The organism is Halomicrococcus pelagicus (assembly GCF_051917725.1).
Lineage (GTDB): Archaea > Halobacteriota > Halobacteria > Halobacteriales > Haladaptataceae > Halomicrococcus.
On record NZ_JBQBLX010000009.1, the window covers coordinates 53,902 to 108,255 of the forward strand.

Below are 54,354 nucleotides of genomic sequence, written 5' to 3' on the forward strand. Positions count from 1 at the left end.
TCCACCTCGGTCAGGAGGTCACCGCCCGCGGCGAACTGCAGGACGGGCGACTCGACGCCGACGACGTGTTCTAGCTGTTGAACGGCTCTTCGTCGCGGTGGTTGTCGACGTTCTGCTCGTCGGCAGCGGCGTCTTCGCGGGCCTCGTTCTGTTCGACGTCGGTCTCGTCTTCCAGTTCTTCCTCGCGGGCACGTTCTGCCTCCGCTTCGCCCTCCTGGGTCTGTTCCTCGTCTTTCTCCTTCGCCATCGTTCGGTCGCGCTCGTGGTCGTCGGACATACTCGCGGATTGGGAGTGCATCTTCTTAGGCGTGCTGGCGGTCCCCCTCGTTGTGCGGTTTCCAGGAAACGACGGTAGGGAAAGATTAAGGACGACTGGCTTCCGCCTTTGGACCATGAGCGTTGAGCTTCCGTTTGCGCCGGTCGACACTATCATTCGACGGAATGCGGGGGAACTGCGGGTCAGTGCTGACGCCGCCGAGGAACTCGCCCGCCGCATCCAGCGACACGGGGCCGAACTCGCCGCCGGCGCGGCCGAGCGAGCGACCGCCGACGGACGGAAGACGCTGATGGCAGAGGATTTCGAGGTCGAACAGGTCGTCGACAAGGACGACCTGACGCTCCCGGTCGCCCCCGTCGACCGTATCGCGCGACTCGACATCGACGACGATTACCGGGTTTCGATGAACGCCCGCATCGCACTGGCCGACATCCTCGAGGACTACGCCAACAACGTGGCGACGGCGGCCGCGATACTGGCGCGCCACGCGGACCGCAGAACCGTTAAGGCCGAGGACATCGTGACGTACTTCGAACTGTTCGAATGAAGTTCGGCTACAGCGAGGTCTGCCTCGAACACGACACCGGCCAACGCCATCCGGAGAACCCGGATCGGCTGCGGGCCATCCGGAAGACGCTCTCGCGTCGGCACGGCGTCGAGTACGTCGAGGCCGACTCCGCGGACGAATCGACGGTGACCGCCGTCCACGACGCCGACTACGTCGAGGAGTTCCGCGAGTTCTGCGCCGACGGCGGCGGTAACTGGGACCCCGACACGGTCGCCGTCGAGGAGAGCTGGGACGCCGCACTCCAGAGCGCGGGCCTCGCTCGCTGGTCGGCCGAGACGGCACTGGCGGGCGAGGACGGCCGCGACACGCCGTTCGCCATCGGTCGACCGCCGGGCCACCACGCGGTCGTCGACGACGCCATGGGGTTCTGCTTCTTCAACAACGCCGCCGTCGCGGCCCAGTACGCCCTCGACTCGGGCGACGCCGACAGCGTCGCCGTCTTCGACTGGGACGTCCACCACGGCAACGGCACGCAGGACATCTTCGCCGAGGACGGCGACGTGCTCTACTGCTCGCTCCACGAGGACGGCCTCTATCCAGGCACGGGCGAGATAGACGAGGTCGGCGAGGGCGACGGCGCGGGGACGACGCTGAACGCACCGCTGCCCGCGGGGGCCGGCGACCCCGAGTACCGGACGGCGTTCGACGACCTCGTCGAACCCGCGGTCCGGTCGTTCGACCCCGACCTGATACTCGTCAGCGCCGGGTTCGACGCCCACCGCCACGACCCCATCTCCCGGATGCGCGTCTCGACGGAGGGCTACGGGATGCTCACCGCTCGGGTCCGAGACGTGGCCGACGAGACGGCGGCCGCGCTCGGATTCGTGCTCGAAGGCGGCTACAGCCTCGATACGCTCTCGGACGGCGTCGCGATGGTCCACGAGGTGTTCGACGGCCGCGACCCCGTCGTGCCGGAGGAGGACGCCGACGAGGACGTTCGCGACCTCGTCGACGAGGTCCGGGCGTCACACCCCATCTTCGACGGGGATAGCGACTAGGGCCGCGGGTCGAAGTAGCGAGCGAGTTCGACGCCGAACTCCCCGGCGAGGTCGGCCACGGCGTCGCCGCCGGCGAGCAGGTCGTACCCGTCCCGTAGCGCGTCCTCGACGTGCACGCCGAGAGCAGCGTCGAACAGCGCGTCGCTCTCCAGGAACGCGGTCGCGGTCGTGAACTCCCGGGGGCGCTCGACCACGTAGCGGCCGTCGTCGACGAACGGACCGTACGTGCGGTCGCCGGACTCCGGGTCGCCGTCGTCGTTCGCGTACTTCTCGTAGAATCCCGCGGCGTGCCGGCGGACGTGGACCGGCGGGCCCTCGTGGCGCTCGACTGCGGGGCGTTCGGCGACGCCGAGTTCGAACAGGAGGACGGCGGAGTCGTCGGCGAACAGGTCGGCGCGCAACACCTCGAACCCCCGCCGTTCGAGGGCCTCGCGGACGCCCGACAGCGACTTGTCCAGCTGGGGGTACAGCTGGTCCTCGACCACGTCCGGCGCGGGAAAGCGCAGCGCGACCGGCGTCGTCCCGCGGTCGGCGACGAACTCGCGCACGTCGGCGGGCGAGAGCGGGTCTGGCGACTCGGGGAAGAAGAGCGACTCCCGGGGGTCGTCCAGCAGTTCGCGGGCGTAGTGCTGGAGGCGCGCGAGGTTCGCCGCCGAGAGGACGGCCGCCACGTTGCGCTCGGGGTCGGTGGGGTCGACGACGACCAGCGGGTCGTCGAACTCCCGGGTGCCGTGGTCCTCGGGGTCGAAGCGAACCGGCGGCTGCCAGTCGACCGCCGCTTCGAGCAGCGGGCGGAGGCCGTCGTGTTCGAGGACGAGCAGTTCGGCCAGGAAGCCCGAGAATCCGCGCGTCCGGAGGTCGCTACCGTACGCGCCGATACCGGTGAGGAACTGCTTGAACACCCGGACGTCGTTCGCCAGGTCGTCGTCCAGGCGCGCTTCGAGGTACCGCGTGTGGAACGGCGTGCGGTCCACCGCCGACCGGATGTCGGTCGCGGACTCGACCCGGTAGCAGGGGACGAGGTCCACGTCGAACCCCTCGAACTCTCCCTTCACGTAGGGGTGTTCGGCGTACTCCTCGTGGCCGTCGGGGAGGACGGCGTGGCCGACGTCGAGGCCGTACGATTCGAGGTCGTCGCGGTCGCAGTCCGGCGGGAACCGCACGAACAGGTCGATGTCGCGGTCGCCGCTGAGCCACGTTCCGCGGGCGGTGCTGCCGACCTGGAGCACGTCCACCTCGACGGGCAGGTCGTCGACGGCCGACTCCGTGCGCTCGACGAGTTGCTCGACGACCGTCCCGAGGCGCGACCGCTCCTCGGCGTCCGGTTCGACGCGTTCTCGGACCGCCGCGACGACGTCCTCGAAAGCTGCCATTGCCCGAGCGTACCCCTTGATGCGGGGAAAGCGTGTCGATGCCGTCGGGTGAAAGCGAAAGCCCTATCAAACAACTGCGTCTATGAACGATTGCAACGAGCCGTCGTAGCTCAGCTGGTAGAGCACCACGCTGTTAACGTGGTTGTCCCAGGTTCGAGCCCTGGCGACGGCGCTTCTCTCGACGCATCATCGCCACGAGCGTAGCGGCCGTGAGGCGGCGACGGAACGCCGTCGCGCCCGGAGAAAGCCGGTAGGCTAAAGAGGAGGCGTCAAATACGACTACCTGAGCAGGGCCCTTAGCTCAGTCTGGTTAGAGCGCTCGGCTCATAACCGAGTGGTCGATGGTTCGAATCCGTCAGGGCCCATGGAGCCTGCGAGCGTCGGCGAGCAGTGCGGAACGGACCGCCGACGGATTCGAAGTAGGGAAGACGCAGCCAGCACAGGAAGCGAAGCGACCGAGCAGGACCGTCTTCGCGTGGTTCGAATCCGTCAGGGCCCATGGAGCCTGCGACGCCGGAACCGTTCCGGTCCGACGTCTTCTGCGAGGGAGTGTCTCGACGAGCGAAGCGTCCGCACGGAGAGCGGGCGCGACGAGCGGCGGGACGCCGAACCGTACGTCCGTCGCTCCCGGCCGACCAGCGGCAGCCAGACTCGCCTCGCTCGACGCGGACCGACGTGAATTTCTCCCGTCACTATCCCGCCGCTAGTTTTGTCCCCTGGCTGTCTCCTCGGCGGCCCGTCTTGCGTTTCGAGAGAAGAGGCCGAGACGTTTCGGACGAACGGCTCCAAGACGGCCGAATAGAGTTCGACGGCGATCCGGTGGAAAAGTAACCTCCCGAACCGTTCTCCAAAACTGGTTTAGCCATATCATAAATAAGTCGGTGGGGTCGGAAGGGAGTGATATGTCGATGTGGCGGCGGTACTCGATCGGAAATCTGGTGCGCGTTCTGCGCGACCCGCGTCTCCTCCGCGGGGAGACGCGACGACTTCGAGACGACGCCCTCGAACTCAACGCCCGGTGTTATCAGTTGCTGAACCGCGCGGAGCGCGTCGACGTGATGGACGAGGACTGGGACAACCTGGTCGTCCTCGACGCCTGCCGGTACGACATGTTCGAAGAGCAGACCGACATCGGCGACACCGTGACGAGCAAGCTCTCGCCCGGCAGCGAAAGCTGGGAGTTCATGCAGGAGAGCTTCGTCGGCCGGCAACTCCACGACACGGTCTACGTCACCGCCAATCCGCACACCTACAAGCTCCCCGACGACACGTTCCACGCCGTCGTCAACCTGCTCGACGACCACTGGGACGACGAACACCGGACCGTGATGCCAGAGACCGTGGTCGAGCAGACGCTCGCCGCGTTCGAGCGGTATCCCGACAAGCGCGTCGTCGCACACTTCATGCAGCCTCACTTCCCCTTCGTCGGCGAGACGGGCCAGGACATCGGTCACGCCGGCATCGAGATGCAACTGGACGCCGACGAACGGAGCGAGGAACCCCACCCGTGGAACGCGCTGTTCCACGGCGAGGTGACCGACGAGGAGACCGTCGTCGACGCCTACCGGGAGAACCTCGACGTGGTCGCCCCCCACGTCGAGACCCTCGTCGACCGACTGCCGGGGAAGTCGGTCGTCACCGCCGACCACGGGAATCTCGTCGGCGAGCGGACCTACCCGATTCCGCTCCGGGCGTACGGCCACCCCGGCGGACTGCACAAGCGCGAACTCATCGAAGTGCCGTGGGCGACCGTCGAGGCCGACGAGCGCCGGGCGGTCACCGCCGAACCGCCGGAAGCGCGCGAGGAGATTGACGAGGGCGTGATAGAAGACCGGCTGAAGAGCCTGGGATACCGGGAGTGAGAGCGGGCCGGGATTACGCCAGCGAGGCGAGACGCGCGACGTAGACGAGGCTGAGGACGTGGTCGTTGGTGTCCAGGTCGTCCGGTTCCTCGCCGTCGAAGCGGTCCACCTCGGAGAAGCCGTGCATGTACGACCGCAGGTCCTCGTGTGCCTCGGGGCTGAGCCAGTCGACGGACTCGTAGTAGTCGAGCGCGGCGTCGGTGTTCGCGAAGCCAGCTTTCTCGACGAGGAAATCGAGCCACTCGAAGACGACGACCTCCGCGCCGTATCGAGTCGGCAGGGATTCGAGATACGGTTTCTCCGGCAGTCGACCGGAGCTCATGAACTGCGTCTGGAGCTTCATCAGTTCCTCGCGCTGGCCGAGTCGGAACGCCTCCTCGCCCGACTCCTCGGGCACGTCCAGCGGCGGGTCCTCCTCGTCGGCCATCCTGCGGAGTTCACGCAGGTCGTAGTCGCCGGGTTCGACGGTCATCTCTGCTGTTTCGAATACAAGCTACCCGACCTATTTAACTCTTGGTACGACCCGAATCGAATGTAGACGGGAAATCGTCCGCGGAGGGGCGCTCTCACGGAACGCCGTGTTCCTTCGCTGTTATATCGCCGGTCAATGTCCTGCATGCCGTCCTGCAGGCCGTCTCGTCCGCTCCGAGCGGACGCGCCGTCCCCGCCTGCGCCCGGGTCCTCGACCGTCACGGGCGGAACTCCTGCTCCCAAAAGGTAACCATTATACTGCGCGGGGACCCGGGCTAGGATATGCAACGACGTGCAGCGGGAGTATACGTCGCGGTCTTTCTCATCATCGCTGCCGGGGCGTACTCGCTCATCGGGGCCGCCCAGGAACCGACTATCGAGGTCGACAACCCACAGAAGACGCTCGAGAGCCAGGGACAGAACGTCACCGTCGACGGCCGACAGTACAACGTCACGTCGCTCGGCGGAGGGTCCGCGGAGGTGGCGTGGACCAACCAGTCGGCACGCTTCAGCAAGACGCTGAACAACAACACGACGGTCCAGTACCAGAACGAGACCCGCCGAGTGGTCATCCCCAACACGTCCGACCCCAATCGGGCGACGCTCCGCGAGGTACAGAACCTGAGCAACGACACCCAGACGGTCACCCAGAACAACGAAACGTTCGTCGTCACCAACGGAAGCCAGGGTAACAAGACGCTGGTGCCCGTCGACGAGTACAAGCGCCAGCAGTTCGGCGAGCCGAACACCACCACGCTCCGACAGGGCAACAATTTCCAGTTCGCCAACAACTCGACGACGGTCGCGAACATCACCAACCAGTCCGTCGTCCTGCAGTGGACCGCTCCGCAGTCGAACACCGTCTCCATCAGCGACGGTAGCACCGTCACGCTCGGGCCGAACAACAAGCGATTCGTCGCCCACGCCGAGAACGGGAAGATGTTGCTGTCGACGAACGTGAAAGCCTACAACGACCAGCGGAGCGAGATAGCACACTTCAACGAGCGCATCGCGGGCCTCTGGGGCGTCACCATCATCAGCTTCCTCGCGGCGGTCCTGCTGGGGATGCTCGGCTACCTGCCCAACAAGGGCTGAAAACGACTCCTCTACTTCTGCGCCGCGAGCCACGCCAGACCAGCGCCGATGCCGACGGCCGCGAGCGCGCCGAAAATCTGTCCGGCAGCGAGGACGAGGCTACCGGACTTGTAGGCCCACGGCGTCCCGACGAGCGTCGCGATGCCGACCAGCGCGAGGAAGACGCCGACGGCGGTTCCGAGCGATCCGAGCGAGTCCGAAGCGAAACTGTTCATGTCGATGCTGTGAGCGCGGGCGACTTATAATCCCTCCTGAACTGTGCCGTCGTTTTTCCGGGGGTCGGCGTCGGCGGTGAGGACGCTCTCCGGACTCCGTCGGTCGTTCGAGGTCACTCCCTCTCGTCGCGAATCGATTCAACCCAGTCGTCGATTCGGTAGTCCGTCGCCCAGTTCGTGTTCGGTGAAGGCTTCTCGGGCTCTTCTACGCGGAGGCCCATCGTCGTCGTCGGTGCCGCCGCTATCGGCACTACGAAACCGTCCTCCAGCTCCGGCGAGTAAACCGCAAAGACGTCGATCTCTCCGTCGTACCCCTCTTTTTCGATTTTTCGAGTCAGTGTGCCGGAGCTCCGAGTCTCGAACCGAACGCACCCGTTTTCCAGTCGTCCCGTCTTCACCTGAATCCGGTAGAACTCCCCGGCCGCTTCGACTGCGAGGTCGTATCGCTCGTTGTCACCGAACGGTTCCAGCACGGTCAGACCGCGGCGAACCAGTTCGAAGACGATGGCCGCTTCGCTTCGCTGGCCACGTTCCTTCGGATGAACGTCGTCGCCCATATAGTCACTATCGACTATTTCGGTATAAAATTACGGACGGTTACGTATCGGAAAGAGCCGTCCCTCGCCTCGCTCCGGTCGCCCACCGACCGTTCACGGAGCCACCGTTGCCGCTTCACCCTCACGATTTGCGTCGCTCGCCGGGTCTATGGTCCGGAGAAGCGGGCCGGGAGGGATTTGAACCCCCGACCGTCTGGTGTCTTCCACAACCATCCGTCGATACGGCGCGGGTGGGTCGTGTTAAAAGCCAGACGCTCTGCCTAACTGAGCTACCGGCCCTCATCGGGAATTGTGAGTTCGTACGGTTAAACGTTTACCATTCCCGAGCGGACGGGGGCGATACCCGCAAACGAACTCCTTTTGAGTCCGGGAACCCCAGTTCCCTCCATGGCGACCGAACAAGCGTCCGAACAACGAGCGGCCCACCTGCGGAGCGTCACGGTCACGGCGATAGCAGCCCTGGCCGGCATCGCCGCGGGCGTCGCTTCCGCGTCCGTCGTCGGGACGACGAACGCGGCGGCAAGCGACCAGATGGGTCTGGCCATCGTGCTCGGATTCACCGTGGTCCAGCTGCCGCTCGTTCGCGCGCTCGGCTACGAGCTCGACGGCGCGAAAGATTACCTGTACGTGGCGTTCATGACGTTCTCGCTGTGGTTCATCACGTGGGGCATTCTGCTGACTAACCACGTCCAGGTGTAACCATGGCGGACGACAGTATCGCGGTCGTGGACCTGGAGCGCTGCCAGCCCGACCGCTGCAACTACGAGTGCAAGAACTACTGTCCGCCGAACCGGACCGGCAAGGAGTGCATCACGCTCCGCGGTGAGGACGCGGACGACGGCCAGCCCGACCAGATCGAGATCAGCGAGGAGATCTGTCTGGGTGAGACCTGCGGCATCTGCGTCGAGAAGTGCCCGTTCGACGCCATCGAGATCATCAACCTGCCCCAGGAGCTCCAGGACGACCCCGCCCACCGCTACGGCGAGAACGCCTTCTCGCTGTACGGTCTGCCCGTCCCCCAGGAGGGCCAGGTCACTGGCATCCTCGGGCCGAACGGGAGCGGGAAGACGACGGCCGTGCGGATTCTGGCGGGCGAACTCGCGCCGAACCTCGGCCGGTTCGGGGAGCCGCCGGACTGGGACGCGGTGCTCGAACGCTACCGCGGGACGGAGCTCCAGGACTACCTCGCGGACGTGCGCGACGGCGACGTGACCGTCGCGCGCAAGCCCCAGTACGTCGACAAGATTCCGGACCGGTTCGACGGCAACACCGCCGAACTGCTGGAGCCGACGAACGAGCGGGGCGCGCTCGACGACCTGCTCGAACGGCTCGACATTGAACACGTCCTCGACCAGGACATCGACAGCCTGTCGGGCGGCGAACTCCAGCGCGTCGCGATAGTGGCGTGTCTCGCCCGCGACGCCGACTTCTACTTCCTCGACGAGATAACGCCGTACCTCGACATCAGCCAGCGCGTCGCGGTCGCGCGCCTCGTCCAGGAGATGGCGGAGGAGCAGGACCGGTCGATGCTCGTCGTCGAGCACGACCTCGCCATCCTCGACCTCGTCGCGGACAACCTCCACGTCGCCTACGGCGAACCGGGCGCGTACGGCGTCATCACGTCGCCGAAGTCGGTGCGCAACGGCATCAACGAGTACCTGCACGGGTACCTCGACAACGAGAACATGCGCATCCGGCCGAATCCCATCGAGTTCGAGGAGCACGCGCCCCGGGTCGCGACCCACGCCGACGTGCTCGCGGAGTACCCCGACCTCTCGAAGTCGTACGGCGAGGACGAGTTCGGTCTCGACGTGGAGGGCGGGACGATTCACGAGAACGAGGTGCTGGGCGTCGTCGGTCCGAACGGCATCGGGAAGTCGACGTTCGCCCAGCTGCTCGCCGGGCGACTCGAACCGGACGAGGGCGAACTTGACTTCCGGCTGGACATCTCCTACAAGCCCCAGTACATCGAGATAGACCAGCCGATGCGCGTCGACGCGTTCCTCTCCTCGCTCACGGACGACTTCGGGTCGTCGTACTGGAACACCGAGATAGCGCAGCCGCTCCAGTTAGAGAGCATCATGGAGCAGAACCTCACGGACCTCTCGGGCGGCGAGCGCCAGCGCGTCGCCATCGCGGCCTGCCTCTCCGAGTCCGCGGACCTCTACCTGCTCGACGAGCCGTCGGCGTACCTCGACGTCGAACAGCGCGTCCGCGCCACGCAGGCCATCCGCCGGTTCGCCGAGATGCAGGACGCCACCGTGCTCGTCATCGACCACGACATCTACATGATCGACCTGCTGGCGGACCGCCTGATGGTGTTCGACGGCGAACCCGCAGAGCACGGTCACGCCGGCAAGCCGAAGGGGATGCGCGAGGGGATGAACGACTTCCTCTCGAACCTCGACATCACCTTCCGCCGCGACGAGAACGTCGGCCGCCCGCGCATCAACAAGCCGGGCAGCCAGCTCGACCGCAAACAGAAGACGGAAGGCGAGTACTACTACACCTGACCCGACCGCGACCGGCCGCGGTCGGACGACGTTCGACTCTTCTCGGAGCGCTCGACGCGATTCGTCGCCGGAGTTCGGTCAGTGTCGCACGTCGGCCAGCGACTCCCGGACTGCGACGCCGAGCGTGTGTCGGAAGCCGGGACTGAGCGCGACCAGCGCCACGCCGTACGCCGCGGCCCCGGTCCCCACGAGCACGCCGAGGTCGACCCACGACCGGACCGGGAGCGCGCCGCGGGCGGCGGAGGCGACGGCGAAGGTGACGAGGCTCGCACCGACCTGCGCCGCCATCGGCCGGGAGACGGGCGCGAACGCGGTCACCGACGACCACAGGAAGGCGACCGCCCCGGCGTACCGCAGCGCTTCGGCGACGACGGTGGCGGCGACCACGCCGATGGCCCCGAACCGGAGCGTCAGGACCACGCCGAGTACGACGTTCACGGCGAGCGCGACGGCCGAGAGTCCCATCGCCACGTCCGGTCGGTCGAGGCCGTTTATCGCCTGCAGGAGCGGCCCCGTCTGGGTGCGCAGGATGCGGTACAGGGCCAGGCCGACGAGCAGCGTGGCCGCGTTCCGGTACGCCGGGCCGTAGACGGTGACGACGAGGGGGCGAGCGAGCGCGACGGCTCCGGCGAGCATCGGGAACGCCAGCAGGCCGGCGTACGCGACCGTGTTCGACACGTCCTGGCCGACGCCCTCGCCGTTGGCCGCACGCCCGCTCACCTTGGCCATCAGCCCCCGGCCCGCCACGTCCGCGACGAAGACGGCGGGCATGGTGAGCATCCACGCCACCTCGTAGAAGCCGGCGGCGGCGGGTACGAGCAGGTAGCCGAGCAGGAGCAGGTCGAGGCGGTCGTAGGCGGTGCCGAGCGCCGACGACGGAACGCTGTAGCGAGCGTAGTCGGCGAGGCTGCCGAGGAACGCCCGCGAGGGCAGTTCGGGGCGAGCGGCGACGAAGTAGGAGACGACGGGGAGGGCCAGCAGCGAGGCGGCCGCCAGCCCGTACACCATCCCGGCCGCGCCGACGAGGGAGACGAGGGCAATCTGCAGGGGCAGGGTCAGCACCGAGCGCAGGGCGTCGATCCACGTCGCGACGCTGATTCGCCCGCGACCCTGGACGAGGCTCTCGACCGTCTCGTAGGTCGACTCGCTGGCGAGCAGGAGGACGGCGAGCAGGGGCGCGGCGGCCAGCCCGGTGTAGTCCGCGAGCGCGTCCCCGGCGAGCAGCGCGGCGACCCCGGCGACCCCGACCCAGCCGAGGTCGAAGAGCAGTTGCGCACCGAACGCGGGCGACCGGAGCGCGTCGCTCTCCGAGAGCCGCTTTTTCGCCGCGAGCGACCAGCCGTTCATCGGGCGGTCCGCGAGCTTGACGACCGCCAACAGGAGGTAGACGCCGCCGAACGCCGACGGGCCGAGCCAGCGAGCGAAGATTATCGTCCCGGCGAAACCGACGGCGGCCATCGCGAACTGCGCTATCGCACCGCCGAACGTCTCTCGGCTCAGGCTGACGTCGGCCGCCTCGCTCCGTTCGTCGTCCGCCACGGTCTATCCTTTCTCCGGCACGGGTTTACGTTCTTCCGTCACGGCGTCGCACCACCGGCTCAGGCGTACCCGAGGTCGCGCAGTTGCGCCTCGACCGCCTCCGAGACGGCCACGTCGTCGCTGACGTCCCGGCGGTCGAGGTCGGCGACGAGCGCGTCGATGCGTTCCCGCGGGTCGTCGAGGTCGCCCTCCTCGCGGAAGCCGTCGGGCGTCTCCCAGCCGTAGTAGCCCGGGGCGGCCAGCGCGTGGAGTTCCCGGTCGAGCGCCGCGGCGTCGATTCCGTCCCGGGCGAGCGCGGCCCGGTGGCGGTCGGTCAGCCCGTGGTACTCGACGAGCCAGTCGCGGTCGTCCGGACCTCCGAGCAGGTCGCGACCCCGTGAGTCGCCGTCGAGGTCGGCCAGTTCGAGCACCGTCCGGTGGACGTCGAGCAGGCTCACCGTCTCGTGTCGTTCGCCGCCGAGACCGTCGCCGGAGATGCAGAGCGGAATCCGCGTGATCTCGGGGGCGAGCCCGCAGAGGTGCTCCCAATCGCCGCGCTCGCCGAGGGCCTCGCCGTGGTCCGAGAGGGTGACGACGTAGTCGAACTGCTCCCGGAGCGCCGCGAATATCTCGCGGTAGCGGTCTGAGAGGTAGCGCACGCTGTCGTCGTACGCCCGCCGGACGCGGTCGGGGTCGGCGACCGGTTCGCCCAGCGTCGCGCGGAGGCCGTTGAGTTCGGGCGGTTCGACGGTGCGGTACTCCTCGGGCGGGTCGTAGGGCGTGTGGGCCTCCATCAGGTTGACGAAGAGGAACTCCTCGTCGCCGAAGTCGGCGTCGCGGACGAACGCCAGGGCCTCCTCGGCCCCGTCGTCGCGCGTCGACCGGCCCCAGCCGAGGTCGCGGAGTTTGAGGAGCGCGCCGCGCTTCAGCGAGGGGACGGTCGCGCAGTCGCCCGCCAGCACCTCCTTCAGCGCGAGCAGGTACCGCTGGGGTCCCATGTCGTCGGTCTCGACGATGAACCGGTCCCAGTCGAAGCTGTTCTCCGCGAGCGCCCGGAGCCGCCAGCTACCCTCGAACTGGTCGAACCCCCGGTGGAAGTCGAACGGTTGGGAGACGTTGACGTTCGCGCTGAACGCCCGCGTCGCGTACCCCGCCGCGCCGAACCGCTCGGCGAGGACGGGGTCGGGGCAGTCGAGCAGTTGCGCGCCGGCGTAGACGCCGAGTTCGCTGGCGTACCGGCCCGCGAACAGCGAGGCGTGGGCCGGCACGGTCCAGTGGCTCGTGGAGTAGGCTTGCTCGAACCGCACGCCTGGAAGCCAGTCGAAGTGCTCGTCGAACGCGTCCTTCCGGAGGGTGTCGAGGACGACGACTGCGACGTTCATGTGTACCCGAGTGCGTCGAGTCGTTCGGAGACCGATACGTCGGCGCCGTCCGCGTTCGCCGGGGCCGGTCGCGCGAGGTCGGGGTCGTGGTCGCCCGTGTCGCGGGCGCTCGTGACGACCCACGGAACCTCCCGGAGGGCGCGGATGGGCACCCTGTCGGGGTGGCCGTAGACGCCCCACTCGCCGAAGGCGTTGCCGTGGTCGGCCGTGAGCACGACGCGGTCGGCGTCGACGCTGTCGAGCAGGAGCGCCACGTCGTCCAGGACGTACCGGAGGTTCGCCCGGAACGAACGCCACACCCGGTCGCCGGAGAGGTCGCCGCGCCGCAGTCGCTCCCAGACGCCGACCCGGTCGCCGAACTCGTCGCGGCTCATCGCGCCGCCTGGCAACGGGTCCGGCAGCGACGGGAAGTGCGGTTGCATGTAGTGGACGACCAGTCGTTCGGGGTCGCGGTCGCGGGCCGCGGCGACGGCCCGGTCCGTGACGGCGCGGGCGGGGACCGTCCCCCTGTCGTCGTCCCAGGCGTCGCGCCACACCTCATCGAGCAGGGCGAACTCGTCGGCGTCGAGGTGGTCGGCGGAGTTCGGGTTCGCGGTGACGTGGACGGTGTCCGAGCAGTCCCGGTCGCCGAAGTTCGCCCGCATCCACTCGTCGGAGCGGGTGCCGGCCGACTCGAACCGGCCGACGCGACCGACGAACGCGTACTCGTCGGCGACCTCCCGCATCAGGTCGACCCGGCACCCGTCGAGGACGACGAGGACGTCCCACTCCCTGTCGTAGACGGACTCGCCGTAGTCGGTGCGCTCGCCGACGCGCCGGAGCAGGCCCTTGTAGAACTCGTAGGCCGACTTCTCCGCGCCGCTCCAGCCCTCCGCCCGGACGCGCTCGCCCGTCTCGACGAGCCAGTCGTGCAGGGTCACGAGTTCCCTCCCGCGTACCGAACCCGGTCCACGGCGTCCCAGAACCCCCGCCGCCAGAGCCAGTCGTTGACCCGGCCGAGCGCGGTGTCCGGGACGATGCGCTCCTCGTAGCGTCGGGGGTACTCCCGCCGGAGGCGCGCCTCCTTCTCGTCGTCGATGCTCGCCCGCGGGAGGTCCGGATGGACCATCACCATCTCGTTGTCGTACCGGCACGGACCCCGGTCCTCCATTCGCCAGCCGAACTCGGTGTCGTCGCGCCAGCCCGCGTACGCCGACCGGAAACCGCCCGCGGCGAGCGCGGTCTCGCGGTCGACGGCGAGATTGCAACCGACGTACAGTCCGGTACCGCGGTAGGTGCGGCCGCCCTCGACGCGGCCCTCGACGCAGACGACGTCGCCCGCGAGCGCGTCCCGGACGCGGGCGAGCCACTCCGGCGGCGGTCGGCAGTCGTCGTCGGTGAGCGCGACGATGTCTGCCGTCGCGGCCTCGATGCCGGCGTTGCGCGCCTCGCAGATGTCGAGGTCGGCGTCGTCGACGACCAGCACCTCGAACTCCTCGACGGTCCCTTCGCGGAGCGCGTCGACGACGGCGTCGTGGTCGTTCGCCGGCACCGTCGGAATCACGACGGAGACGTCGGGGTCAGCTGACGTGCGGGGTTTCCGTATCATCTACGTCGACCGCGGCGCGCTCGGTGGCGGCGTCCGCGTGGGTTCGGTTGACGACGGTCACCAGGTCCTCGGCGAACGTCTCGTAGTCGTATCGGCCGGCGAACCGCTGAATCTCGTCGGCGTCGAACGCACCGGGGTCGAACCGGCGGACCGTCTCGCGCAGGGACTCGACGGTGGGTTCGAACCGGAGGCCGGTCGTCCCCTCGACGACCTGGTGGCGGGTGAACCCCTCGTTCACGCCGAGCAGGGGTTTGCCGGCCGACAGCGCCTCCGCGCCGACGAGACCGAAGTCCTCGTTCCGCGGGGCGTAGACGACCGCGGTGGCGCGGGCGACGAGCGACTCCACGTCGTCGACGTAGCCCAGAATCTCGACGTTGTCGTGGCCGGCCGCCATCGCTTCGAGTTCCTCGCGCTGCTCGCCGTCGCCGGCGACGAGCAGACGCTCGTCCAGTCCCGCGAACGCCTCGACGACGAGGTCGATGCGCTTCTCGGGCGCGAGCCGCGACCACGTCACGAAGTAGCCGTCGTCGCCCTCCGTTCGCCAGTCGCCGGTGACCGGCGGATAGACGACGGCGGCGGTACGGTCGTAGTAGCGCTGGATGCGGTCGGCGACGAGTTCGCTGTTGGCGACGAAGCGGTCGACGTAGTCGTTGCCCTCCTTGTCGAGCGCCCGCCAGAGTTTCGCGTACGCTCGTATCGCGAATCCGATGCCGGGGTAGTCCAGCGCGGCGAGTCGGTCGCGGAAGAGGTCGTACAGCCATCGCGGCGGACTGTGGGGGTAGTGGATGATGGTCTGGTCCACGTCGGGCACGTACGACTTCGACAGCGGCGCGCTCTCCAGCAGCACGTCGTACTCCGCGAGGTCTTCGTGGGCGTCGGTCAGGTCGAGCGAGACCGACAGCGTCTCGAAGGGGTTCATCCCCTCGTTCTGCCACTCGAGGAGTCGTCCGGAGAGGCCGCTGGTGTACTTGTCCTGGCGCACCGGGACGACCCGAACGTCGTCCGGCAGGTCCGTCCCCGACGCGACGTAGGTCGTGTAGATGGGCGCGTCCAGCACTCGCGCCGCCTCGATGGCGAACCGCTCGCCACCGCCCATGCCGGGGAACCGGTCGTGCAACACCGCCGCGGAAACGTCCTCGATATCCTCTCTCATTGCCCAATCCGAACTTGACGGTAGTACACCATCTCCACTTATAAATTGAATGTAGTATTAGAAATTGAATCAGGGTGTTAGGTCTAGTTCCTGGTATTTCCAGTGCCGGTGGTCGACCTCTCGAATGCGGGGCCGCAACGCCCTACTGTTCGCGCCGAGAAGGACGGATATGCCCACGTGTCCCGTCTGCGGTATGGCGGTCGACCGGACCAACCCCGCGGAGACCGACTACCAGGACGAGGAGTACGCGCCCGCGACGATGGAGTACGAGGGCGAGACGTACTACTTCTGCTCCACGGAGCACGAGCAAGAGTTCCGGAACGGTCCCGAGGAGTACGTCGAGTAGCGCGACGTCTCCGAGACTGGAGGAGAGCGCGGTCCGCTACAGGTCGTAGATGGTTTCGTACTTCTCGGTGACGTAGTCGAGGAAGTACTCCGCCGTCAGCGGTTCGCCCGTGGCCCGTTCGATCAACTCGTCGGTGGTGTACCGCTGGCCGTGGCGGTGGACGTTCTCGGTCAACCACTCGCGGATGGGCCCGAAGTTCCCCTCGCGTATCATCGCCTCGGGGTCGTCCAGTTCCTCCTCGATGGTCGCCCAGAGCTGGGCGGCGAAGACGCTGCCGACCGTGTAGTTCTGGAAGCCGGCGAACCGGCTCGACCAGTGGATGTCCTGCAGGCAGCCTTCGGCGTCCGTCTCCGGCACGACGCCGAGGTACTCGTCCATCAGTTCGTTCCAGCGGCCCGGAATCTCGCTCACGTCCAGGTCGCCGCCGACGAACTCCTGCTCTATCTCCGACCGGAGGATGATGTGCATGTGGTAGGTGAGTTCGTCCGCCTCGACGCGGATGAGGTTGTCCGTGAACACCTGGTTGACCGCCTCGTACGCCTCGTCGACGGTGACGTCCTCGAACTCGGGGAACCGCTCTTTCACCGTCGGCAGGAACCGCTCCCAGAACGCCTTCGTCCGGCCGACGTGGTTCTCCCAGAACCGCGACTGGGACTCGTGGATGCCGGAACTGCGGGAGTCGCCCAGCGGCGTCCCGTAGGCGTCGTCGCGCAGGCCGAGCTGGTAGGTCGCGTGGCCGAACTCGTGGACGGTCGCGGTCAGGGGGTCGACGAAGTCGGTCTCGTGGAACCGGGTCGTGATGCGGGCGTCGAACTGCGTCCCCGACATGAACGGGTGCGGCGCGGTGTCGAGGCGACCCCTGTCCCAGTCGTACCCGAGGAGGTCGAGGGCGTCACGACAGAGCGCCTCCTGGTCCTCGGGGTCGAACTCGCCCGCGAAGGCGTCGTCGGCGATGTCCGCGCCGTTCTCCTGAACGTCCTCGATGAGCGGCACGAGCCCCTCGCGCAGTTCGTCGAAGATGCGCTCGACGGTCGACAGCGGGAGGTACGGCTCGCCCTCCTCGAACATGACCTCGTAGGGGTCTTTCTCCGCGTCGACGTACTCGGCGCGCTCGACGTGGAGTTCGCGCAGTCGGTCGAGGTACGGTTCGAACGTCTCGAACTCGTCCTCCTCTTTCGCCTCGCGCCACGCCTGCTGGGCCTCGCTTATCGTCTCGGACAGTTCCTCGACGAGGTCGCCCGGAACCTCCACCTCGCGTTCGTACTGGCGACGAATCTCGCGGACGACCGCCGCCTGCTCGTCGTCGAGGTCCTGCGATTCGAGGTCGGCGAGCAGGTCGCCGACCGCGTCGTCGGTCAGCAGGTCGTGTCTGACCGTCTGGAGCGCGGAGAGCTGTTTCGACCGCGCAGGGGTGCCGCCATCGGGCATCTTCACCTGCTGGTCCCAGTAGAGCACGCCGGCGGCGTTGCCCACGTTCTCGATTCGTTCCACTCGGTCGAGCAACTCCGCGTACGCGCCGTCTGTCTCGGGGTCAGCGGTTGCCATGCAGATTGAAAGTTCGTGTCACGTTATCAATTCCGGGGTAGCGGAAACCCGCCCCCTTCCATGAGAGGGGCCAGACCTTTCACCCGTCGTGGGACAGGACAGCACGTGAATCTCAGGGACGCCTTCGACGCCCCCGCCCCCGCGGTCGTCCTCGCGGAGGGGGCGTTCGGAACGATGGACGGAAAGACGGCCAACGGGGTCGTGATGCACAGCGAACTGTTCGACGCGCGAGCGGTCGTCGACTCCACGCACGCCGGCGAGTCGGCGGCGGACGTGCTCGGCCGCGACGACGTCGCGGACGTGCCGGTCGTCGCCTCCACCGCCGAGGCGCTGGAGCGCGCCCCCGACGCCGCGGCGCTCGTCGTCGGCGTCGCACCCGCGGGCGGCGACCTGCCCGAGGAGTGGATCGCGGACATCGAGGAGGCGATTCGAGGCGGCTGTGACGTGGTCTCGGGCCTGCACGTCTTCCTCGGCGAGCGAGACGCCTGGCGCGACCTCGCCGACGAGCACGACGTGCGCATCTTCGACGTCCGCAAGCCGCCGGCCGGCGACGGCCTCCGCGTGGGCGACGGGCGCGTGGACGACTGCGACGCGGACGTGGTGCTGACGGTCGGCACCGACTGCGCGGTCGGCAAGCGAACCACGACGTTCGAACTGTATCGCGCGGCGAAGCGCGCCGGCCTCGACGCCGGCTGGGTCGCGACCGGCCAGACGGGCATCATGGTCGGCGCGCACCGCGGCGTCGTCGTCGACCGCGTGCCCGCCGACTTCGCGGCGGGCGTCGTCGAGGACCTCGTCTGCGGGGTGGCCGAGGAGCACGACCTCGTGTTCGTCGAGGGGCAGGCGGCGCTCACCCATCGCGCCTACTCCGGCGTCACGCTGTCCATCCTCCACGGCGCGTGGCCCGACGCGGTCGTCCTCGTCGACCAACCCGACCGCGAGCGGCGCACCCACTTCGACCAGTGGCCCGTCGCCGGCGTCGAGGAGGAGATGGAACTCGTCGAAGGGCTGTCGGAGGCGACCGTCGCAGGCGTCTCGACGTGGGCCGACCCCGGAGCGGTCGAGTATCCGGTCCCCGCCGCGAACGTCTACGACGACGACGGGCCGGCCGACCTGCTGGCGACCGTCCGGGACGCGCTCTGACCGCGAGCGCGGAGGCGCTCGCGGGACGACGGCTACCGGGCGAGCGCGGACCGGGGGAGAGAGCTACGAGAGTTTAAGGGGAATGGCGAGCCAACTGCCGGTAATGATAGATACCGTCGTCGTCGCCACGGATGGTTCCGAAAGCGTCACTCGCGCGGTCACGGTGGCGCTCGACCTCGCGCGCCGATTCGACGCGGCAGTACACGCCCTCTACGTCGTCGACACCGGGGAAATAGAGTCCTCGCCCGAATCGCTGCGCGACGAACTCCGGGACGCCCTGCACGAGCAGGGCGAGGAGGCGCTGGAGAGCGTCCGCGACCACGCCGACCGCGAGGTCGTCACCGCCGTCCGGGAGGGCGACCCCGCGGCCACCATCAGCGAGTACGCCCGCGAACAGGACGCGGACGTGGTCGCCACCGGCACCCGCGGTCGCCACGGCGAGAACCGCTTTCTCATCGGGAGCGTCGCCGAGCGCGTCGTCCGCATCTGTCCGACGCCCGTGCTGACGGTTCGGCAGTTGGACGAGGAGGCGGCGTAGGGAAGCTATTTGTCACGCCGCGATAACGAACGGACCATGGCCGCCATCGAACTGGACGGCGTGACCAAGCGGTTCGGGAACGTCGTCGCCCTCCGGAACGTGGACCTCGTCGTCGAGGACGGCGAGGTGTTCGGCTTCCTCGGCCCCAACGGCGCGGGGAAGTCCACGACCATCGACGTCCTGCTGGACTACGTCCGACCGACGACGGGCACCGCTCGCGTGTTCGGCCACGACGCGCAGGAAGAAACGCGGACGGTCCACGAGCGCGTGGGCGTGCTCCCCGACGCCTACCGCGCGTATGGCCACCTGACAGCCCGCCAGCACGTCGAGTTCGTCGCCGAAGCCCGGGGCGTGGACGCCGACCCCGCCGAACTCCTGGACCGGGTCGGCATCCTCGGCGCGGCGGACCGCCGCGTCGAAGGGTTCTCCAAGGGGATGGCCCAGCGCCTCGTCCTCGGGATGGCGCTCGTCGGCGACCCGGACCTGCTCGTGCTGGACGAACCGACGACCGGACTCGACCCCAACGGCGCGCTGGCGATGCGCGAGATAATCCGGGCGGAGCAGGCCCGGGGCACGACGGTGTTCTTCTCCAGTCACATCCTCGAACAGGTCGAGGCGGTCTGCGACCGCGTCGGAATCCTTCAGGGCGGCGAACTCGTCGCGGTCGACTCCATCGACGGCCTCCGCGAGACGGCGGGAGCCGACGCGACGCTGTCGGTGACCGTCGCCCGCGTCCCCGAGAACGCGGTCGACGCCGTCCGGTCGGTCGAGGGCGTCGCCCGCGTCGCCGTCGAGGGGACGACGGTGACCGTCGCCTGCGCGGACGCCGCGAAGAAGCCGGCGCTCGACGCGCTGGAGCGGGCCGGCGCGACGGTTCGGGACTTCGACACCGAGGAGGCGTCGCTGGAGGAGCTGTTCGCCACCTACACCGCGGAGGCGACGGCATGAGCTGGCGCGTGGTCGCGAAGAAGGACGTGCTGGACGCCGTCCGGACCTGGCGGCTCGGGACGACCGCCGTCGCGTTCGTCCTCTTTTTCGCCCTCCCGGTCTACTTCGGGGCGACCGGCTCCACCGCGAACGCGGGCGGCGACGGCCCGAGCTTCTTCTCCGGCACGGGGGCCGTCCTCTTTCTCGTCCCGCTGGCCGCGCTGATGCTGAGCTACGACGCCGTCGCCGGCGAACGCGAGTCGGGAAGCCTGAAGCTCCTGCTCGGCCTCCCCGTCACCCGCCGCGACGTGACGGTCGGACTGGCGGTCGGGCGCGCGGTCGTCGTCGGCACGTCGGCGGTCGTCGGCATCGTCGCGGCCGCGCTCGTCTTCGTCGCCTTCGGCGGGACGGTGTCGCCGGTTTCGCTCGTCGCCTTCCTCGCGCTCGTCGCCCTGCTGGGGGCGGCGTACGCCGGACCAGCGGTGGCCTTCTCGGCCGCGGCGTCGACGAGCAACCGGGCGATGGCGACCAGCGTCGGCTTCTTCCTGCTGACGCTGCTCGGCTGGTCGTCCGTGCCGAAACTGGTGCTGTACGTGGTGAACGGCTTCTCGATGCCACGGGGGGCGCCGCCGGAGTGGGCCGTCTTCCTCGACCGCCTCAGCCCGGTGAACGCCTACCGGGCGGCACAGCGGGGATTCGTCGAGGCCGGCGGGGCGTGGACGCCGGCCGGCGACGCCTTCTACTACGCCGACTGGTTCGGCGTCGTCGTTCTGGCGGCGTGGGCGGTCGTCCCCGTCGCGCTCGGCTACCGGCGGTTCCGGGCCGCCGACCTCTGAGTCCGGCGGCGAACGGGCACGCTGGCCGTCGGTTCGTAACGGGGAACTCTTTGCGACGCGGGCCGAGGAGACGGTATGGACGATTGGCTCATCGACGACGAGCGACTCTCGCTCGAACGGAAGTCGCTGCTCCCGGGCGAGGGATTCTTCGTGCCGGACTCTATCGAGGAAGAACAGGAGGAAAAGGAGGTGCGGGAGGCGCTCGACGGCGCGGACGTCGCCGTCGTCGCCGACCCGGACGCGGACGGCCTCGCCGCGACCGCGCTGATACGGGAGGCGTACGGCGACGCGGCGCTGGTCCCCACCGGTCCGCACGACCTGGACGAGACCCTGGAGAACGTGGCGGCGTACGCCGAGGACGGCGCGACCGTGTTCGTCTGCGACCTCTGCCCGGACGCGTTCGAACCCATCGCCGCGGAACTGGCGGTGCTGGTCGAGGAAGCCGACGACGTCTCGTGGTTCGACCACCACCAATGGGACGAGACCGTCGCGGCGGCGGTCAGGGACGCGGGCGTCGACCTCGTCGTCGGCGAGTCCGACGAGGAGTGCACCGCCGACGTGGTCGCGCGGTCGCTCGACCACGACTTCCCGGAGTACCTCGTCGAACTCGCCGCCGTCACCCGGGACCACGACCTCTGGCTGCGCGAGGACCCGCGCAGCGACGACCTCGCCGACTACTCCTACTGGACGGAACCCGAGGAGTACATGGCAGTCGTCCAGGAACACGGCGCCGACCTCCCCCCGGAGGTCGAGGAGTTCGTCGCCGAGCGCCGCGTCGAGAAGGACGCGCTCGTCGAGCGCGCCGTCGAGCGTGGCGAACTGAAGGAAGTCGGCGACTGGACGGTCGGCGTGACCTACGGTCGCTGCTCGCAGAACGAGGTCGCCGAGGCGATGCGCGAGGAGGGTGCGGACGCCTCCGTCGTCGTCAAGCCCGCCGGCAGCGCCTCCATCCGGGGCACCGACGCGTTCGAGCGCTGCCACGAGGTCGCCCGGCAGGTCAACGGCGGCGGCCACCCGAAGGCCGCGGGGTGCAAGCCGGACATCTACGACGACATGCTCGACTACGCCCACCACTGGACGACCCAGGGCGCAGTGGCGAAGCAGGTCATCCTCGACGGCTTCCGGAACCTCGACCCCGAGGACGGCGCGAGCGAGGAGGAGGAGGCGAGCGACGGGAGCGCTGACCCGGCGGACGACTAGAGGACGCCCGACGAGCGCTCGCTGCTCGTCCGCCCCGGGTCGGGTCGCTTAACTCCCGCCGCGCCGACGCCACCGGCATGAACGGTTCCGCGGTCTTCGACGCAGACGACCCGGTCGTCGGCATGGTCCACCTGCCCGCGCTGCCCGGCGCGCCAGGGTTTTCGGGCGACTTCGACGCGCTGGTCGAGCGCGCGCTGGCCGACGCCCGGGAACTCGAAGCTGGCGGTGCGGACGCCGTGCTGGTCGAGAACTTCGGCGACGCCCCCTTCTACCCCGACGAGGTGCCGCGACACGTCGTCGCGTCGATGACGCGCGTCGCGACCGAGATTCGGCGGGCGGTCGAGCTACCGCTGGGGGTCAACGTCCTGCGGAACGACGCCGCGGCGGCGCTGTCGGTGGCGACCGCCGCGAACGCCGACTTCGTCCGCGTGAACGTCCACACCGGCGCGCGCGTGACCGACCAGGGCGTCGTCGAGGGGCGAGCGCACGAGACGCTGCGACTCCGCGAGACGCTCGACTCCGACGTGGCGATACTGGCCGACGTGGCCGTGAAACACTCCGCGCCGCTCGCCGAGCGTCCCGTCGAGGAACTGGTCGCGGAGACGCTCGAACGCGGCAAGGCGGACGGCCTGGTGGTCAGCGGTCCCGGCACCGGACGGGCGGTGGACGCCGACCTGCTCGAAACGGTCGTCGCGCGACGGGACGACCTCGGCGCGGACGCACCCGTCCTCGTCGGGAGCGGCGTCACCGCCGGGAACGTCGCCGACCTGCTCGCGGTCGCCGACGGAGCCATCGTCGGCACCGCGCTGAAGGAGGGCGGCGAGACGACGAACCGCGTCGACCGCGAGCGCGTCGCGACCCTCGTCGGACGGACGTGAACTCGCCGACCCCGGCGAGGAACCGCGTCGCCGGGGCCTTCTCGGATGGTCGAATCCGGAGCGCTACGGACGGCGGAACTCGTAGTCGAAATCGTCGCCGCGGACGGCGATAGCGCCGCCGTCGTGGTCGAAGCGCAGTTCGTCGACGACCGCGTCGAAGTCGTGCAGCGGCATGCCCGCGCTCACCTCGCCGTCGCGGGCGACCGAGAACCGCGAGTTGTCCAGTTCCGCGACGACGCGCTCGCCGGCCGTGTCCACGCGCCCGGTGTCGGCGAACCGCCGCAAGTGTTCCTCGACGGCGTCCCAGTCGTCTATCGAGACGTGGTCGTAGCGTGCGTCCTCTGGGTCGGTCGACATGGGAGGTAGCGGGACCGCAGACCGGAAAACCGTGCTGGCCGCGGCCGTGGGGCGCGTCTCTCCTATCGCTCGCCCGCGACCCACTTCTGGGAGTAGGCGGTACCGCAGTCGCAGTAGGCGTAGGCGTGAATCACGTCGCCCTCCGCGTAGATGTCGCCGACGTCCTCGTTCTGCTCCTCGGCGAACGCGAAGACGAACTCCGTCTCGTGGTCGGCGCTCTCGTCGCCGTCCGCCTCCTCGCCCGCCGCCGGGCACTCGCCGCCCGTGAGGTCGGCGTCGATGGTACCCTCCGTGCCCATCGCGCGCTTTGCGAACCCCATCGCCTCCATCCCGGTCGCGGTCTGGAAGACGCTGCGGCCCGTGTCGCCCGGGACGACCAGCAAGGTGCCGTCCGGGACGGACTCGCCGTGGTCGGCCAGCGAGTCGCCGTCGACGAACGAGTCGGCCAGGAAGAGCGCCACGTCCTCGACGCGCTCGCCCGCCAGGAACTCCTCGCGCTTGCTCATCGTTCCTCGACCTGTTCCGCGATGTTCGCCAGGCCGTCGTCGGGACCTTCGGCCGCGTCGTAGACGGTGCGCTTGCCCGGTTCGCGGAGGCCGTACCGGAACTCCTCCGAGACGACGTCGAGCAGGACCGACTGGTCGAACTCTCGGTTGCTCGCCTCGAACCACTCCGTGAGGCGGTTCTCGCCGTCGCCGGGATTGCGCGCGAGGCTCGGCGTGTCGTACGCGCCGCGGATGAGTCGGCCGTCGCCGGTCAGTGGTCGTTCGATGCGCGCTCGGTACTCGGTGTCGTCGATGACAAGGCGGACGACGTCGTCCTCCGGGAACGCCTCGGCGTCGTCCGCGGGAATCTCGACGCACGGGCGGTCGGTCGCGCCGCTCCGGGTGATGGTGGCCCGGACGGTGTCTACAGTCTCGCTAGAAACCCGCTGAGTCATGTTCGTGTTCGTTCGAAGGAGGTCGAGGCGTTTCAGTGCTTTGCTCGCCGAAGTCGCGGTCAAAGCCGAAACAGAAGGGACCGGGGCGACGAACCGCGACCGGGCGGGAATCGGTCCCTCAGAGCGTCAGGACCATCTCCAGTTCGAAGCTCTCGGAGTCGGTGGTCTCGAAGCCGACGTCGCGGTAGAGGCTGACGGCGGCACGGTTCCAGCGCTCGACGGTGAGCCAAACGTGGTCGACGCCGTTGGCCTTGCCGTGCCCCAGCAGCGCCCGGATGAGTTGGGAGCCGATACCGGCGCGCTGGTAGCGCTGGTGGACGAAGATGGCGAGTTCGTACGAGCCGTTGCCGTCCGGGACGAGCGTGGCGTGGCCCGCGACCTCGTCCTCGTGCCACGCGACGACGTTCAGCCCCTCGCCCAGCGTCTCCACCCAGTCGCGGACCCGGGATTCGGTCGCGGGCGGGATGCCCTGCGCGCGGTCCGCGGGGTCGAAGTCGACGTACATCTCGACCAGCGCTTCCTCGTCGCCCTCCTCGTACGGGCACACGTCGATGTCGCGGCCCTCGCGGTCGGTGAAAGAGAGCGGCGGCTCGGGGAACGGCCCCGACGGTTCGTCGGGGAAACGTCGGTCGTGTCGCGTCATGGTTCGCGCACCAGCTTCACCGTGACGTGGGAGTTCAGCAGGACGAACTCCGCTATCTGGCCGAGTTTTATCTTCCCCATCGGGCTGCGCTGGCCGCCGCCGAGCACGATCTGGTCGAATCCCTCGCTCTCGGCGACGTCGAGCAACTGGCTCCCGGGGTCGCCGGTCAGTTCGCGTACCTCGGCGTCGACGTCGGCGTCGGCGAGCACGCCCTCGGCCCTCGTCCGAACCTCGTCGGGCGTCAGGTCGCTCTCGGGGTTTTCGAGGACGGCGATGGTGAGGTCGTCGCCCGCCGCCCGCGCCCGCCCGACCGTCTGCTCCAGCGCGGTCAGCGAGTCGTCGCTCCCACCGATTCCCAGTAGCACTTTCATACACCCCTGTTCCGGTGCGGGCGTCAAAACAGTTCGGCTCCGGTCGAACCCGATCGCCGTCGCTCCATCACCGACCGACGACACTCTTTTGCACCCCGGTTGGTAAGGTCCGGTATGTCAGACGAATCCTCCCTCTCGTCGGCCGAATCCGACGAGAGCGACGAATCTCCGGGCTCCGACGCCGAGCAGACTGCGGCACAGCGACACGGCGAGACCGACGCGTCGGGCGTCGACGAGAACGATGCGCCGAACGCCGACGAGGCCGGCGCGTCCGGACCGGACGAAGTCGACGCGTCGGAGACGAGCGTCCCCGGGTCCGACGCCGGGGGAGACGCTCCCGGGACGGACGCGGTCGACGTACCGCCGGAGGTTCGGAAGTACGAGCGGTTCAAGAAGATGGACGGCGCGCAGTACGACCGCGTCAACGAGTTCCTCCGCGAGCGGACGTACGTCACCGCCCGCGAGTGGGCCATCGCGCGGCTCTGTGCCGACTTCCGTACCGAGACCGGCGTCGAGATGACGAAGATAGGTGAGAACCTCCCGCACCTCGTCCCATTCATGACCGATACGTACACGCCGCAGGCGGTCAACCAGGCGCGGTCGAGCTTCGAGGAGAAGGTCCACAAGGCCGGTGCGACCTTCCTCTACGGCGCGATGTGTAACTTCTTCACCGCCGAGGAGCTGGACGACCTGATGTACGAGGTCACCGAGGTGGCGAAGTTCCTGCTGGAGGTCGAGGGCGTCGACCTCTCGGTCGAGGAGGAGCTGGCCGCCGAGGACCGCATCTCCGGGGTCATGCGCGAAGTGCGCGAATCCAGCGAGCAACTGCGCCACGACGAGGTCGAGTGTCCGAACTGCGGCCACGAGATACGCCCGGATGCGGAGTGACTACTCCGCGGTCCCGTCGTCGTCCGCTTCCCCACTCGTCTCGGTCTCGGGGGCCGGCGGCTGGAAAACGCTCTGGTCCTCGTGGGTGAACTGGATGCGGTCGTCGCTCAGCGTCCGGACGAAGGTGTACATCTCCCCACGGTCGTCGGCGGCTTCGAGCATCTCCGCCGCGCCCTGGACGTCGTAGTACGCCGGGTACAGCACGACGGTCTCGGCGTCGTGGTCCTCCATGGCGACCACGAGGTAGACCATGCGGTCTTCCGCCGCACGGAACGCCTCGAAGGAGTCGAAGGCGACGCCGTCCTCCAGCAGCGACTCGAGTTCCGCGAACTCGTCGTCCGGTACGAGCACGTCGAGGCCGTACTCGGTCACGGTACTCACGTCGACGGAGTCGCCGGCCGCGTCGGTGGACTCGACCTCGCCCGCGTCCTCGTCGGAGACGACCTCGACGTCGGCCGCGTCGAGGTCGACGTCGGTTCCCTCGTCCGCACCCTCGTCGTCGGTGTAGACGACGGGCGTCACGTCGCCGGGGTGCAACAGCAGGGCGTCCCAGCCGGCGTCCTCGTACTCGGCCGCGGTGGCCTCCATGTCCTCGACTACCTCGTCCCAGAACTCCATCGCTCGGGTGTTGGCCGTGTAGTTCGGCGCGTCGCCACTCATACTGTCAATCCGCGCGCTTGTCGGCCAAAAGCGTTGTGCCACGCCGCGCGAGGAGGGCGCTCGCAGTGCAATCCTCGCGGTACCGTTTCGTTCCGAAACCCGTTGATTGATAATCACTGACACCAATTTGGCGACGATGGCAACCGAAGCCGCCGACGCGGACGCGGACGCGTACGACCAGTTCCTCCAGAAGGTGAAACGAATCAACAACGTCGAGGGTGCGGCCGGCATCCTGGGCTGGGACCAGGAAGTCATGATGCCCGAGGGCGGCACGCCCGCGCGGTCCCAGCAGCGCTCGGCGCTGTCGGCCATCTCCCACGACCTGCTGACCGACGACGAGATGGCCGACCTGCTCGCCGACCTCGAATCGCAGGACCTCGACGACGAGCAGCGGGCGGTCGTCCGCGAGGTGCGCCGGAAACACGAGCGCGCGACGAGCGTCCCGACCGACCTCGTCGAGGAGATATCCCGGACCACCTCCGAGGCGCTGCCGAAGTGGGAGCAGGCCAAGGAGGAAGACGACTTCTCCATCTTCGCGCCGACGCTGGAGAAACTCGTCGAACTCGAGCGCGAGTACGCCGAGCACATCGACCCCGAGAAGGACCCCTACGAGGTGCTGTTCGAGGAGTACGAGCCCTACCTCGGCATCGACACCGCCGAGGAGACGCTCGAACGCCTCCGGGACGAACTCGTCCCGCTCATCGACGACGTGCGCGAGAGCGACGTCGACCTCGCGTCGCCGTTCGACGGTACCTACGACGCGGACACCCAGGAGGACCTCGCCCGCGACGTGCTCGACACGCTCGGCTACGACTGGAACCGCGGCCGCCTCGACACCGCACCGCATCCGTTCTCCAGCGGCAACCAGTTCGACGCTCGCGTGACGACGCGGTTCGACGAGTCCGACCCGCTCGGCGCGCTGATGAGCACCATCCACGAGTTCGGTCACGCCACCTACACCCTCGGCCTGCCGGACGAGGAGTACGGGACGCCCCTGGGGCAGTCCCGGGACCTCACCGTCCACGAGTCCCAGTCGCGGCTCTGGGAGAACCACGTCGGGCGCTCGAAGGCGTTCTGGGAGCGGTTCCTCCCCGAACTGACCGAGCGGTTCCCGGAGGCCGAGGACCTCACCGTCGACGACCTGTACGAGGCCGTCAACGAGGTGTACGAGGACAACCTCATCCGCGTCGAGGCGGACGAACTCACCTACCACATGCACATCGTGGTCCGGTTCGAGATCGAGAAACAGCTCATTCGCGGCGAGATAGACGTCGAGGACGTGCCGGAGCTCTGGAACGACAAGTACGAGGAGTACCTCGGCATCCGCCCCGACTCCGACGCCGAGGGCTGCCTGCAGGACATCCACTGGAGCCACGGCAGCTTCGGCTACTTCCCGACCTACTCGCTCGGCAGCGTCCTGGCGGCCCAGCTGTACGCCACCGCCGAGGAGGACATCGACGACCTCGACGAACGCGTCGCGGCGGGCGACTTCGAGCCGCTGCACGACTGGCTGACCGAGAACGTCCACCAGCACGGTGCCAGGTACACCACCGACGACCTCATCGAGCGCGCGACCGGCGAGTCGTTCACCGCCGACTACTTCCTCGACCACGTCGAGTCGAAGTTCTCCGAGCTGTACGACCTCGACGGGTAACCCGACGACCGCGACCAGGCACCCGTTTTTCCGTCGCCGGACCGACGCCGGAGAGCGGCGCGTCTCGGCCATCGCCGGAGCGGTCGGCGCCGCTGGCCGCTCCCCGAGGGGACGGTCGCGCTACTCGCCGACCCGACCGCTCGCCTCTCGAAACAGCCCGTCGAGTATCTCGGGCGTGGTGGGGTGGAACGCCCGGTCCGGCACGTCGCGGACGTCCATCTCGCCTTCGACGACGACCTGCATCGTCTTCGCCATCACGTCGGCGTGGTAGTGTAGCCCCTGGTAGCCGAGCACCGTGCCGTCGTCGGCGTCGACGACGAGTTTCGCCAGCCCCTCGGCGGCGTGTTTGGTCTTGAACACGCCGTCGTCGGTGGCGCGGCGGGTGACGGCGACGTAGTCGCGGTCCTCGGCCTCGACGGCCGACTCGGAGAGGCCGACGTGAGCGAAGGGGTAGACGCCGGTTCCGGAGAACATCACGTGGTGGCGGGTGTTCTCGTACGGTTCGAGGTCGTCGCCGCGGGCGTGCGCCAGGACGTTCGCGGCGGCCTGGAACCCCTGCTCTTTGGCGACGTGGAGGATGGGTTCGTGACCGTTCGCGTCGCCGACGACGAAGGTCCGGGGGTCGTCGCGGGCCTGCATCGTGTCCCGGACCCAGCCCGGACCGGGGTCGAGAGCGGTGGCGTCGAGACCGAGGCCGTCGAGGGCGGGCCGGCGACCCGTGAACAGGAACAGTTCGTCGGCCTCGACGGCGCGCTCCTCGCCGTCCTCCTCGACGTGGAGGCGGACGCCGTCGCCGGCGGGTTCGACGCGCCGCTCGTCCGTCTGGGTCAACACCTCGACGTCGAACCGCTCGCGGTAGATGTCGAGCAGTTCGTCGCCGAAGGCGTCGTCGGCCTCGTCCAGCGGACGCTGGTCGTGCTCGACGACGGTGAGGTCCATCCCCGCGGCCTCCGAGAGGTAGGGAACGAGTTCGACGCCGACGTACCCGAATCCCATGACGACGCCCGAGTCGGGGAACTCGGTCGCGTCGAGCACGTCGTCGCTGGTCGAGTAGTCCACGTCCTCCAGGCCGGGCAGGTCGGGAACGTTGAGGTCCGACCCCGTGGCGACGACGACGTAGTCGGCCGCTATCTCGCGGTCGCCGACCGCGACGACGTGGTCGTCGACGAACCGCGCGGTGTCGTGGTGGAAGGTGACGTTCTCGCGCTCGGCCATCTCGTGGACGGTGGCGCGGCGATGGCTGGCGAAGCTCTCGACGTGGTCGTCTTTGCGGTCGACGACCGACTGGAGGTCGACCTCCGGCGTCCCCTCGAGGCGAGGGTCGTCGCGAACCTGGAAGCGGTGGGCCGTGGCCGACAGCACTTCCTTCGACGGCATGCAGCCCCGGAGGATGCAGAGACCGCCGCCGGGGTCGCCGTCGTCGACGAGCGTCAACTCCACGTCCGGTTCGTCGACCAGTTCGCTCGCCACCGCGACTCCCGCGCTTCCGTACGCCCCAACGACGACGACGTGCGTGGTCATAGTCGCGCGTTTGGACGCCCCGCCCTTTAGCAGTTCGTCCGCCGGCCGGGGACTCCTGGCCGTACGACACCGGACGGGGCGACCGAGTTCGGAGGGTACGACTGCGTTATCGCGATATCGCGCCGCGGTCGGCGTCGACGACCGCCTCGACCTCCTCGCGGGTGACGACCGCGACGTCGCCCGGAATGGTCCGCTTCATCGCGGCGGTCGCCGCGCCGTACTCCAGCGCGGTCGGCACGTCGTCGCCCGCGAGGCGGCGCGCGACGAACGCTCCGACGAAGGCGTCGCCGGTGCCGATGGGGTCGACCGTCTCGGTCTCGACTGCCGGCTGTTCGAAGACTGCGCCGTCGTGGAACGCCAGCGCGCCGTCTTCGCCGCGCGTGACGACGACCGTCTCGAAGTCGTGGTCGTCGGCGAGGCCGCGAGCGATGCTCTCGGCGTCGCCCTCCCGCCCGAGCACCTCGTGAGCGTCGCGCTTGGCTGTCGTCAGCACGTCGACTGCCGGGAAGAGTTCGGTCAGGGTCGCCCGCGCCTCTTCGGGCGACCAGAGCTTCGAGCGGTAGTTGACGTCGAAGGAGGTGGTCGTTCCGGCGTCGCGTGCGGTCGAGAGAACGTCGGCGACGGTCGATTCGAGGGTCGAGGAGAGCGCGGGCGTGATGCCGCTCGTGTGGAACCAGTCGGCGTCGCGGACGGTCGAGAGCGGGAGGTCGTCGGGGCGGGTCGTCGTGACCGCGGCGTCCGAACGGTCGTAGATGACGTTGGTGCCGCGCGGGGTGGACCCGTGTTCGAGGTAGTAGGTTCCCTGGCGACCGTCGTCGCTCCACGCGACCGCCGCGTCGATGCCGTGCGACCGTAGCTCGGCGGCGACGCGCCTGCCGAGCGGGGAGTCGGGAAGTTTCGACGTCCAGGTGGCGTCCGCGCCGATGCGCTGGGCGGCGATGGCGACGTTGCTCTCCGCGCCCGCCGCCCGAAGTTCGAGCGTCGACGTCGTCTCGATTCGCTCGCGGTCCGGAGGCGAGAGTCGAAGCATCGTCTCGCCGAACGTGACCAGGTCGGCCATGTGCGCGAGGTAGAGAGCGACTCCTATAGTTCGACCGGTCGCGGTCCACGTACGAGAGAGCCTTCGGCGGTCGAGCGGTAGCGAACGACGTTCGTTCGTCAAATACCATACCTCTTCGGAGTCGGAAAATGACTCGCCCGGTAAACTTTTGCTTTGCCGACAGCAAAGGTGACCAGGTATCGACCGACGGATGAACGAGCCTCCGAAATCGGACCAGAACGAGCTGCCGTTCGACGACGCGTTCTCGACGGACATCTACGACGGGGTCCCGGACGTCATCTACGCCTTCGACCGGAACTGGCAATTTCGGCGCTGGAACGACCGACTGCTCGAACTGACCGGATACAGCAACGCCGAAATCGCCGAGATGAATCCTATCGAGTTCATTCCCGAGGACGAACGCGAACACGTGAGCGAACTCGTCATGGACGTTCTGGAACGCGGGACGTCCCGGAGCGTCGATACGACCCTGTTGGCGAAGGACGGCGAACCGCTCCCCTTCGAGTTCAACGGGTCGCCGGTGAGAGCGGAGTCGGGAGCCATCGTCGGCGTGGCGGGCAGCGGACGCGACATCTCCGAACGCAAGCGACGCGAACGCGAACTCAGCCAGTACGAGACGCTGTTCGAGACCGTCGGGGACGGCGTCTACATCATCGACGAGGACCTGCGGTTCGTCACGGTCAACGAAGCGTTCGCGTCGATGACGGGGTACGACCGAGAGACGCTGGAGGGAAGTCCCATCTCGCTCGTCAGTTCGGAGGCCGGTCTGGCGAAAGCCCAGCGACTGGCCGACGAGTTGCGCACCAGCGACCGCGAGGTGGCGAACCTCGATACCGACATCCTCTCGGCGTCCGGAGGGACCGTCCCGACGGAGACGTGCTTCTCCCTCCTGCCGGACGAGGACGCCGGCGGTATCGTCGGCGTCACGCGGGACGTGACCGAGCGCCGACGGCGCGAGCGCAAACTCCGTCGACAGCGCGACGAACTGGAGACGTTGAACCGCATCAACGTCGTTATCCGCGAACTCACCCGGTCGCTCGTCTCCACGGCGTCCCGTGAGGGCATCGAGACGACCGTCGTCTCGCAACTCGCGGATTCGGACCTCTACCAGTTCGCCTGGGTCGCCGAGCGCGACCGCACCGGCACCGGACTCTCAATCCGTTCTGAGGCGGGCGGAGACAACGGCGTGCGCTCGCTGGTCGGCGAAGTGGTCGGCGAGGAGGACCGACCGGCGACCGTCGCCCTCCGGACCGGGGAGACCCAGGTCGCGAACGACGCCCGAGTACGGCCGATTCCGCCCGGCTCGGAGACCGCCCTGGCGGAGTCGTCCGTCGAGTCCGGCATCGCCGTTCCGCTGTCGTACGGCGAGGCGACCTACGGCGTGCTCGTCGTCTACGCGACCCGGCCGAACGCGTTCAGCGAGCGCGAACAGGCGGGTTTCGAGGCACTCGGCGACATCGTGGCGTTCGCCATCAACGCCGTCGAGAGTCGGCGACTGCTGTTCGCCGAGTCGGTCGTCGAACTGGAGTTCGCGGTGACCGACGGCGGCGCGCTGTTCGTCCGCCTGTCGGACGAGTACGACTGCCGGTGTACGCTCGAAGACGTACTGCCCGCCGAGGAGGAGACGATGCTCTGTTTCGTCCGGGTCGCCGGCGAGCCTCCCGACGTCGTCCTCGACGCGGTCGAAGCGTCCGACGAGGTCGACAGTGCCAGACTCGTCAGCAGGGGCGACGACGAGTGCGTCCTCGAAGTTCGCGTCACCGGTCCGTCGCCCGTCGTGACGCTGGCCGACCACGGCGCGTCGGTCACGCACGCAGTCGCCGAGGGCGGCGAGGGCCGAATCGTCGCCGAACTCCCCCCCGACGCCGACCTTCGCGCGGTCGTCGAAGCGGTCGAGTCGGCGTTCCCCGGCGCGAAGATGGTCGGCAAGCGCGACGCCGAACGGCCCGCCGGGTCGGCCGCCGAGTTCCGTACGGAGCTCGACGACCGCCTGACCGACCGGCAACTGACCGCGACACGGGCGGCGTACCGCGCGGGCTACTTCGACTGGCCGCGCGCCAGCACGGCCGAGGAGGTCGCCGACGCGCTCGACATCTCCGCGGCGACGCTCCACCAGCACCTCCGAAAGTCACAGGAAAAGCTGCTCGACGTGTTCTTCGGCGAGTCCGACTAGTTCCAGGGCGCGAAGTCGGGGTCGACCTGTCGCTCCTCGCGGTCGAGGTTCTCTATCGCCTCGACGTCCTCGTCGTCGAGTTCGAGGTCGAGCGCGTCGAAGTTGTCCTCGATGTGGTCGTAGCTGCTCGCCTTCGGGATGGCGACGACGTCGTCTTTCTGTGCCAGCCACGCGAGGCTGACCTGCGCCTCGCTGACGCCGTGTTTGTCGGCTATCGCCGACAGTTCGTCGACCTCGAACACCTTCCCGCGTGCCAGCGGCGAGTAGGCGACGAGCGTAAGGTCGTGCTCGCGGGCGTACTCGACGAGTTCGTCCTGCTGGAGCAGGGGATGCATCTCGACCTGGTTGGCGAGCAGCGGCGCGTCGAGCGTCTCGCGCGCCGTATCGAGGTGGCGGGGCTCGAAGTTGCTCACGCCGACGTGGTCTATCGTGCCCTCGTCGTACAGTTCGTCGAACGCAGAGAGGGTGTCCTCGGGGTCGTACTCGTGCGCCGGCCAGTGGACGTACAGCAGGTCCAGGCTGTCGACGCCGAGTTTGTCGAGGCTCTCCTCCGTGCTGGCGAGCACGTCGTCGTGGGCCAGATTGCTCGTCCAGACCTTCGTCGCGAGGAAGACGTCTTCGCGGTCGACGCCCGCCTGGGCGATGCCCTCGCCGACGTGCCCTTCGTTGTCGTACGCCTGCGCCGTGTCGACGTGCCGGTAGCCGATTTCGAGCGCGTGCGCGACGCTCTCCACGCAGGCTTCGGGGTCGGTGTTCTCCCACGTTCCGAGTCCGAGTTTGGGTATTCCTACCCGGTCTGCATCTGAAGACATCGGTGTCCCCGTCTTGGGAGAGCGTCCGGAAAGCGATTACGGCGCCGGAACGTCTCGTTGTCGACGACCGCGACCCGCCTGGCGAGCGCGGTCGCTTTCCGTCGGCGGTTACCCGGCCTGCGACGCCGCTACTCGGGGTCGGGGTCGCAACCGCCAAATACAACGGAAATCTGACACCACCCTCCCATTCTGCTTTCGGAGGAGTAATCGACGTTACTCCGCTATCGCGCGGTCGGCGGGCGCTCGTCTCGTCCGAGTCGTCGCCGTCGGACGTAGTGAACCAGCGCCGAGAGCGCGAACGCAGCGACGATGAGCACTCCCCAGATCTCGTCGGGGATGGCCGTAAACGGCGGAATGCCGAGCCAGTCCGCGAAGACGAGAACCGCGCTCACGATGGCGAGCCCGAGGTAGTACCGAACCCACGGAAACTCGTCCTGGGGCCGCAGGTACCCCTCTAGCTGGGCCGCGTTCTCCGAGAGTTCGACGACGCCGCGACTCTGGTTGTAGTCGACGATGCCCGCGTCCGCGAGTTTCGGCAGATGTGTCTGATAGAGGGAGGTGTAGACCGACTTGCGCTCGTTGGCCGACAGCCCTTCGACGGTCGTGTCGTTCTCCCAGGCCGCCACCTGTTCGGCGAGTTCGCTGAGTTCGACCGGACGGTCCTTTTGCTTGAGATAATGCAGCGTGTATCGACGACGCCTGTTTTTCAACACGTCGAAGATGAGGTCCTCGGACAACTGTTGTGGAGTACCGTCAGTGGAACTCATGCTACCTGGGACGCCCAATCGGTTGTTGTGTCTGTGCCATAGCCACCCGATGTAACGACGACGTGAAGTTACTGCGGACAACACTTTGTTATCCAGTGCTTAGGCGGGAAAATCCGAAATGGAGGTTACATTGCCGGCGTTTAAGGCCGGAGTTCGGTCGGATAACGCGGCCATTCTCCGCGTTTCAGCCCCTCTTGCCGTCGTTCTCCTCAGAGGACGTCGATAAAATACATCTACGGAGTCCGACTACGCCGACCGCGGCGCGCCGACCGTCGTCCCGTGCTCGGCGAGCGTCGTAGGTCCGGGGTTCGGCCGAACAGTCCCCGTCCTCTCGGGAGTCGGCCGTCCGTTCCCGGGCGAGCGCCACCGGACGAGGGACACCGACGTTCTCGACGAACTCGACTCCGTCGCGCTTCCAGCGTCTCCCTATCGTCTTAGCGAAGCGCTGACCAGGTGCGCGGCCGTCGAAATCTGCGGTCGCGGAACGACCGGTCGAGAAACGCGCGGCGCCCGTCCCGTCGAAGTCAGTACGGTCCCCGTATCGCGCGAGTACGCGGCGGACGCCCCCTCGTCGGCGCGACGGTGCCACCGGGAGACGGCGTATCGAAAACGAGGTCGGCCGCTCAGTCGTCCATCGCCGCGGGGGCGCGCCGGTCCGAGCGCGGCCCCTCGATGTCGACGCCCGGCAGTTTGTCCCGCAGGTACCGTCCCGTGTGGGAGTCGTCGTTCCGGGCGACCTCCTCGGGCGTCCCGGTGGCGACGACGTCGCCGCCGTTCTCGCCGCCCTCCGGGCCGAGGTCGATGACGTTGTCGGCGTTCTTCACGAGGTCGAGTTCGTGCTCGATGACGACGACGGTGTTGCCCTGGTCGGACAGGCGCTGGAGCACTTCGATGAGTTTGCGCTCGTCCTCCTTGTGCAGCCCCGTCGTCGGTTCGTCCAGCAGGTACAGCGTGTCGCCGCTGTCCTTCTTGCCGAGTTCCTCGGCGAGCTTGATGCGCTGGGCCTCGCCGCCCGAGAGGGTCGTCGAGGGCTGGCCGAGCTTCATGTAGTCGAGGCCGACGTCCTTCAGCAGTTTGAGGCGGCGACGAATCTGGGAGTTCGCCTCGAAGAAGTCGTACGCCTCCTCGACGCTCATGTCGAGCACGTCGGAGATGGTGGCGTCCTTGTAGGTGACGTCCAGCGTCTCGTCGTTGTACCGCTCGCCGCCGCACTCCTCGCAGGGGACGTACACGTCCGAGAGGAAGTTCATCTCGATCTTCACCGTGCCCTGTCCGCCGCACTCCTCGCAGCGGCCGCCCTTCACGTTGAACGAGAAGCGGCCCTTCTCGTAGCCGCGCTGCTTGGCGAGTTTCGTCTCCGCGAACAGCTCGCGGACGTAGTCGAAGACGCCGGTGTACGTCGCGGGGTTCGAGCGCGGCGTCCGACCGATGGGCGACTGGTCGATGAGCCGCACCTTCTCGACGTTCTCGATTCCATCGATGGCGTCGTGGTCCCCGGGGTCGACGCTCGTGTTGTCGTTCATCTCGCGGGCGAGTCCCTTGTAGAGGATGTCGTGCATCAGCGTGGACTTTCCGGACCCGGAGACGCCCGTGATGGCGGAGAACTGGCCGACGGGAATCTCGACGTCGACGTCCTTGAGGTTGTGCTGGCGCGCCCCCCGGACGACCAGCGCAGCGTCGCTGTCGCGGCGGTCGTCGGGGACCGGAATCTCCTTCCGGCCGGCGAGGTAGTCGCCGGTGATGCTCTCGTCGTGGGCCATTATCTCCTCGACGTCGCCCTGCGCGACCACTTCGCCGCCGCGCTTTCCGGGGCCGGGACCCATGTCGATGACGTTGTCGGCGCGGCGCATCGTCTCCTCGTCGTGTTCGACGACGATGAGTGTGTTGCCGAGGTCGCGCAGCCCTTCGAGGGTGTTCAGCAGGCGGTCGTTGTCCCGCTGGTGCAGTCCGATGGAGGGCTCGTCGAGCACGTAGAGCACGCCGACGAGGCCGGACCCGACCTGCGTCGCGAGCCGGATACGCTGGCTCTCGCCGCCGGAGAGCGTCGACGCCTCGCGGTCGAGGGTGAGGTACTCCAGGCCGACCTCCTCCATGAATCCGAGGCGAGCGCGGATCTCCTTGAGAATCTCCTCCGCTATCTTCGTGTCGCGCGGCGAGAGGTTCGCTTCGAGGTTCTCGAAGTGCTCCAGGGCGTCGCCGATGGACATCTGGTTGACCTCGGTGATGGAGGTCCCCTCCACGTACACCGACCGGCTCTGGTCGTTGAGACGCGTCCCTTCACAGACCGGGCACGTCGTCACCGCCATGTAGTCCTCGATATGGTCGCGGGTCGAGTCCGAGTCCGTCTCGACGTACCGGCGTTCGAGGTTCGGGATGACGCCCTCGAACCGCTCGTCCTTCTCGCGGACGCCGTTCTTCGTCGTCCACTCGAAGTGGACCGTCTCGTCCGTGCCGTAGAGGAACGCTCGCTGTACGTCCTCGTCCAGGTCCTCGAACGGCGTGTCGACGCTGACGCCGAAGTGGTCGGCGACGTTGTCTATCTGGCGCCGGTAGTACGTCCGCTGGTAGCGCCACGGCTCGAAGACGTGTTTCAGGGGTTTGCTCTCGTCGACGACGACGAGGTCCTCGTCGACCTCCTTCGTCTCGCCGATGCCCTCGCACTCCGGACACGCGCCGTGGGGGCTGTTGAACGAGAAGCTCCGGGTCTCTATCTCCCGGAAGTCGATGCCGCAGTGGGTGCAGGCCAGGTCCTCGGAGAACTCGACGACGAGGCGGTCGTCGTCGTCCCCCGCCAGGTCGCCGGTGGAGCGAGCCTCGGTACCCAGGTCGGCGTCCTCCGGCGGGTCCGACACGATCAGCTTCATCACGCCGTCGGCCTCCTCCAGTGCCGTCTCGACGCTGTCGGTGATGCGCGAACGCGCCTCCTCGCTGACCTTCACGCGGTCGACGATGACGTCGATGTCGTGGTCGTAGTTCTTGTCGAGGTCCGGGCGGTCCAACGTCAGGTCGAACTCCTCGTCGTCGACCTCGACGCGGGAGTACCCCTCGGAGACGAGGTCGTCGAACAGGTCCGCGAACGCCCCCTTCTGGTCGCGGACGACGGGGGCGGCTATCTTCGCCTTCGTCCCCTCCGGGAGTTCGAGCACCCGTCGGACCATGTTCTGGGCGCTCTGTTCGCCCACCTCCTGCCCGCACTCCGGACAGTGGGGCGTACCGACCCGGGCGTACAGCAGGCGGAGGTAGTCGTGCAGTTCCGTCACCGTGCCGACGGTCGAGCGGGGGTTGTTCGCCGCGTTCTTCTGGTCGATGGAGATAGCCGGCGACAGTCCCTCGACGTTCTCGACCTGCGGCTTGTCCATCTGCCCGAGGAAGTTGCGGGCGTAGGCCGACAGGCTCTCGATGTAGCGGCGCTGCCCCTCGGCGTACACCGTCTCGAACGCGAGCGAGGACTTCCCCGACCCCGACAGGCCGGTCACCACGTTGAACTCCTCTCGTGGAATCCGGACGTCGAGGTCCTTGAGGTTGTGTTCCTCGGCCCCCCGGACGTCGATGTACTCCTTGCTCATCTATGGGTAAGACAGCGACCGCATCGGCCTATGTTTGTCGGTTGCGCGAGAAAGCGGAGCGAAAGTGAAGCGACAGGAGGACGTTCGACGAGAAAACTCGGTCGGCAGTCGAACACTACTCAGAACAGTATCGAGAGTCCGAAGACGAAGTCGAGGACAGCGACTGCAACGACGGTCACCAGAGCGATGTAGGCAGTGCCTTTGACAATCCAGAAAGCGAATCGACCGGTAGCAGCAGCACGGTGGCTCATCCACCACCAGATTTTCCCGCTATTCGTTTTCTCGTGTTCATTGACATTCGAGCCCGAATCTGTCGCCAGTGACCCATCGGGGCGAACATCTGGACTCGATTCAGGCTCCAGATTACGGCTGTTTCCCGGCGTTCGTTGCGTTTCGATACTCTCCGTCTCCGTCATCGGTCGACTCGAAGACGAAGCGTCGACTGAATCGTCGAACGTACTCTCGAAATGGCGTGTGTCGACGTTCTGATGACGTAGCCCGGGGCAGTCGTGGTTTTCGGGAAGACGATGGTCCGGACAGAAACCCTGCTTGCAGTAGCGACAGGTGTTCTCCATCGAAGTGTAATCCTCACCACATTCCGCGCAAGTTGGCATCGATACACGATAGACATCCGACATATAAATTAATTATCATTTAGTTGGTCTTCGAGGTTGCCACCATGCTCCAAAGTCCGGCCTGTGAGATAGTATTCTTCGACCGCACGAGACGAGAACGACTGAAAGGCACATAGCCACCGGGACCGTAGGTGCGTCGATTGGTGAAACGATTCAGCGCGAACGACGACGCGAGCGAACGACCCGAGGCGGAACTGACGAGCGACGGCTCGATGTGGCGGCTCTACGCGGAGTACGGCCGGGAGTCGACGCCGCAGTTCGCGGTCGGGCTGGTGGCGACGGTACTGTCCCGACTGCTGGGACTGGTTCCGCCGGTCGTCCTCGGACTCGCCATCGACGCGGTGTTCCTCGACCGGCGCGCCTACCGGCTGGCGTTCCTGCCGGCCTCTCTGGTGCCGGAGACCCCGCTCGGACAGCTCCGGCTCTCGGTCGCCATCATCGCGGGGTCGTTCGTCGTCGGAGCGGCGTTCTCGTGGCTCCAGAACTGGGGGTGGAACGCCTTCGCCCAGCGCGTCCAGCACGCGCTCCGGATCGACACCTACGACGCAATGCAGTCGCTGGACATGGACTTCTTCGACGACCGCCAGACCGGCGAGCTGATGAGCGTCCTCAACAACGACGTGAACCAGCTCGAGACGTTCCTGAACGACGGCCTGAGTTCCGCGCTTCGCATCGGCGTGACCGTGCTCGGCATCGGCTGGGTCATGGTCACGCTGAACCCCCAGCTCGCGCTCGTCGCGCTCCTGCCGGTGCCGCTGCTCGCCGCGTTCACCTACCTGTTCGTCCGGACGATACAGCCGAAGTACGCCGCGATGCGGGCCAGCGTCGGCGCGCTCAACTCCCGGCTCGAGAACAACCTCGGCGGCATCGCGGCCATCAAGGCCGAGAGCGCCGAGGCGTTCGAGAGCGGCCGCGTCGCGGACGCGTCCCGGGCGTACTACGACGCCAACTGGGACGCCATCCGGACCCGCATCACGTTCTTCCCCGGTCTGAGCCTCATCACCGGCGTCGGCTTCGTCGTCACGTTCGCCGTCGGCGGCTACTGGCTGGTCGTCGGCCCGCCCTGGCCGCTCACGGGGACGCTCGACCCCGGCGAGTTCGTGACGTTCATCGTCCTCAGCCAGCAGTTCGTCTGGCCGATGGCGCAGTTCGGCCAGATAATCAACATGTACCAGCGGTCGGAAGCCTCCAGCGCTCGCGTGTTCGGCCTGCTGAACGAGCGCGGGACGCTCGAAGCCAGCGAGGACGCCCCGGACCTCCGGGTGAGCCGCGGGCGCGTCGAGTACGACGACGTGAGCTTCGGCTACCGCCACGCCGAGGACGACGGCGAGCCGGTCGTCTCGAACGTCGACCTGACCGTCGAGCGCGGCGAGACGCTGGCGCTCGTCGGCCCGACGGGAACCGGGAAGTCGACGGTGCTCAAGCTGTTGTTGCGGATGTACGACGTGGACGAGGGCGCGATACGCGTCGACGGCACGGACGTCAGGGACGTGAACCTCCGGAGTCTCAGGCGGGCCATCGGCTACGTCAGCCAGGAGCCGTTCCTCTTCTACGGCACCGTCAGGGAGAACGTCGCGTACGGCTCCTTCGACGCCAGCGACGAGGCGGTCGTGGAAGCGGCGAAGGCGGCGCAGGCCCACGAGTTCGTCCGGAACCTGCCCGACGGCTACGACACGATGGTCGGCGAGCGCGGCGTGAAGCTGTCGGGCGGCCAGCGCCAGCGCATCGTCATCGCTCGGACGATTCTCAAGGACCCGGACGTCCTCGTGCTGGACGAGGCGACGAGCCACGTCGACACCGAGACGGAGGCGCTCATCAGGCAGAGTCTCGCAGACCTCGCCGCCGACAAGACGACGTTCGTCATCGCCCACCGGCTCTCGACCGTCAGGGACGCGGACCGGATACTCGTGCTCGACGACGGCGAGGTCGTCGAGCGCGGCACCCACGCGGAACTGCTCGCCCGGGACGGCCTCTACGCGAACCTCTGGCGGGTGCAGGCGGGCGACATCGACGACCTTCCCCGGGAGTTCCTCGAACGGGCGATTCGGCGGCAAGCGCGGGTCGAGCGCGCCGACGCTCCCGCCGAGGGCGAGTGAGGACGAATCGCCCCAGATTTAAATAGGAAACCGTGAGAAACGAGCGACCATGAGCGACGAACTTCGAGGCGGCGAGACCATCCTGGGTCTCGAACTCGGCGACGACGAGTACACGGTCAAACAGAGTCTCTTCCGGAACAAGTACCGGGTGTACGACTCTAAGGGGAACCTCGTCCTGCAGACGAGACAGAAGCTCCTGAAGATGAAAGAGGAGTTCCCCTTCTCGGACGCCGACGGCGACACCGTCTTCCGGGTGAAGGCGAAGAACCTCCTCGACGTGGCCGGCGACTACGCCCTCGTCGACGAACGTACCGACGAGACGGTGCTCGTACTGACGAAGAACTTCACCTTCTTCCACCACAAGTGGACCCTCAAACGCCCGGACGGCGAGGTGCTGGCGACGGTCGAGTCCCGGAGCGCCGTCCTAGAGGCGTTGCGGTCGCTCGTCGACGTGCTCTCGTTTCTTCCGCACAAGTACGACATCCGGAGCAGCGACGGTCGGCAGGTCGGCGAGATAGCGGGGCGATTCTCGCTCCGGGACGTCTACGACATCCGCATCGACGACCCCGGGGCACTCCCCCGGACCGCGCTCGTCGCGGGTGCGGTCGCCATCGACGCGCTGGAGGGGAACTAGCTACTCCCGCAGTCGGTCCACGGCCGCCTCGCGCTCTCCGGGCGTGTTGACGTTCGTCGACCAGCCGTCGAGCGTCAGCGCCAGCATCGTATTGCCGGCGTCGACGAACCGCTGGATGGACTCCGCGAGTTCGCGCTCGCCGCGTTCGGAGTAACCGGTCGCCTCGCACGCCGCGAAGATGGCGGGGTGATAGACGGCGACCCCGCCCGCGACGAGGCTGCGCTCCGGCGGGTCGTCCGGTTCCTTCTCGATGCCCCGGAGTTCGTCGCCGTCCACCTCGCAGATTGCCTTCTCGCGGGCGACTTCGGGCGGGACGCGCTCGACGTGCTGGACGGCGTCGACGCCCGACTCCCGCGCTCGCTCGACGAGCGGTGCGAGGTCCGCCTCGAACACGCAGTCGCCGTCCGCGCAGACGAACCGGCCGTCGACGTGCGGGCGAGCCTGCAATAGCGCGTGGGCCATCCCCTCCCGTTCGTCCTGCCACGCGTAGGTGACGGGCACGCCGGAGAACGAATCGCCGTACTGCTCGACGATACGGTCGCCCTCGTAGCCCACGACGACCACGAACTCCTCGGGGTCGACAGTCAACAGCGCCTCGAAACAGCGCGTCAGCAGCGGCTTCCCCGCGACGTCGACGAGCGCCTTCGGTTTCTCGGCGGTCAACGGTCTGAGACGCGTTCCCTCCCCGGCGGCGAGGACGACGGCTTGCATGAGCGGGCGCACGACGCGTCCGCGGAAGGGGTTTCGGGTTACTCGCGCACGTTCTCGCCGACCGCGTCACCGAACTCGCCGTCCGCGGGGCCGACGCCGTCCGGGGTCAGCGAGGCGTCGTGGGCTTCGTACACCACGGACCCGCGGACCATCGTCAGTCGGGGGAAGACGCCGTTCCAGCCCTCGAACGGCGTCCACCCGCACTTCGAGTGGAGGTCCTCACCGCGGATTTCGCGGGTCGCGTCGGGGTCGACGAGCACGAGGTCTGCCATCCGACCCTCCTCGATTCGACCCTTCCGGGGCAGTCCGAATATCTCGGAGGGGTTGCGCGCCGTGAGGTCGGCGACGCGGTCGTAGCTCAGGTTGCCCTTCCGGGCCTGCTCTAACAGGAGCGGGAGCATCGTCTCCACTCCGGGAACGCCGCTGGGCGCGTCCCAGATGCCGGCGTCCTTCTCCTCGCGCGTGTGGGGGGCGTGGTCGGTGGCGACGACGTCGACCGTGCCGTTCGCCACCCGAGCGAACACGCCCTCGCGTCGCTCCTCGCCGCGCAGCGGGGGGTTCATCCGCCCGCGCGTGCCGAGTTCGGAGAGTTCGTCGCGCGAGAGGAACATGTGGTGGGGCGTCACCTCGCAGGTCGCGCCCGCGGCCGCCGCGGCGTCGACCGCCTCCGGCGTGCTCGTGTGGGCGACGTGGACGCGCGCGCCCGTATCGTCCGCGAGGTCGAGCGCGCGCTCGACCGCCGCTATCTCCGCGTCGGCGGTGCGGTAGGCGCTCCAGGCTTCGGCGTCGTCGCGCCCCTCCACACTCGCGGCTCCGCCGTTCGCGTTCGTGCCGCGTGGCAGCACGCTCTCGTCGAACAGGTCGGCGTCCTCCGCGTGGACCGTGACGACCACGTACTCGTCGCTCGCGCGTTCGAGCGCCTCGCGGAACAGGTCCTCGTCGATGCCCATCTCGCCCGTCGAGTCGGCGAGGAACACCTCGCCGAGCGCGAGCACGGGGCGGTCGAACAGTTCGTCCGGATTCCAGTCGGCCGTGACGCCGCCGTTGATGCCGTAGTCGACGAGCGAGGCGTCGGCGAGGTCGGCCTTCTCGTCGAAGGCCGGCCCGTCGACCGTCGGCGGGTCCGTGTTCGGCTGGTCGACGACGGTCGTCACGCCGCCCGCCGCGGCGCTCGTGCTGCCCGTCTCCCACGTCTCCTTGTGGGGAAAGCCCGGCTGGCGGAAGTGGACGTGGGCGTCGATGGCGCCCGGCAGGAGGAGGTTCCCCGCGGCGTCGACGACGTCGCCGGACTCGGTGAGCGAGGAGCCGACGGCGGCGATGCGGCCCGCGTCGGTGTCGATGCGAACGTCGCGCCGGCTGCCGTCTGCCAGCGTCGCGTCCCGGATGGTGAGCATATCGGCCGTTCTCGCGTCGAGCGCTATAAGGTTTCGAGTCCGGGGAGACGAGCGTCGGCCGGAACGGTCGAGAACCGACGGTGACGGCCGGCGAAGCGGTAGCCCGCCGGTAGTACTTTGTTCACCGACGCCGTTCGATTCACGATACTTGCTGGCACACCACTATGGCACTCCGACACCCACCCTGGCGTTCCCGGCTTCGACTCGCCGCCTCCGCGCTCGTCGTCGCGGGACTCGTCGCGGGTGCCGGCGTCTCCTACGCCGCGCTCGCGTCGCACCCGGACCCGACGCTCCCGGTCATGTCCACGGCCCTCCTCGGCGCGACGGTGGTCGCAACCGTCCTCGCCGGGTACGTCACGTACGTCGCGTACCCGGCCTTCTCACAGCGCGTCGGGGCCGCCTACGTCGGGGTGGTGGTGCTCGCTGCCCTCACCCTCCTCTGGAACGTGTACGTGGCGCTCGCCATCACGTAGTCGGTCGACTCGACCGCCAGAAAGACGTCGCACCGCGTCGGCCGTGCGGTCAGTCCTCCGCCGGTTCCGCCGCCCGACTCGCCTTCGAGGGGGCCGTCTCGGCGTCGTCCCGGCCCACGACCTCGACGGTCGCGCTGGCGTCGCCGACGAGCAGTTCCTCGACGACGGCAGCGACGCGCTCGGGGTCGGCGTCGCCCTCGGCGCGGGCGACGCTCCCCACGGAGTCGGGGTCGAAGGGCACGTCGAGCGCGGCGTAGATGGGGTCGAGCGCGCCGGCAATCTCGCCGTGGTCGTCGACGACGACGACGCCGGAGACGAGCGCCGCGCCGGACTGGACCCGCTGGGCGACGCCCGCTATCTTGCCGTTCCACTGGAGCGAGTAGTCGCCCGCGCAGAACGACCGCGGCGGTTCGCCGCGCTGGGCGGGCACGCCGACCCGCCAGAGCGCACGCTGGACCGCCCGAGTCGTCTCGACGTACCGCTCCTCCATCCCGGTCCGCATGTCCGAGAGCGGGACGGTCCGCGCGAACGCGACCGTCGTCCCGGTGTAGGCGACCGCGCGCCCGCCGACGCTGCGTTCGACCGGTTCGAACCCGCAGGCTCGCGCGACCGACTTGGCCACGTCGAAGTCGTCGGCGCGCGCGTCGCGCCGCCCGAACGCGACCTGCCGGTGGGGCGTCCAGACGCGGACCGCAGATTCGCCCGACTCCGCGGTGTCCGCGAGCATCTCCGCGGTCACTGTCCGGTCCTCGTCCCGGGTCGGCGCCCGGCCACGGAGCACGCGCATACCCCCCCATTGTGACCCGACGTATGTAAACGCTCCCCGTCCGAACCGCCGGTATGGTCACGCTGCCCGCAGACGCGCTCGCTCCCTTTCCGCGGTTCTCGCTGTACAACTCGCCGTACGTCTCCCACGACGAGGGCTGTGCCATCGACCTCTACCCCGGCGGCGAGGCGGCGGACGCGGACGGCGGAAGTCGCGCGAAAGCCGCGCCGTCGCCCGTCGCCGGCGAGGTCGTCGCCACGCGAACCGTCGACGCGCCGTCGAAACCCTACGCCGTCGAACGCGACCATCTCATCGTCGTCGACACGGGCGACCACCTCGCTCGCGTCCTCCACGTCGACCCCGGGGTCGCCCCCGGCGACGAGGTCCGGGTCGGCGACTCGCTGGGCGAACTGGTGCGTTCGGGCTTTTTCGCCCCCTGGGTCGGCAACCACGTCCACCTCGGGTTCCGCGACCGCGACGCCGACGCCCTGCGCGCCTCGGGGTCGCTGCCGGTCGACGTCGCGGTCGACGTCGACCCGGTCGCGTGGGACGGCACGGGCCGCGTCGTCTCGCGCGGCGAGACGTACGTCGTACTCGACGCCCCCGAACATCCCGCGCCGGGCGAGCGGTTCGCCGGCATCGCGGGCACCCCGGGTGGCGCGGACGCAGCGAACGACGGAGGTGCGGTGCTCGACGGCGGCCTCCCCCACTACGAGGGCGGTGGTCTGCTCCCCTCGGGCGACGGTCCCGTCTCGCTCGCGGGGCGGCGCGTCGGGACGGCGAACGGGCGAACCGTCGCGTGGGACGACGTCGAGGTGCGCGCCAACGGGACGGCCATCACCGGCGTCTCGCTGTTCGTCTCCCGCGAGGCGTTCGGCGCGAAACTGGTCTGTCCGGACCACGAGTTCGCCCCGGGCGAGCGCGTCGAGGTGACCGTTCACCGATAGCGTCCGCGCTCACCACTCCCGGAGCGCCCGCCGTCGGACCGACCGTCCGGAACGCGCCGTAGCCGGCTACTCGAAGGTCAGGTCGTCCAGCGAGGTGCTCTCGCCGAACAGCCAGGTGGCGTGGTCGGTGGCGTACTCGTGGTGTTCCTCCTCGATGTAGCCGATGGCCTCCTCGACGAGCACTGGCTTGAAATCGCGGAGGCCAGCGCTGCCGGCGGTGTGGAGCACGCAGACGTTCGCCAGCGTGCCACAGAAGAGCAGGTCGTCGATGCCGTGGGCGTCGAGGTACCCCTCGAGTTCGGTCTCGTGGAAGGCGTCGTAGGTGTACTTCTCGACGACGTGGTCGGCGTCCTCGACGGGAAGCTCCTCGACGATTTCGGTCTCCCACGTCCCCTCGACGACGTGTTCGCCCCAGCGCTCGAACTCGTCGTAGTAGTGGTTGCCCTCGAACTGTTCCGGCGGGTGGACGTCCTTGGTGAACAGGACCGACGCGCCCGCTTCGTCGGCTCGCGATATCAGCGACCGGGCCGGAGCGATGGCCTCCTCGCTGCCGGGCGCGTACAGGCTCCCGTCTGGATGGCAGAACCCGTTCTGCATGTCGACGACGACGACCGCCGTGGAGTCGGGGTCGAAGTTCATGTTCGATGGTAGGTATGGTCGGTACGAAACGTTTTCGCACTCCTGTACATGTCGACCGCCGAAATTTTCACGGCATTTTTTATACAGTAGTCCTTCGTGGCGTCTACAGGAATGCGAACTGTCACTGCCATCGCGGTCGCGGTCATGCTCGTGCTCGCCGGTTGTTCGCAGGCACCGGGCACGGACACGACGACCGGACCGAACGCGACGACCCAGGGAACGCAGGCGACGGCCGCGCCCGGCGACGGCGCGGCGGTCGTTCATCCGCCCGACCCCGATTCCGACGTTCTGGGATGGGAGAACGGAGTGTGGTACAACGAGACCATCAACGTCACCCGGTCGGACGGACTGAACGACTCCGAGATGGACGCGGTCGTCAATCGCGCGATGGCTCGCGTCGAGAAGATTCGGCAACTGGAGTTCGAGAAGAAGGTGCCCGTCAAGATCGTCTCGCGCTCGGAGTTCAAGAAGAACCAGCAGAGCCAGAAGACGCCGCCGAAGCGTCGGACGTTCGACAACGTCAAGTACGAAGCCCTGATGATGGTCGGCGAGTCGACCGACTCCATCGCCGTCCAGAACCGGAACACGGGGTCGTCGGTCGGCGGGTACTACAGCCCGAAGAAGGAGTCCATCGTCATCATCTCGAACAACGAGTCCGCGCCGAAGATGAACGAAATCACACTGGCCCAGGAGCTGTTCCACGCGCTCCAGGACCAGAAGTACAACCTCTCCAAATTCGACCAGCGGACCCGCGAGGACCACAACGCCGTCGACGGAATCGTCGAGGGCGACGGCAACTACGTCGACTACCTCTACGAACAGCGCTGCAAGAACGCCTGGAAGGGTACCTGTCTGCTCCCCCAGAACGAGGGTGACGGGGGCGGTGGCGGCGACCTCGCCAACATCGGACCGTACCTGCTGAAGTTCCAGCCGTACAGCGACGGTCCGCCGTTCGTGAAGTCCGTCCGCCAGAACGGAGGCTGGCAGGCCGTCAACGACCTGTACCAGGACCCGCCCGCCAGTACCGAGCAGGTCATCCACCCGAAGAAGTACGGCACGGACGCGCCCGCCGACGTCAGCATCCGGGACACCACGAGCAACGGTTGGCAGCGCCTCGAACCGAAGGGACGGCCGAACTACGCCAAGGTCGGCGAGGCCGGCATCATGTCGATGTTCACCTATCCGACCTACGAGAGCCAGGGGAAGACCCAGATAATCCCGTTCGACAAGTTCGTCAACAGGAAGAACGGCGAGCCCGCGAAGTTCGACCCGCTGAACTACAGGAGCGAACCGTCGGCGGGCTGGGACGGCGACCGCATCGCCGTCTACACGAACGGTCGGGCCGCGGCGAACGAGACTGGCTACGTGTTCAAGACGAAGTGGGACTCCAGGAAGGACGCCCGGCAGTTCGTCGACACGTACGAGCGTCTGCTCCAGTATCGCGACGCGAAGAGGGTCGACGGCCGCGCGAACACCTGGAAGATTCCCCCGAAGAACGGGTTCAACGACGCCTTCTACGTCCAGCAGAAGGGTGATACGGTCGTCATCGTCAACGCGCCGTCCGTCGGCGACCTCTCGGACGTGCACGCCGGCGCTGCGCCGAAGCAGTAAGCGGCCCTCTCTCCTCGAATCCGGACCTTTATCGCGTTGCCCGAGAGTAGCCCCGACCATGACCGACGAACCGGGGAACGGGCCGTTCGACGTGATTCCCGAGGACGCCATCCGAGACGGAAGCGCGACCGACGCCTACTTCCTGCGGACGGAGACCACGCTTGACGCGGCCGACAGGAACCCCCACGTCGTCGCGGAGGTGACCGCCGACCAGTTCCCGACCGGCGAGTTCGAGGTGCTGGCTGGGCTGAAAGACGCCGCCCACCTGCTCGAAGGGCTCCCCGTCGACGTGGACGCGATGCCCGAGGGACGGCTGTTCGACGGCGGTCCCGTCCTCACCGTCGAGGGGCGGTACCTCGAGTTCGCCCGGTACGAGACGTCGCTGCTGGGTTTCCTATCGCACGCCTCGGGGATGGCGACGAACGCGCTGGAGGCACGGGTCGCCGCGCCCGACTCGCAGGTGCTGAGTTTCGGCGCGCGCCACGTCCACCCCTCCATCGCGGCGGTGGTCGAGCGGTCGGCGCTGCTGGCGGGCCTCGACGGGTTCTCGCACGTCGCCGCCGGCGAACTGCTGGGACGGTCGGCCAGCGGGACGATGCCGCACGCGCTCGTCATCTGCTTCGGCGAACAGGAGGCCGCGTGGACGGCGTTCGACGACGCGGCCCCCGAGGACGTTCCGCGCGTCGCGCTCTGTGACACCTACTCCGACGAGAAGGACGAGGTGATACGGGCCGCCGAGACGCTCGGCGACGACCTCGACAGCGTCCGCATCGACACGACCGGGTCGCGCCGGGGGGACTTCCGACATATCCTCCGGGAGGTGCGCTGGGAACTCGACGCCCGGGGGTTCGAGGACGTGGACGTGTTCGCGAGCGGCGGCCTCGGTCCCGCGGAACTGCGCGAACTCCGGGACGTCGCGGACGGCTTCGGCGTCGGCAGTCACGTCAGCAACGCCGAGCCAGTCGACTTCTCGCTCGACATCGTGGAGGTCGACGGCGAGCCAGCGGCCAAGCGCGGCAAGCTCTCGGGCAAGAAACAGGCGTATCGCACGCGCGACGGCGGTCACCACGTCGGTCTGGCGCGCCACGACGGTCCGGCGGACGGCGAACCCATCCTGGAACCGCTGCTCCGCGACGGCGAACTCGTCCGGGAGTTCGACCTGGACGAGGCGTCGGAACGAGCGCTCGACGACGCGGCGGCAGTCGACTTTCGAGAGTAGCGGGCAGACGGGTCAGATTCGCTCGATGCTTCCCTCGGGTTCGCGCTCGCGGAACACCGGCCCGTCGACCAGGAGGACGGCGACGTCGTCGTCCTCCCAGGCACCGCGCGGGAGCCCCGCCTTCCGGCAGGTGCGGTCCAGATACTCGAACGCGCTCCAGTCGTTCTCGACGGGGAGCGTCGGGAACATCGACGCACGCTCGCCGCGCCCCTCGACGGCGACGCCGTGCGTGCCGAGTTCGATGTCGTTCGCGGGGTCGTCGGTCAGGACGGTGTCTTCCACGACGAACACGGATATCTCGAGGTTCGAGAGCTCCGCGGGTTCGACCTCCGACCCGCAGGAGTCGTCGCTGGCCGCCGAGATGGCCGAGTTGACGATGACGTGGCCCAGTTGTTCGCTCGTCTCGTGGGCACCGGCGCACCCGCGCAGGCTTCCGCGCCCCCGCGTGGACTCCAGGCGGACGAAGACGCCGGTCCGCGCGTAGAACGCCTCACGCATGCTTCCGGGCTGCTCGCGTTGTCCGTTTATCACGTAAGAATTGACCGCCTCCCGAGCGAGTTCGACTGCGCGAGTGCCATCCTCGTAAGTGAGGGTCACTGCCTGTGCCTCAGACATACGTAACACCTTATGGGCAGAAGCGTCTTCAACGCTTCCCTTCAATCTGGCCGGTTTTAAGATGGTGTTGTGAGATAGTACGGTGAAATTTCCGCCCGTTACGGTCAGCGATACGGCGTAGGCGGGAATACGGCGTTCGAGCGCCCGGGAGAGCGTCTCGCGGGCGAGCGAAATCGACGATGGAGACGAGGAAACGTCGACCGTCGGTCGTCTCCGCGGAGAGCTTTCGCGTGGTATGCTCCCCTTGACACGGGAAAGGTCGGCTTGAACGCCCGAAGCGTCGGGCGGCGGAACTCCCGGTCGAGGGATAACGAACGCCGTCGCGCCCGCGCGGAACGAACAACACTCGCCGCGCTCGCCGGTCGACGCACGTCGCCGTTTTCGGCCGATTTCGAACCGTATGGTACGGTGAACCGAACCATTTTTGCCCACTCACCGTTCATAGCCAGATAATCGTGACCGATTTGCTATCGATCTCGGATCTGAAGACGCAGTTCAACACCGAGCGAGGGACGGTCAAAGCCGTCGACGACTTCGACCTGACCATCCGGGAAGGCGAGACAGTCGGCCTCGTGGGGGAGTCTGGGTCGGGCAAGAGCGTCACTGCGCTGTCGGCGATGCAGCTCATCGACGAACCCGGAGAGATAGCGGCCGGAGACATCCAGTTCCAGGACGCGCCAACCGTCGCCCGGTTCGCGCGCAAGTATCCGTCGGGCGTCGCGACCGACGCCCGGAACGGCTTCGTCGTCGTCGAGAGCGCGACCGTCGACCGGAGGCGCGCCCCGGACGACGAACTCCTCGACGACCCGGACCTGTCGGAGTCCGAACGCGCCGCTCGGTTGGCCCGCGAGTATCCCGACGGAATCGCGGTCGACGGCGAGGAGGACGACGACGCGTTCCTCACCATCGAGGAAGGGTACCTCGACCTCATGAACGCGCCCGAGTCGGCGATGCGCGACATGCGCGGCGGCGAGATGGGGATGATTTTCCAGGACCCCATGACCTCGCTCAACCCCGCGCTGACCGTCGGCGAGCAGGTGGCCGAGAGCCTGCAACTCCACCAGCACGGCGGGAAGCGGAACGACAACTGGTGGAACGCGGTACGCGAGATACTGCCGAAGATCGGCGGCGACGAGTTCGACGAGGAGGTGTTCGAGGCGACCATCGACATGCTGGAGGAGGTCGGCATCCCCGAACCCGAGTCGCGGGTCGAGGAGTACCCCCACGAGTTCTCCGGCGGCATGCGCCAGCGCGTACTCATCGCCATCGCCCTGGCCTGCCGGCCGAAGCTCCTCATCGCGGACGAACCGACGACGGCGCTCGACGTGACCATCCAGGCCCAGATTCTCGACCTCATCAACGACCTGCAGGACGAACTCGGGATGTCCGTCCTGTTCATCACGCACGACCTCGGCGTCGTCGCCGAAACCTGCGACCGCGTCGCGGTGATGTACGCGGGCGACCTCGTGGAGGTCGGCCCCGTCGACGAAATCTTCCACAATCCGAGCCATCCGTACACGTACGCGCTCCTCGAATCCATCCCGCAGGAGGACAAAGAGCGCCTGACGCCCATCGAGGGGAACGTCCCCGACCTCATCGACATGCCGGAAGGCTGTCACTTCGCGCCGCGGTGTCCGTGGGCGAAGCCGGAGTGTCGGCAGGGCGAGATTCCGCACCTCCAGCACGGCCCCGACGACGTCGACCACCACGCGAAGTGCGTGCTGGAGGACTTCGACGAGAGCGAGTACGCCGAACAGTACGAGAGCGTCACGACGACCGACCACGAAACCGGCGACGAACTCGTCACCGCCGACGGGATGAAGAAACACTTCTCGCGCGCCGACGACTTGCTGGACAAGTGGCTCGGCGACGACCCCGGGAGCGTCAAGGCGGTCGACGGCGTCTCGTTCGACATCTACGAGGGCGAGACGCTCGGACTCGTCGGCGAGTCCGGCTGCGGGAAGTCGACCGCGGGCCGGACGCTTCTCCGGCTCGAAACGCCGACCGACGGTCGCGTCGTGTTCGCGGGGACCGACGTGACCGACCTCGACAGCGACGACCTCCGAGACCTCCGGAAGGAGATGCAGATGATCTTCCAGGACCCGCTGTCGAGTCTCGACCCGCGGATGACCGTCAGCCAGACGATAGCGGAGCCGCTGAAGATCCACGACCTGCCGGAGAAAGACCCCGACGACGACCGGTCGCGCAAGGAACAGCGCCGCGACCGCGTCACGGAACTGCTGGAGGCGGTCGGACTCGACCCGGACCAGCGCGACCGCTATCCACACGAACTGTCGGGCGGCCAGCGCCAGCGCGTCGGCATCGCGCGAGCGCTCGCGGTCGACCCGGACTTCATCGTCGCCGACGAGCCGGTGTCGGCGCTGGACGTCTCGGTCCAGGCCCAGATACTCAACCTGCTGGAGGACCTCCAGGAGGAGTTCGGCCTGACCTACCTGTTCATCGCCCACGACCTCTCGGTCGTCCGCCACATCTCCGACCGCGTCGCAGTGATGTATCTCGGCGAAATCGTCGAGGTGGCGGACACGGACGAACTGTTCGCCGACCCGAAGCATCCGTACACGCAGGCGTTGCTGTCGGCGATTCCCGAGCCGGACCCGCGCGTGGACACCGACGACCGCGTCATCCTCAAAGGTGACGTACCGTCGCCCATCAACCCGCCCTCCGGCTGTCACTTCCGGACGCGCTGTCCGAAGATCATCCCGCCCGACGGGATGGACGTGGAACAGGACGCCTACCGTGAAGTGATGGACTACCGCGAGCGCGTCGAAGACCGCGCCATCAACCTCGACGTTGTCCGCGAGGCGGCAGCCGACGGGGCTGATGCGCCCACGCGGGAAGCGACTGCCGTGGACGGCGGCCACAGCGCCGACGCGTTCCGCGCTGCCCTCTGGGAGGACCAGTTCGACGTGGAACCGACCGGGCGGCCGCGCGAAATCGTCGCGGAGTCGTTCGACCACCTCGCCGACGGCGACTGGGAGGCGGCCGCGTCGCTGCTGCGCCAGCACTTCGAGAGCGTCTGCGAGCGGAAAGACCCGGTACTGCAGGACGAAGCCCACCCCTCCGCGTGTCACCTCTACGACCAGCCCGAGTAGCGTTCCGATTCGCTCCGGCGTTGGTCTCTCTCCATCTCGCGCTATTTCTACCCGGTAGCAGGAATGAATGCCGATAAGTTATATATTTGAACTTATCTCCGAAGATTACTGTCCGGTCCGGCAGTATTATGCCCACTATCGTTGACGTTTCCGGAGGATGACACCGAATGACACAACGACGACGAGACGAAGCTTCCTGAAAGCGGCGGGCGGTGCGGCCGCCGCGGCGACCGTGGCGACCCCGGTCGCGGGGGGTGGGACCGACGCCGCTCGACAGGACGGCCAGCAGGGTGGTCTGCTGACGTACGCGCGCGGCAACGACTCGGGGACGCTCGACCCGCAGGCGACGACCAGCGGCGAGGACGCGAAGGTCACGAACCAGGTGTACGACACCCTCATCGAGTTCGAACCGGGCAAGGCGTCGCTCACTGAAGGGTTGGCGACCGAGTGGAACCTCGAGGAGACGACGACGACGCTCACGCTCCGCGAGGGCGTACAGTTCCACAACGGCGAACAGTTCACCGCCGACGACTTCATCGCCACGTTCCGGCGGTTCACCGACCCGGACTTCGAGTTCTTCCCGGGACAGGAGTACGTCTCCGGGTACAGTTCCTTCACGCTGGGCGACTGGGTGGAGTCGGTCGAGAAGGACGGCGACTTCGGCCTCACGATAGAGTTGAGCCAGCGGTACGCGCCGTTTCTCCGCAACCTGGCGATGTTCGCGTCGGCCGTGCTCTCGGAGCAGGCCATCCAGAATCTCGGTCAGGACCTGAGCGAACAGCCCGTCGGCACCGGGCCGTTCCAGTTCGAGAACTGGGACCAGGGCAACCAGCAGATTCGCCTCTCGGCCTACGACGACTACTGGGGCGAGGGCCCGCAGGTCGACGAGGTCGTCTTCACGGCCATCGGGCAGAACTCCACGCGCGCGCAGGCGCTCGATACGGGCGAGGCCGACATCATCGACGGTCTCGGTGCGCAGTCGTCCCAGGTCGTTCAGCAGTCGAACAACGCCGAACTGCGGGAGAAGGCGGGCATCAACATCGGCTACATGGCGTTCAACATGGCGAACTTCGAGCCGTTCCGCGACCGGCGGGTGCGCCGCGCCA

Annotated in this window: 53 protein-coding genes, 3 tRNA genes and 1 pseudogene (2 of these 57 cut by a window edge); 27 read left to right on the plus strand and 30 right to left on the minus strand. The window is 67.9% G+C overall.

What is annotated here, in order from left to right:
- Positions 1-74, plus strand: partial view of a single-stranded DNA binding protein gene (locus tag ACTF4R_RS20325; protein WP_440010324.1) — the final stretch only. 1,354 nt of this gene lie to the left of the window's left edge; only the last 74 of its 1,428 coding nucleotides appear in the window; its start codon lies off the left edge, out of view; its stop codon occupies positions 72-74.
- Here ACTF4R_RS20325 and ACTF4R_RS20330 read toward each other — a convergent pair.
- Positions 71-277, minus strand: coding sequence for a hypothetical protein (locus tag ACTF4R_RS20330; protein WP_440010326.1), 207 nt, complete (start codon positions 275-277; stop codon positions 71-73). The two genes, ACTF4R_RS20325 and ACTF4R_RS20330, sit on opposite strands and share 4 nt — an antisense overlap.
- A 115-nt stretch (positions 278-392) precedes the next feature.
- Here ACTF4R_RS20330 and ACTF4R_RS20335 point away from each other — a divergent pair, with 115 nt between their 5' ends.
- Complete coding sequence (locus ACTF4R_RS20335; protein WP_440010329.1) at positions 393-824, plus strand: histone; 432 nt, start codon at positions 393-395, stop codon at positions 822-824.
- Complete coding sequence (locus tag ACTF4R_RS20340; protein WP_440010331.1) at positions 821-1,843, plus strand: histone deacetylase family protein; 1,023 nt, start codon at positions 821-823, stop codon at positions 1,841-1,843. The genes ACTF4R_RS20335 and ACTF4R_RS20340 overlap by 4 nt, the downstream gene beginning before the upstream one ends.
- Here the strand turns inward: ACTF4R_RS20340 and cca are convergent.
- Positions 1,840-3,216 carry a CCA tRNA nucleotidyltransferase gene (gene cca / locus ACTF4R_RS20345; protein ID WP_440010333.1) on the minus strand — a complete coding sequence of 459 codons (1,377 nt, stop codon included), beginning with the start codon at positions 3,214-3,216 and terminating at the stop codon, positions 1,840-1,842. The two genes, ACTF4R_RS20340 and cca, sit on opposite strands and share 4 nt — an antisense overlap.
- Before the next feature lie 99 nt (positions 3,217-3,315).
- Here cca and ACTF4R_RS20350 point away from each other — a divergent pair.
- From ACTF4R_RS20350 to ACTF4R_RS20360, 3 genes are all read left to right on the plus strand, one after another.
- A tRNA-Asn gene (locus tag ACTF4R_RS20350) sits at positions 3,316-3,388 on the plus strand.
- A 118-nt stretch (positions 3,389-3,506) separates the two neighbouring features.
- Positions 3,507-3,581 (plus strand) — tRNA-Ile (locus ACTF4R_RS20355).
- A 537-nt stretch (positions 3,582-4,118) separates the two neighbouring features.
- The gene (locus ACTF4R_RS20360) at positions 4,119-5,078 is read left to right on the plus strand and encodes a hypothetical protein (RefSeq protein WP_440010335.1); all 960 of its coding nucleotides are present in this window, start codon (positions 4,119-4,121) and stop codon (positions 5,076-5,078) included.
- A 13-nt stretch (positions 5,079-5,091) separates the two neighbouring features.
- On the opposite strand, the gene ACTF4R_RS20365 is transcribed toward ACTF4R_RS20360, so the two are convergent.
- Positions 5,092-5,550, minus strand: coding sequence for a FlaD/FlaE family flagellar protein (locus ACTF4R_RS20365; RefSeq protein WP_440010338.1), 459 nt, complete (start codon positions 5,548-5,550; stop codon positions 5,092-5,094).
- Positions 5,551-5,831: 281 nt separating this feature from the next.
- Between ACTF4R_RS20365 and ACTF4R_RS20370 the strand changes: the two genes are divergently transcribed.
- Positions 5,832-6,644, plus strand: a complete 813-nt coding sequence (locus tag ACTF4R_RS20370) for a hypothetical protein (protein WP_440010341.1) — start codon at positions 5,832-5,834, stop codon at positions 6,642-6,644.
- An 11-nt stretch (positions 6,645-6,655) separates the two neighbouring features.
- On the opposite strand, the gene ACTF4R_RS20375 is transcribed toward ACTF4R_RS20370, so the two are convergent.
- The 3 genes from ACTF4R_RS20375 to ACTF4R_RS20385 form a co-directional block, all read right to left on the minus strand.
- Entirely contained in the window at positions 6,656-6,859 is a 204-nt protein-coding gene (locus ACTF4R_RS20375) for a DUF8123 family protein (protein WP_440010343.1), read from the minus strand.
- 113 nt (positions 6,860-6,972) lie between these two features.
- Positions 6,973-7,416, minus strand: coding sequence for a group I intron-associated PD-(D/E)XK endonuclease (locus ACTF4R_RS20380; RefSeq protein ID WP_440010345.1), 444 nt, complete (start codon positions 7,414-7,416; stop codon positions 6,973-6,975).
- 162 nt (positions 7,417-7,578) lie between these two features.
- Positions 7,579-7,695, minus strand: a tRNA-Lys gene (locus ACTF4R_RS20385).
- Positions 7,696-7,803: 108 nt separating this feature from the next.
- On the opposite strand from ACTF4R_RS20385, the gene ACTF4R_RS20390 reads away from it, so the two are divergent.
- A complete protein-coding gene (locus ACTF4R_RS20390) occupies positions 7,804-8,115 on the plus strand; it encodes an EMC6-like membrane protein (RefSeq protein ID WP_113279169.1) in 312 nt (103 codons plus the stop codon).
- Between the two features lie 2 nt (positions 8,116-8,117).
- Complete coding sequence (locus ACTF4R_RS20395; RefSeq protein ID WP_440010348.1) at positions 8,118-9,929, plus strand: ribosome biogenesis/translation initiation ATPase RLI; 1,812 nt, start codon at positions 8,118-8,120, stop codon at positions 9,927-9,929.
- Between the two features lie 78 nt (positions 9,930-10,007).
- Here ACTF4R_RS20395 and ACTF4R_RS20400 read toward each other — a convergent pair whose 3' ends face one another.
- The 5 genes from ACTF4R_RS20400 to ACTF4R_RS20420 are packed head-to-tail and all read right to left on the minus strand — an operon-like array spanning position 10,008 to position 15,570.
- Positions 10,008-11,468, minus strand: coding sequence for an oligosaccharide flippase family protein (locus tag ACTF4R_RS20400; protein ID WP_440010349.1), 1,461 nt, complete (start codon positions 11,466-11,468; stop codon positions 10,008-10,010).
- Between the two features lie 59 nt (positions 11,469-11,527).
- On the minus strand, positions 11,528-12,829 hold the full coding sequence (locus ACTF4R_RS20405; RefSeq protein WP_440010351.1) for a sulfatase-like hydrolase/transferase: 1,302 nt from the start codon (positions 12,827-12,829) through the stop codon (positions 11,528-11,530).
- Complete coding sequence (locus tag ACTF4R_RS20410; protein WP_440010353.1) at positions 12,826-13,749, minus strand: hypothetical protein; 924 nt, start codon at positions 13,747-13,749, stop codon at positions 12,826-12,828. The genes ACTF4R_RS20405 and ACTF4R_RS20410 overlap by 4 nt, the downstream gene beginning before the upstream one ends.
- Positions 13,746-14,417 (minus strand): glycosyltransferase family 2 protein, encoded by a 672-nt coding sequence (locus ACTF4R_RS20415; RefSeq protein WP_440010354.1) that lies wholly within the window; start codon positions 14,415-14,417, stop codon positions 13,746-13,748. Before ACTF4R_RS20415 ends, ACTF4R_RS20410 begins: the two co-directional genes overlap by 4 nt.
- The gene (locus ACTF4R_RS20420) at positions 14,389-15,570 is read right to left on the minus strand and encodes a glycosyltransferase (RefSeq protein ID WP_440010357.1); all 1,182 of its coding nucleotides are present in this window, start codon (positions 15,568-15,570) and stop codon (positions 14,389-14,391) included. The genes ACTF4R_RS20415 and ACTF4R_RS20420 overlap by 29 nt, the downstream gene beginning before the upstream one ends.
- 169 nt (positions 15,571-15,739) lie before the next feature.
- On the opposite strand from ACTF4R_RS20420, the gene ACTF4R_RS20425 reads away from it, so the two are divergent.
- Positions 15,740-15,916, plus strand: a complete 177-nt coding sequence (locus ACTF4R_RS20425; protein ID WP_440010358.1) for a YHS domain-containing protein — start codon at positions 15,740-15,742, stop codon at positions 15,914-15,916.
- Between the two features lie 36 nt (positions 15,917-15,952).
- Here the strand turns inward: ACTF4R_RS20425 and ACTF4R_RS20430 are convergent, their stop codons facing one another.
- Entirely contained in the window at positions 15,953-17,461 is a 1,509-nt protein-coding gene (locus ACTF4R_RS20430) for a carboxypeptidase M32 (RefSeq protein ID WP_440010359.1), read from the minus strand.
- A gap of 105 nt (positions 17,462-17,566) precedes the next feature.
- Between ACTF4R_RS20430 and ACTF4R_RS20435 the strand changes: the two genes are divergently transcribed.
- The 6 genes from ACTF4R_RS20435 to ACTF4R_RS20460 all read left to right on the plus strand — a co-directional run bounded on the left by ACTF4R_RS20435 (position 17,567) and on the right by ACTF4R_RS20460 (position 22,983).
- Positions 17,567-18,604 carry an N-acetyltransferase DgcN family protein gene (locus tag ACTF4R_RS20435; RefSeq protein WP_440010361.1) on the plus strand — a complete coding sequence of 346 codons (1,038 nt, stop codon included), beginning with the start codon at positions 17,567-17,569 and terminating at the stop codon, positions 18,602-18,604.
- Positions 18,605-18,707: 103 nt separating this feature from the next.
- On the plus strand, positions 18,708-19,142 hold the full coding sequence (locus ACTF4R_RS20440; protein WP_433625912.1) for a universal stress protein: 435 nt from the start codon (positions 18,708-18,710) through the stop codon (positions 19,140-19,142).
- A gap of 36 nt (positions 19,143-19,178) precedes the next feature.
- The gene (locus ACTF4R_RS20445; protein ID WP_440010363.1) at positions 19,179-20,090 is read left to right on the plus strand and encodes an ABC transporter ATP-binding protein; all 912 of its coding nucleotides are present in this window, start codon (positions 19,179-19,181) and stop codon (positions 20,088-20,090) included.
- On the plus strand, positions 20,087-20,905 hold the full coding sequence (locus tag ACTF4R_RS20450) for an ABC transporter permease subunit (protein ID WP_440010365.1): 819 nt from the start codon (positions 20,087-20,089) through the stop codon (positions 20,903-20,905). The genes ACTF4R_RS20445 and ACTF4R_RS20450 overlap by 4 nt, the downstream gene beginning before the upstream one ends.
- A 75-nt stretch (positions 20,906-20,980) precedes the next feature.
- Positions 20,981-22,105 (plus strand): DHH family phosphoesterase, encoded by a 1,125-nt coding sequence (locus tag ACTF4R_RS20455; RefSeq protein WP_440010367.1) that lies wholly within the window; start codon positions 20,981-20,983, stop codon positions 22,103-22,105.
- Between the two features lie 77 nt (positions 22,106-22,182).
- Complete coding sequence (locus tag ACTF4R_RS20460; RefSeq protein ID WP_440010368.1) at positions 22,183-22,983, plus strand: BtpA family protein; 801 nt, start codon at positions 22,183-22,185, stop codon at positions 22,981-22,983.
- A 63-nt stretch (positions 22,984-23,046) separates the two neighbouring features.
- Here the strand turns inward: ACTF4R_RS20460 and ACTF4R_RS20465 are convergent, their stop codons facing one another.
- From ACTF4R_RS20465 to ACTF4R_RS20485, 5 genes are all read right to left on the minus strand, one after another.
- Positions 23,047-23,340 (minus strand): hypothetical protein, encoded by a 294-nt coding sequence (locus ACTF4R_RS20465; RefSeq protein ID WP_440010371.1) that lies wholly within the window; start codon positions 23,338-23,340, stop codon positions 23,047-23,049.
- Positions 23,341-23,402: 62 nt separating this feature from the next.
- The gene (locus ACTF4R_RS20470; RefSeq protein WP_440010373.1) at positions 23,403-23,846 is read right to left on the minus strand and encodes a DUF5807 family protein; all 444 of its coding nucleotides are present in this window, start codon (positions 23,844-23,846) and stop codon (positions 23,403-23,405) included.
- On the minus strand, positions 23,843-24,280 hold the full coding sequence (locus ACTF4R_RS20475) for a DUF7112 family protein (protein ID WP_440010375.1): 438 nt from the start codon (positions 24,278-24,280) through the stop codon (positions 23,843-23,845). Before ACTF4R_RS20475 ends, ACTF4R_RS20470 begins: the two co-directional genes overlap by 4 nt.
- A 118-nt stretch (positions 24,281-24,398) precedes the next feature.
- Positions 24,399-24,923 carry a GNAT family N-acetyltransferase gene (locus ACTF4R_RS20480; RefSeq protein WP_440010377.1) on the minus strand — a complete coding sequence of 175 codons (525 nt, stop codon included), beginning with the start codon at positions 24,921-24,923 and terminating at the stop codon, positions 24,399-24,401.
- A complete protein-coding gene (locus ACTF4R_RS20485; protein ID WP_440010380.1) occupies positions 24,920-25,294 on the minus strand; it encodes a universal stress protein in 375 nt (124 codons plus the stop codon). Before ACTF4R_RS20485 ends, ACTF4R_RS20480 begins: the two co-directional genes overlap by 4 nt.
- 114 nt (positions 25,295-25,408) lie before the next feature.
- Here ACTF4R_RS20485 and ACTF4R_RS20490 point away from each other — a divergent pair, with 114 nt between their 5' ends.
- A complete protein-coding gene (locus ACTF4R_RS20490; protein WP_440010382.1) occupies positions 25,409-26,182 on the plus strand; it encodes a DUF5806 family protein in 774 nt (257 codons plus the stop codon).
- Here ACTF4R_RS20490 and ACTF4R_RS20495 read toward each other — a convergent pair whose 3' ends face one another.
- Positions 26,183-26,842: a DUF7529 family protein gene (locus ACTF4R_RS20495; RefSeq protein ID WP_440010384.1), complete on the minus strand. Its 660-nt coding sequence runs from the start codon at positions 26,840-26,842 to the stop codon at positions 26,183-26,185. It abuts the gene before it with no gap.
- A gap of 136 nt (positions 26,843-26,978) precedes the next feature.
- Here ACTF4R_RS20495 and ACTF4R_RS20500 point away from each other — a divergent pair, with 136 nt between their 5' ends.
- Positions 26,979-28,496 carry a carboxypeptidase M32 gene (locus tag ACTF4R_RS20500; protein WP_440010387.1) on the plus strand — a complete coding sequence of 506 codons (1,518 nt, stop codon included), beginning with the start codon at positions 26,979-26,981 and terminating at the stop codon, positions 28,494-28,496.
- A gap of 120 nt (positions 28,497-28,616) precedes the next feature.
- Here the strand turns inward: ACTF4R_RS20500 and ACTF4R_RS20505 are convergent, their stop codons facing one another.
- Both ACTF4R_RS20505 and kdgK1 read right to left on the minus strand, forming a co-directional pair.
- The gene (locus tag ACTF4R_RS20505) at positions 28,617-30,017 is read right to left on the minus strand and encodes a dihydrolipoyl dehydrogenase family protein (protein WP_440010389.1); all 1,401 of its coding nucleotides are present in this window, start codon (positions 30,015-30,017) and stop codon (positions 28,617-28,619) included.
- 106 nt (positions 30,018-30,123) lie between these two features.
- On the minus strand, positions 30,124-31,077 hold the full coding sequence (kdgK1, locus tag ACTF4R_RS20510; protein ID WP_440010392.1) for a bifunctional 2-dehydro-3-deoxygluconokinase/2-dehydro-3-deoxygalactonokinase: 954 nt from the start codon (positions 31,075-31,077) through the stop codon (positions 30,124-30,126).
- A 190-nt stretch (positions 31,078-31,267) separates the two neighbouring features.
- On the opposite strand from kdgK1, the gene ACTF4R_RS20515 reads away from it, so the two are divergent.
- The gene (locus ACTF4R_RS20515; RefSeq protein WP_440010395.1) at positions 31,268-33,250 is read left to right on the plus strand and encodes a bacterio-opsin activator domain-containing protein; all 1,983 of its coding nucleotides are present in this window, start codon (positions 31,268-31,270) and stop codon (positions 33,248-33,250) included.
- On the opposite strand, the gene ACTF4R_RS20520 is transcribed toward ACTF4R_RS20515, so the two are convergent.
- From ACTF4R_RS20520 to ACTF4R_RS20540, 5 genes and pseudogenes are all read right to left on the minus strand, one after another.
- A complete protein-coding gene (locus ACTF4R_RS20520) occupies positions 33,247-34,062 on the minus strand; it encodes an aldo/keto reductase (protein WP_440010397.1) in 816 nt (271 codons plus the stop codon). The two genes, ACTF4R_RS20515 and ACTF4R_RS20520, sit on opposite strands and share 4 nt — an antisense overlap.
- Before the next feature lie 221 nt (positions 34,063-34,283).
- Positions 34,284-34,829, minus strand: a complete 546-nt coding sequence (locus ACTF4R_RS20525) for a DUF7344 domain-containing protein (RefSeq protein WP_433625950.1) — start codon at positions 34,827-34,829, stop codon at positions 34,284-34,286.
- A gap of 623 nt (positions 34,830-35,452) precedes the next feature.
- Positions 35,453-38,395 (minus strand): excinuclease ABC subunit UvrA, encoded by a 2,943-nt coding sequence (gene uvrA, locus ACTF4R_RS20530; protein ID WP_440010399.1) that lies wholly within the window; start codon positions 38,393-38,395, stop codon positions 35,453-35,455.
- A 119-nt stretch (positions 38,396-38,514) separates the two neighbouring features.
- Complete coding sequence (locus tag ACTF4R_RS20535) at positions 38,515-38,811, minus strand: hypothetical protein (protein ID WP_440010447.1); 297 nt, start codon at positions 38,809-38,811, stop codon at positions 38,515-38,517.
- Positions 38,812-38,901: 90 nt separating this feature from the next.
- A pseudogene (locus ACTF4R_RS20540) lies at positions 38,902-39,033 on the minus strand (AN1-type zinc finger domain-containing protein); the annotation flags it as partial.
- A 209-nt stretch (positions 39,034-39,242) separates the two neighbouring features.
- Here ACTF4R_RS20540 and ACTF4R_RS20545 point away from each other — a divergent pair.
- The gene (locus ACTF4R_RS20545; RefSeq protein ID WP_440010444.1) at positions 39,243-41,126 is read left to right on the plus strand and encodes an ABC transporter ATP-binding protein; all 1,884 of its coding nucleotides are present in this window, start codon (positions 39,243-39,245) and stop codon (positions 41,124-41,126) included.
- Positions 41,127-41,175: 49 nt separating this feature from the next.
- Positions 41,176-41,760: an LURP-one-related/scramblase family protein gene (locus ACTF4R_RS20550; RefSeq protein ID WP_440010400.1), complete on the plus strand. Its 585-nt coding sequence runs from the start codon at positions 41,176-41,178 to the stop codon at positions 41,758-41,760.
- On the opposite strand, the gene ACTF4R_RS20555 is transcribed toward ACTF4R_RS20550, so the two are convergent.
- Both ACTF4R_RS20555 and ACTF4R_RS20560 read right to left on the minus strand, forming a co-directional pair.
- Complete coding sequence (locus ACTF4R_RS20555) at positions 41,761-42,471, minus strand: sugar phosphate nucleotidyltransferase (protein ID WP_440010402.1); 711 nt, start codon at positions 42,469-42,471, stop codon at positions 41,761-41,763.
- Positions 42,472-42,509: 38 nt separating this feature from the next.
- On the minus strand, positions 42,510-43,865 hold the full coding sequence (locus tag ACTF4R_RS20560) for a dihydroorotase (RefSeq protein ID WP_440010405.1): 1,356 nt from the start codon (positions 43,863-43,865) through the stop codon (positions 42,510-42,512).
- Between the two features lie 164 nt (positions 43,866-44,029).
- Here ACTF4R_RS20560 and ACTF4R_RS20565 point away from each other — a divergent pair, with 164 nt between their 5' ends.
- Positions 44,030-44,338 (plus strand): hypothetical protein, encoded by a 309-nt coding sequence (locus ACTF4R_RS20565; RefSeq protein ID WP_440010408.1) that lies wholly within the window; start codon positions 44,030-44,032, stop codon positions 44,336-44,338.
- A 49-nt stretch (positions 44,339-44,387) separates the two neighbouring features.
- Here ACTF4R_RS20565 and ACTF4R_RS20570 read toward each other — a convergent pair whose 3' ends face one another.
- Positions 44,388-45,125 carry a lipoate--protein ligase family protein gene (locus ACTF4R_RS20570; protein ID WP_440010409.1) on the minus strand — a complete coding sequence of 246 codons (738 nt, stop codon included), beginning with the start codon at positions 45,123-45,125 and terminating at the stop codon, positions 44,388-44,390.
- A gap of 53 nt (positions 45,126-45,178) precedes the next feature.
- Here ACTF4R_RS20570 and ACTF4R_RS20575 point away from each other — a divergent pair, with 53 nt between their 5' ends.
- On the plus strand, positions 45,179-46,051 hold the full coding sequence (locus ACTF4R_RS20575) for a DUF8155 domain-containing protein (protein ID WP_440010410.1): 873 nt from the start codon (positions 45,179-45,181) through the stop codon (positions 46,049-46,051).
- Positions 46,052-46,117: 66 nt separating this feature from the next.
- Here ACTF4R_RS20575 and ACTF4R_RS20580 read toward each other — a convergent pair whose 3' ends face one another.
- A complete protein-coding gene (locus tag ACTF4R_RS20580) occupies positions 46,118-46,690 on the minus strand; it encodes a cysteine hydrolase family protein (protein ID WP_433625971.1) in 573 nt (190 codons plus the stop codon).
- A gap of 111 nt (positions 46,691-46,801) precedes the next feature.
- Between ACTF4R_RS20580 and ACTF4R_RS20585 the strand changes: the two genes are divergently transcribed.
- Both ACTF4R_RS20585 and ACTF4R_RS20590 read left to right on the plus strand, forming a co-directional pair.
- Positions 46,802-48,301, plus strand: coding sequence for an Hvo_1808 family surface protein (locus ACTF4R_RS20585; protein ID WP_440010412.1), 1,500 nt, complete (start codon positions 46,802-46,804; stop codon positions 48,299-48,301).
- Positions 48,302-48,359: 58 nt separating this feature from the next.
- Complete coding sequence (locus tag ACTF4R_RS20590) at positions 48,360-49,520, plus strand: nicotinate phosphoribosyltransferase (protein WP_440010415.1); 1,161 nt, start codon at positions 48,360-48,362, stop codon at positions 49,518-49,520.
- A 12-nt stretch (positions 49,521-49,532) separates the two neighbouring features.
- Here the strand turns inward: ACTF4R_RS20590 and ACTF4R_RS20595 are convergent, their stop codons facing one another.
- Complete coding sequence (locus tag ACTF4R_RS20595) at positions 49,533-50,135, minus strand: TIGR00296 family protein (protein WP_433625978.1); 603 nt, start codon at positions 50,133-50,135, stop codon at positions 49,533-49,535.
- A gap of 455 nt (positions 50,136-50,590) precedes the next feature.
- Here ACTF4R_RS20595 and ACTF4R_RS20600 point away from each other — a divergent pair, with 455 nt between their 5' ends.
- Positions 50,591-53,248, plus strand: coding sequence for an ABC transporter ATP-binding protein (locus ACTF4R_RS20600; RefSeq protein ID WP_440010417.1), 2,658 nt, complete (start codon positions 50,591-50,593; stop codon positions 53,246-53,248).
- A 157-nt stretch (positions 53,249-53,405) separates the two neighbouring features.
- A protein-coding gene (locus ACTF4R_RS20605) for an ABC transporter substrate-binding protein (RefSeq protein ID WP_440010420.1) crosses the window boundary here: on the plus strand, positions 53,406-54,354 show its 5' portion. 728 nt of this gene lie beyond the right edge of the window; 949 of the gene's 1,677 nt are visible here — the first part of the coding sequence; its start codon is at positions 53,406-53,408; its stop codon lies off the right edge, out of view.

Excerpts from the sequence above, each read along its gene's own strand:
- ACTF4R_RS20590 (WP_440010415.1), top strand. The coding sequence starts at position 48,360 with ATGACCGACGAACCGGGGAACGGGCCGTTCGACGTGATTCCCGAGGAC.
- ACTF4R_RS20445 (WP_440010363.1), top strand. The coding sequence starts at position 19,179 with ATGGCCGCCATCGAACTGGACGGCGTGACCAAGCGGTTCGGGAACGTC.
- ACTF4R_RS20375 (WP_440010343.1), bottom strand. The coding sequence starts at position 6,859 with ATGAACAGTTTCGCTTCGGACTCGCTCGGATCGCTCGGAACCGCCGTC.
- ACTF4R_RS20425 (WP_440010358.1), top strand. The coding sequence starts at position 15,740 with ATGCCCACGTGTCCCGTCTGCGGTATGGCGGTCGACCGGACCAACCCC.
- ACTF4R_RS20570 (WP_440010409.1), bottom strand. The coding sequence starts at position 45,125 with ATGCGCGTGCTCCGTGGCCGGGCGCCGACCCGGGACGAGGACCGGACA.
- ACTF4R_RS20475 (WP_440010375.1), bottom strand. The coding sequence starts at position 24,280 with ATGACTCAGCGGGTTTCTAGCGAGACTGTAGACACCGTCCGGGCCACC.
- ACTF4R_RS20545 (WP_440010444.1), top strand. The coding sequence starts at position 39,243 with ATGTGGCGGCTCTACGCGGAGTACGGCCGGGAGTCGACGCCGCAGTTC.
- ACTF4R_RS20420 (WP_440010357.1), bottom strand. The coding sequence starts at position 15,570 with ATGAGAGAGGATATCGAGGACGTTTCCGCGGCGGTGTTGCACGACCGG.
- ACTF4R_RS20580 (WP_433625971.1), bottom strand. The coding sequence starts at position 46,690 with ATGAACTTCGACCCCGACTCCACGGCGGTCGTCGTCGTCGACATGCAG.
- uvrA (WP_440010399.1), bottom strand. The coding sequence starts at position 38,395 with ATGAGCAAGGAGTACATCGACGTCCGGGGGGCCGAGGAACACAACCTC.
- ACTF4R_RS20465 (WP_440010371.1), bottom strand. The coding sequence starts at position 23,340 with ATGTCGACCGACCCAGAGGACGCACGCTACGACCACGTCTCGATAGAC.
- ACTF4R_RS20395 (WP_440010348.1), top strand. The coding sequence starts at position 8,118 with ATGGCGGACGACAGTATCGCGGTCGTGGACCTGGAGCGCTGCCAGCCC.
- ACTF4R_RS20390 (WP_113279169.1), top strand. The coding sequence starts at position 7,804 with ATGGCGACCGAACAAGCGTCCGAACAACGAGCGGCCCACCTGCGGAGC.
- ACTF4R_RS20335 (WP_440010329.1), top strand. The coding sequence starts at position 393 with ATGAGCGTTGAGCTTCCGTTTGCGCCGGTCGACACTATCATTCGACGG.
- ACTF4R_RS20330 (WP_440010326.1), bottom strand. The coding sequence starts at position 277 with ATGTCCGACGACCACGAGCGCGACCGAACGATGGCGAAGGAGAAAGAC.
- ACTF4R_RS20450 (WP_440010365.1), top strand. The coding sequence starts at position 20,087 with ATGAGCTGGCGCGTGGTCGCGAAGAAGGACGTGCTGGACGCCGTCCGG.
- ACTF4R_RS20500 (WP_440010387.1), top strand. The coding sequence starts at position 26,979 with ATGGCAACCGAAGCCGCCGACGCGGACGCGGACGCGTACGACCAGTTC.
- ACTF4R_RS20365 (WP_440010338.1), bottom strand. The coding sequence starts at position 5,550 with ATGACCGTCGAACCCGGCGACTACGACCTGCGTGAACTCCGCAGGATG.
- ACTF4R_RS20585 (WP_440010412.1), top strand. The coding sequence starts at position 46,802 with ATGCGAACTGTCACTGCCATCGCGGTCGCGGTCATGCTCGTGCTCGCC.
- ACTF4R_RS20340 (WP_440010331.1), top strand. The coding sequence starts at position 821 with ATGAAGTTCGGCTACAGCGAGGTCTGCCTCGAACACGACACCGGCCAA.
- ACTF4R_RS20560 (WP_440010405.1), bottom strand. The coding sequence starts at position 43,865 with ATGCTCACCATCCGGGACGCGACGCTGGCAGACGGCAGCCGGCGCGAC.
- ACTF4R_RS20565 (WP_440010408.1), top strand. The coding sequence starts at position 44,030 with ATGGCACTCCGACACCCACCCTGGCGTTCCCGGCTTCGACTCGCCGCC.
- ACTF4R_RS20555 (WP_440010402.1), bottom strand. The coding sequence starts at position 42,471 with ATGCAAGCCGTCGTCCTCGCCGCCGGGGAGGGAACGCGTCTCAGACCG.
- ACTF4R_RS20455 (WP_440010367.1), top strand. The coding sequence starts at position 20,981 with ATGGACGATTGGCTCATCGACGACGAGCGACTCTCGCTCGAACGGAAG.
- ACTF4R_RS20370 (WP_440010341.1), top strand. The coding sequence starts at position 5,832 with ATGCAACGACGTGCAGCGGGAGTATACGTCGCGGTCTTTCTCATCATC.
- ACTF4R_RS20405 (WP_440010351.1), bottom strand. The coding sequence starts at position 12,829 with ATGAACGTCGCAGTCGTCGTCCTCGACACCCTCCGGAAGGACGCGTTC.
- ACTF4R_RS20575 (WP_440010410.1), top strand. The coding sequence starts at position 45,179 with ATGGTCACGCTGCCCGCAGACGCGCTCGCTCCCTTTCCGCGGTTCTCG.
- ACTF4R_RS20520 (WP_440010397.1), bottom strand. The coding sequence starts at position 34,062 with ATGTCTTCAGATGCAGACCGGGTAGGAATACCCAAACTCGGACTCGGA.
- ACTF4R_RS20415 (WP_440010354.1), bottom strand. The coding sequence starts at position 14,417 with ATGATACGGAAACCCCGCACGTCAGCTGACCCCGACGTCTCCGTCGTG.
- ACTF4R_RS20505 (WP_440010389.1), bottom strand. The coding sequence starts at position 30,017 with ATGACCACGCACGTCGTCGTCGTTGGGGCGTACGGAAGCGCGGGAGTC.
- ACTF4R_RS20525 (WP_433625950.1), bottom strand. The coding sequence starts at position 34,829 with ATGAGTTCCACTGACGGTACTCCACAACAGTTGTCCGAGGACCTCATC.
- ACTF4R_RS20380 (WP_440010345.1), bottom strand. The coding sequence starts at position 7,416 with ATGGGCGACGACGTTCATCCGAAGGAACGTGGCCAGCGAAGCGAAGCG.
- ACTF4R_RS20460 (WP_440010368.1), top strand. The coding sequence starts at position 22,183 with ATGAACGGTTCCGCGGTCTTCGACGCAGACGACCCGGTCGTCGGCATG.
- ACTF4R_RS20430 (WP_440010359.1), bottom strand. The coding sequence starts at position 17,461 with ATGGCAACCGCTGACCCCGAGACAGACGGCGCGTACGCGGAGTTGCTC.
- ACTF4R_RS20470 (WP_440010373.1), bottom strand. The coding sequence starts at position 23,846 with ATGAGCAAGCGCGAGGAGTTCCTGGCGGGCGAGCGCGTCGAGGACGTG.
- cca (WP_440010333.1), bottom strand. The coding sequence starts at position 3,216 with ATGGCAGCTTTCGAGGACGTCGTCGCGGCGGTCCGAGAACGCGTCGAA.
- ACTF4R_RS20490 (WP_440010382.1), top strand. The coding sequence starts at position 25,409 with ATGTCAGACGAATCCTCCCTCTCGTCGGCCGAATCCGACGAGAGCGAC.
- ACTF4R_RS20360 (WP_440010335.1), top strand. The coding sequence starts at position 4,119 with ATGTCGATGTGGCGGCGGTACTCGATCGGAAATCTGGTGCGCGTTCTG.
- ACTF4R_RS20515 (WP_440010395.1), top strand. The coding sequence starts at position 31,268 with ATGAACGAGCCTCCGAAATCGGACCAGAACGAGCTGCCGTTCGACGAC.
- ACTF4R_RS20480 (WP_440010377.1), bottom strand. The coding sequence starts at position 24,923 with ATGACGCGACACGACCGACGTTTCCCCGACGAACCGTCGGGGCCGTTC.
- kdgK1 (WP_440010392.1), bottom strand. The coding sequence starts at position 31,077 with ATGGCCGACCTGGTCACGTTCGGCGAGACGATGCTTCGACTCTCGCCT.
- ACTF4R_RS20485 (WP_440010380.1), bottom strand. The coding sequence starts at position 25,294 with ATGAAAGTGCTACTGGGAATCGGTGGGAGCGACGACTCGCTGACCGCG.
- ACTF4R_RS20535 (WP_440010447.1), bottom strand. The coding sequence starts at position 38,811 with ATGACGGAGACGGAGAGTATCGAAACGCAACGAACGCCGGGAAACAGC.
- ACTF4R_RS20440 (WP_433625912.1), top strand. The coding sequence starts at position 18,708 with ATGATAGATACCGTCGTCGTCGCCACGGATGGTTCCGAAAGCGTCACT.
- ACTF4R_RS20595 (WP_433625978.1), bottom strand. The coding sequence starts at position 50,135 with ATGTCTGAGGCACAGGCAGTGACCCTCACTTACGAGGATGGCACTCGC.
- ACTF4R_RS20550 (WP_440010400.1), top strand. The coding sequence starts at position 41,176 with ATGAGCGACGAACTTCGAGGCGGCGAGACCATCCTGGGTCTCGAACTC.
- ACTF4R_RS20495 (WP_440010384.1), bottom strand. The coding sequence starts at position 26,842 with ATGAGTGGCGACGCGCCGAACTACACGGCCAACACCCGAGCGATGGAG.